We start from the raw sequence: 55603 nt of genomic DNA, 5'->3' as shown, positions 1-55603 counted from the left end.
CTGAAACGGTGATGTTCGAGGTCAAGCCGGGGCCCTACCGGCCCGTCGAGGACAAAGACTTTGCCGCCTGGGCTCCGGAGGAAGGCGATCCGGAAGCCGAACGGGTCGTCGCCTGGTACGAAACCGCCAGGCCCGGCGACCGCCCGGCACTTCGAAAGCCGGCCAAGGCGCAATAAGGACGCCGGACACGGCCTGTCTCGCATAAAATTTACAATTCGTCCCGTTTCGGGCGACGCATGCCCGAAAACGCTTTTCAGGTTCTTTTGACAAGGAGAATATCGTGAAGCCAGCTTCGATTCATCCCGCCGCCATCCTCGCTTTAGTTCTGGCCGTCGCCGCGCCGGCGCACGGTTCCGAATCGTCCGCATCGCCGGATTCGGGGAACCCGCATCATTCCGAGGTTCACTCCGCCGATGAAAAAACGGCTGCGAGCCAACCCGGCAAACCCGAAGACGTGACACGAACGATCGAAGTCAAAACTCTCGACAGCATGAAATACGATCCCTCGTCGTTCGCCATCGCCCGCGGAGAGACCTTGCGCCTGATCGTTACCAATACCGGCCGGCTAAGGCACGAAGCGACCATCGGCACCCCGGAAGAGCAGCAGACCCATGCCGAGGAGATGGCCAGCGGCGCGGTTCATGACAGCCCCAATTCCGTAACGGTGGATCCGGGCGAAACCAAGGAACTGATTTGGCGGTTCGATCAGCCCGGACGATTCGAGATCGGCTGCCATATTCCGGGCCATTACCAGGCGGGCATGGTCGCGGAAATCACCGTTCACTGAAATCGGCGAGCGCGACGGCCCCGGCGCGGGCGAGGCTGTCGCGCCGGCTTCCGAAGCCGGCCGGCCGTCAAAACCCGCGCGCCCAAGCCGGCCCCCGATCCGATTCCGCCCGCCATCCGCGCCGGGAAGCGGAGTCCCAAGAACCCGCAGGTGCTTGTGATATCCTATCGCCCCGTTTTCGTTTCGTTAAATCCATGCAGCTCCCTGATTTCGGCCCGGCCCGCATCCTGGTCGCCGGCGATTTGATGCTCGATCGCTATTGGCACGGCGGAACCTCCCGCATTTCGCCCGAAGCCCCGGTCCCGGTGGTACGGGTCGACAGCGTTGAGGAACGGCTGGGCGGCGCGGGCAACGTGGCCCTCAATATCGCGACTCTCGGGGCACGAGCCGGCCTCATCGGCTATTGCGGGCAAGACGAGGCCGGACAAAGTCTGATCGCTCTTCTGCACGCCGCGGGCATCGATTGCGCCGTGGAACGAATTTCGGGGCTGCCGACCATAACCAAGCTCAGGGTGCTGAGCCGACATCAACAGCTCATCCGGCTGGATTTCGAAGACCGCTTCCACGGCGTCGCATCCCATCTTCTCGAAAATTTCGCCGGGAAATTATCCGAAGCCGACGTCGTGGTGCTCTCCGACTACGGCAAGGGGACGCTCCATCCGGTTCAGGAGCTGATCCGGCTCGCGAGACAAGCGGGCAAGCCGGTGCTGGTGGATCCCAAGGGCGCCGATTTCGACCGCTATCGCGGCGCCACGATCATCACGCCCAATCGCGGCGAATTCGAGGCCGTGGTCGGGCTCTGCCGGGACGACCATGAACTCGTGGATAAAGGGCTCGCCCTGCAAGAACGGCTCGGACTGGTCGGACTCCTGATCACCCGCGGCGAACACGGCATGACCTTGCTGCAACGCGGCGAATCGCCCCGGCATTTGCCAGCCCATGCCAAAGAGGTCTACGATGTCACCGGAGCCGGCGATACCGTCATATCGACTCTGGCCGCCGCTCTGGCGGCCGGCGCATCGCTGGAGGACGCTACCGGCCTTGCAAATCTCGCCGCTGGAATCGTCGTGGGCAAACTAGGGACGGCAAGCGTGACGCTCGAAGAATTGGATTATGCCCTGCACGGTCAGCGCGCCCATCGTCGCGGCGCGATCGGACTCGGCGAACTTCTGCCCCTGCTCGGCGCGGTGCGTCGAAACGGGGAAAAGATCGTCGTCACCAACGGTTGCTTCGACATCCTGCATCCCGGCCACGTTCAATATCTCCGGCAGGCCCGTGCCCTGGGCGACCGGCTTATCGTGCTGGTCAACAGCGATGCCTCGGTGAAACGGCTCAAGGGCGACAGCCGCCCGGTCAATCCGCTGGAACATCGCATGGCGATGCTGGCGGCGCTCGAATGCGTCGATTGGGTCGTGCCGTTCGAAGACGATACGCCGCGCGACGTCATCGGACGCCTGCTGCCCGATATTCTCGTGAAAGGCGGCGACTACAAGGACATCCGCGACATCGCCGGCCACGAGCATGTTCTGGCCAACGGAGGAGAAGTCAGGATTCTGGATTTTCTGGGCGATTATTCGACCACCCGCATCATTCAAGCCATACGCAATAGCTGAACATGTCCGAACGCGCCCGTTTGATGGATAAAACCGTGGACGCTCTCCGCGTTCCCCCGTATTCCGTCCACGCCGAGCAGTCCGTTTTGGGCGGCCTGATGCTCGACAACCAAACCTGGGATGTGGTGGCCGACCGGGTAGGCGAAGAGGATTTCTACCGCAAGGACCACAAGCTCATATTCCGGGCCATCAAGCAGCTCGCGGAAAAACAGAGCCCGTTCGACGTCGTCACTTTGTCGGAAGTTCTGGAAAAAACCGGTTCTCTGGAAGAAGCGGGAGGACTCGCCTATCTCGCGATGATGGCCAAGGAGACGCCCAGCGCGGCCAATATCGCCTCTTATGCCGATATCGTCCGCGAAAAGTCGGTGTTGCGGCAGTTGATCCACGCCGGGACGGAAATCGCCGATTCCGCCTTCCAGCCGGAAAGCCGCGATTTGGCCCAATTGCTCGAAACCGCCGAGCAAAAGGTTTTTCAGATCGCCGATCAGCGGCGGCGCGGCGGCGCCGGCTTCAAACCCATCAAGTCCCTGCTGTCGACCGCCATCGACCGAATCGAGATGCTGTTCCACAAGGAGGGGCACATCACCGGGGCCAGCACCGGCTTCAGCGATTTCGACGACATGACCTCGGGCATGCAAGCCTCCGATCTCATCATCATCGCCGGCCGGCCATCCATGGGAAAAACCACATTTGCCATGAACATCGCCGAAAACGTGGCCATCAAGGAGCAGATTCCGGTGGCCGTGTTCAGCATGGAAATGCCGGGCGAGCAACTGGCCATGCGCATGATGTCGTCGCTGGGCCGCATCGACCAGCACCGGGTGCGCACCGGCAAGCTGGAGGACGACGAATGGCCGCGCATGACCTCCGCCATCAACATTCTGGCGGAAACCAAGCTGTTCATCGACGACACCCCGGCCCTGACGCCCACCGAAGTGCGCGCCCGCTGTCGCCGCCTGGCCCGCGAACACGGGCAACTGGGGCTGGTGGTGCTGGATTATCTCCAGCTCATGCAGTGTTCCGGCGGCGAAAACCGGGTGGCGGAAATCTCGGAAATTTCCCGCTCGCTCAAGGCGCTGGCCAAGGAACTGAACGTTCCGGTGATCGCCCTTTCGCAGCTCAACCGCAACCTGGAACAGCGCCCCAACAAGCGCCCGGTACCGTCGGATCTGCGCGAATCCGGCTCCATCGAGCAGGATGCTGACCTGATCGTGTTCATCTACCGCGACGAGGTCTATAACCCCGATTCCGCTGACAAGGGAACCGCCGAGATCATCATCGCCAAGCAGCGTAACGGTCCCATCGGCACCGTACGCCTGACCTTCCTCGGTCAATATACGCGCTTCGAAAACTTCATCTCGGATCCTTACGCGGACGAGGCTTTCTGATTATGGTTCGTTCTGCCTATGCCGAGATCGATCTGAGCGCGGTCGTGCATAATTTGGCGCGTATCCGGGCTTTCGCGCCACGAGCGAAGGTCATGGCGGTCATCAAGGCCAACGCCTACGGCCACGGATTGATCCGGATGGCCAAGGCGCTGGCCGAGGCGGACGCTTTCGCCGTGGCTCGCGTCGATGAAGGCATCGCCCTGCGGGACGCGGGCATAAAACAGCGCATCGCCGTGCTGCAAGGGTTCGCCGACCGAGAAGAACTGGAACGCCATATCCGCTATGGACTGGAACCCGTGATCCACTCCCCGTTTCAGGTGGCGCTTTTAGAACGCATTGCCCCCGCCGAGCGCTTGTCGATCTGGGTGAAACTGGATACGGGCATGCACAGGCTCGGCTTGCCGGCGGACGAGTTTTTGTCCTGCTATTCGCGGCTGCGACAATGTCCCGCCGTGCTTCAGCCGGTTCCGGTGATGACCCATCTGGCCAACGCCGACGACTTGCACGATACGATCACCGCAAAACAACTGGACCTGTTCAAAAGCGTGCTCCACGACATCCGAACCGAGTGCAGCATCGCCAATTCGGCCGGGCTTCTGGCTTGGGACGCTGCGCGCGCGGACTGGATCCGTCCGGGCCTCGTGCTTTATGGCGCGTCGCCGTTTCCCGATCGCACGGGTCCGGACGAAGGGCTCACGCCGGTCATGACCTTCCGGAGCTGGCTCATCGCCATAAAAAACCTCGAAGCCGGCGATGCCGTGGGTTATGGAGGAGACTGGATTTGCCCGTATCCGACCCGCATCGGAATCGCCTCGGTCGGCTATGGCGACGGTTATCCGCGCCATGCCCGGTCCGGTACTCCGGTGCTGATTCGGGGCCGCCGGGCGCGCCTGGTCGGGCGCGTGTCCATGGACATGATCACGCTCGATCTCACCGATTGTCCCGACGCCCGGATCGGGGACGAAATCATCTTATGGGGCAAGGGTTTACCTGTCGAGGAAATCGCTCGCCATGCCTCGACGATTCCATATGCGCTGCTGTGCGGAGTTACCCCGCGAGTCAAAATGATTGAGCGATGGGAATAGCACGTATTTTTTGACGGGAATGCCGGGCCGATAATGGATCGCCTTCGATATCGAAGTGCTGACGCAAGGAACCGCCGTGCCCGAACGCATCGCCAAACCCCAGGTCGGTTCCCCCGATCCTGAGCTTAAAACCTCGCCGATTCTCGAGGAATTCGCAGACGACTATTCCGTGTTGAAGCAGCAAGTGCCCGGCGAACCGGTCTGCTACTTCAACGACAAAAGGTATTCTCACGGCAGCTATGTGTGTAGCGGCGATGCGCTGCTGCGCTGCGACTACGGCATTTGGATCAGGACCGGATCGTGCGATCCGGATAATCCTTGACGTCGCCGCAATCGCGATCCGGTTTCCAGCGAAGAAAGGATAAGATCATGCCGCCGCACCTCACAGACGAACAGATCGAAGCATTTCGCAAAAGACTTCAGGAGCGTCTTTCGGAAGTGCGCCAGGGAATTCGCGAAGAAGTCATCCGCGCGGACCGTCAGCACTTCACCGATGTCGCCGGCGAAGTCCACGATCAGGAAGAAGCGTCGGTTGCCAGCCTGGCTATCGATATGGAACTCCAGACCATAGATCGGCACGTTCAAGAAATCCGCGAGATAGAATCCGCGCTGATCCGCATCGGCAGCCGGGAATTCGGAATTTGCGTCGATTGCGAACAACCCATCGCTTTGGCGAGACTCGAAGCGAACCCCACGGCTGCGCGCTGCATCGCCTGCCAGAGCGCTTACGAAAAAGAAAAGGCGCTGATGGCCCAATCGCCGCCCGCCCATCCGTCGCTGTAAGACTCCCGTGCTTTCAACGCTGTTCCGCGGCTAAGCCCGTGCCGTCGGAAACGCCAAAACGTCGTCGATGGATCCGGCCCGCATCATGATCATCAGCAGGCGATCCAAGCCCAAGGCTATGCCGGCGCAGTCCGGCAGACCGCTTCCGAGCGCCGCCAATAAACGCTCGTCTTTAGCCGGCAACGGCAGGCCGCTTTCTGCGCGGACGGCCAAATCCCGATCGAAGCGTTCTTCCTGCTCGACCGCGTCGGCCAGTTCGTAAAACCCGTTGCCCAGTTCCAATCCTTCGAGAAATATCTCCACCCGTTCCACCACGAGAGGATCATCGGGCTTTTTTCGCGCGAGGGAAGGAAGAAAAGCGGGGAAATCGCAAACGAAAGCGACCCGCCCTCGCCCAAGGCGGGGCTGGATTCGATGGCTGAAGAGCAGATCGAGCCACAAGGAACGATCTTCGCCGCAAAGCGCTTCGGCCTCCGGCAACTCCTGGCTCTTCGAGCATTCCGCAAGCTCCTCGAACGAAGCAAGCAGCGGGTCGACGCCTATATGCTCGCGAAACAGATCTCGGTAACCAAATCGCTCGGATGGCCCTAGCCTTAGATCGTTACGGCAGATTTCCGCAAGCAACGCATCGATTTCGTCGATCAATCGAGCCAGGGTGAATCCTACCCTGTACCATTCCAGAAGCGTGAACTCGGGATTGTGATAGCGGCCGGACTCTTCATTCCGGAAGGCTTTGCAAATCTGATAGATCGAGCCGCTGCCCGCCGCCAGCAGGCGCTTCATCGCGAACTCGGGGGAAGTTTGCAGGTAAAGCAGATCGCCGCCGGATTCGCCCGGTCGACGCAAGGAGGTCGTAAAAGGATGGAGATTCGGGTCGGTCACTCCGGCGCGGCAGAGTAACGGCGTTTCGACCTCCATGACGTCTCTTGCCGCAAAAAAACGCCGGATTGCGGCGAACAGTTCCGCCCGTTTTTTTAGCGCGGCCAACGGACAGCCGGGGCGCCATTCGATCATGGCCGGGGAAAATGCTTTGGCTTCAAACCGGGGGATGCGGCGGACGCCCGGAGGCCCGCCGCCGATCGTGAAAATCCGTTATTTGACCCGCGATACATACTCGCCGGTACGGGTGTCGACCTTGATCACCTCCCCGGTTTGCACGAACAGGGGCACCCTGACCACTGCCCCGGTGTCCAGAGTCGCCGGCTTTCCGCCGCCGCCGGACGTATCGCCGCGTATGCCGGGATCGGTTTCAACGATCGTCAGCTCTACGAAATTGGGCGGCGTGACGGAAATAGGCGTGCCGTTGTACAGGGTGACGATGCACACATCCTGCTCTTTGAGCCACTTCTTGGCATCGCCGACCGTGTTGGTATCGGCAGCATACTGCTCGAAGCTTTCCGGAACCATGAAGTGCCACTGCTCACCGTCATTGTACAGATATTGCATTTCCGTATCGACGACGTCCGCCCCTTCCAATGTTTCTCCGGATTTGAAGGTGCGCTCGATGACGCGGCCCGTCTTGAGGTTGCGCAACTTTACGCGGTTGAATGCCTGCCCCTTGCCCGGCTTCACGAATTCGTTTTCGATGATCGAACAGGGATCGCCGTCGAGCATCACTTTTAAACCGCCTCTGAATTCATTCGTGCTGAATGTCGCCATTCTCTCCTCGTTCGCTTCAGTTAACTCAAAAAATGCGGGGCATTATAATGTACCGCTTTGCCCTAAGAAACCTGCTCCTTATGAAAACGCCCTGGCTGACCGAGCTGGCCGATTCTTTTACCAAACCCGCCGACCTTCTCGCTTTCTTGGAGTTGGATGAAATCCATCGTCCGGAATTCCGGCAGGCAACGGAGTCGTTTTCGTTTCGCGTCACGCGCAGCTACGCCCGGCGGATGAAGAAGCGGAACCCGCGCGATCCGCTTTTGCTTCAGGTGCTGCCCGATGCGCGGGAACTCATCGAGCATCCGAATTTCACGAGCGATCCGGTGGGCGACTTGAAAGCCGTTGCCGCCCCCGGAGTACTCCATAAATATCGCGGACGGGTCTTGCTGATCGCCACCGGCGCCTGCGCCATCCACTGCCGCTACTGTTTCAGGCGAAATTTTCCGTACGATGCGAATTTGATCGGCAAACGACAGGAACAGGACGCGCTCGATGCCGTTCGAGGCGATCCAAGCATCGGCGAAGTCATTCTCAGCGGCGGCGATCCCTTGGCGCTGAGCGACGAACGCCTGGCCGAGTTAATCCGGAAAATCGCTGAAATCCGGCACGTCGGACGACTTAGGATTCACACCCGACTCCCGATCGTTCTGCCGGGTCGCATCACATCGCAACTGATCGCCAGCTTGACGGAGACCCGCCTGAAAAGCGTGGTCGTGATTCATTCGAATCATGCGAACGAATTTGACGACGAAGTAAAAGACGGATTGGACGCGCTCCGGAAAGCCGGAATTCCGCTGCTCAACCAAACCGTATTGCTGAAAGACGTGAATGACGACGCCGAAGTCCTTGTCGGGCTGAGCGAAACGCTCTTCGAAAACGGCGTGCTGCCGTATTATTTGCACGTCTTGGACAAAGCCAGGGGAACCGGCCATTTCGACGTGCCGATGGAAGAGGCGCTAACGATTTACCAATCTCTACGGGAATCGTTGCCGGGCTATTTGCTGCCTAGACTGGTCCGGGAGGAAGCCGGAAAACCGTATAAGACCCCGATCGGATAAGATGTTCGAAAATTCCGGAACGGCGGAGCCGGAGCCCCGCCGGATATGCGGTCCTAGTCGATGGCTTTCATGCTGAGGCGTACCCTGCCCTGGCGATCGATCTCGAGAACCTTGACCTTGACGATATCGCCTTCGGCCAGCTTGTCGCTGACCTTTTCCACATGTTCGAACGAAATCTGCGAAATATGGACCAGTCCGTCCTTGCCCGGGAGGATCGTTACGAATGCGCCGAAGTCCATCAATCTAGCCACGCGGCCTTCGTAAACCTTTCCCACCTCGACTTCGGCGGTGATGGCCTCGATGCGCCGACGCGCCTCCATCCCGGCCTCTTTGTCGACCGACGCCACCTTAACCACGCCGTCATCGCTGATGTCGATACTGGCGCCCGTCTCTTCGGTGATGGCGCGGATCGTCGCGCCGCCCTTGCCGATCACGTCGCGAATTTTGCTCGGATCGATGGTGAAGCTCATGATGCGCGGCGCGAAATCCGACATTTCTTTGCGAGGAGCCGGCAAAGCTTCGGCCATTTTCGCCAGGATGTGCAGGCGTCCCTCTTTGGCTTGATCGAGCGCCTGGCGCATGATTTCGGGCGTAATGCCGTCGATCTTGATGTCCATTTGCAAAGCGGTTACGCCATCGCTGGACCCGGCGACCTTGAAATCCATATCGCCCAAATGGTCTTCATCGCCCATGATGTCCGAGAGCACCGCGAAACGATCGCCTTCCTTGATCAATCCCATGGCGATTCCCGCAACCGGCGCTCTGGTGGGAACGCCCGCATCCATCAGTGCCAGACTGGCGCCGCAGACCGAGGCCATGGAGCTGGATCCGTTGGATTCGGTGATTTCCGAGACGACTCGGATCACGTACGGAAAATCGTCGAGGTTGGGCATGATCGCCTGCACGCCGCGTTTTGCCAGCCTGCCGTGCCCGATCTCACGCCGTTTCGGCGCGCCGATGGGCCCGATCTCTCCCACCGAAAAAGGCGGGAAGTTGTAGTGCAACATGAAGGATTCTTTGTATTCCCCTTCTATCGCATCGATCAATTGAGCATCGCGCCCGGTGCCGAGGGTGGCGACCACCAGAGCCTGGGTTTCGCCTCGGGTGAACAGGGCGGAGCCGTGAGTGCGCGGCAGCACGCCCGTGCGTATCGTGATCGGCCGTACGGTTTTCAGGTCCCGTCCGTCGATGCGCTTGGATTCGTCCAAGATCCGCCAGCGGACCACATCCGATTCCAGTTTCTCCAACATGCCGCGAATCGCGCCTTCGGCATGGCCTTCCGCCGTTAGAGCCTCCACCGCGGCCTTGCGAATCTCTCTGAGCTTTTGCTGGCGCGTCTGCTTATCCGCCGTTTGATACGCCTCGGCAATTTGCGCTGCCGAAAAATCCTTTACGGCTTGATATAGCGCCGCGTTGGCAGCGGGCGGTGCCCAGTTCCAAGGTGTGACGCCGACCGTTTCGACCAGTTCATGAATCGCCTTGATGGCGGTCTGCATGTGTTCGTGGCCGAACAGCACGGCTCCGAGCATGATCTCTTCCGAGAGCATATCGGCTTCGGATTCGACCATCAGAACCGCCTTCTCCGTGCCGGCAACCACCAAGTCCAGCTTCGATGCCTTGAGAGCCGGGCTGGAAGGATTGAGCACGAACTGCCCATCGATGTAGCCGACGCGCGCCGCGCCGATCGGCCCCCGGAAAGGCATGCCGGAAAGCGCGAGGGCTGCCGAGGCCCCCAGCATGGAGGGAATATCCGGATCGACTTCGGGGTTCAGGGAGAGAACCGTGGCAACGACCTGAACCTCATTGGTGAACCCTTCGGGAAAAAGCGGGCGAATAGGCCGGTCGATCAAACGCGCGGTCAGAGTTTCTTTCTCGCTCGGCCGCCCTTCGCGCTTGAAAAAGCCGCCGGGAATGCGACCTGCCGCGTAGGCTTTTTCCTGATAGTTGACGGTCAGCGGAAAGAAATCGGTCTCGGGAGAGGCCTCTTTTTCGCCAACGACGGTGACCAGAACCACGGTTCCGGCCATGTCCACCATAACGGCGGCATCCGTCTGGCGCGCAATTTCGCCGGTCTCGAAGGTAACGAGACATTCGCCGTACTTAAACTGTTTCCGAATCGGATTCACGATAATACCTTTACCGGGTGAACAATTACTTACGTAGGCCCAATCGTTCAATCAAAGTCCGATAACGGTCGGAGTCCTTGTTCTTCAGATAGTCCAATAACTTGCGACGCTGATTGACCAGGCGCAACAAGCCGCGCCGGGAATGATGATCTTTCTTGTGCGTGGCGAAGTGGGGGGTAAGATGGTTGATCCGGGCGGTGAGCAACGCCACCTGGACTTCCGGCGAACCGGTATCATTCGCCGCGCGCTGGTATTCTTGCACTACAGCGCTCTTCTCTGCTGCTTCAAAGGCCATTTTTCATCTCCTGAATCATTTGGTTATTCAATAAACTCATAATTGTAACTGTAGCTCCGGATAGGTTTCAATCGAAAAGCCACCGAGCCCGAACAATGGACAGTCCGGGCGACTCAACAGAGCAAACCTCGAGCACTGCTCGGCGCCGTCTTGACCAGACGCCGCGGCGTCACCCGCCCGTCGTCGAGAATCTCGCCCACGCCCATGAAAACCGACTGCTGCGCGTACAGCCTGACCCATCCCTGGACCGGAGCTTTGGGAACCAGGACGGCTTGACCCTTTCGAACGTAAAATCCGAGCTCGTCGCTCAGATGAACGGCCGGCAGGGTCGATACGATACGATCCATCGGCAAAACCAGCTTCGGCAACTCGTCTTCATCGAGCGTTCCCATGAAGTCCAGGGTATGGGATTCGGCAACCGATAAATCCCCCACGCCCGTCCGCCTCAACGTCTCGACATGACCGCCGCAACCCAGCGCTTCACCGATATCCTCGGCCAAGGTTCGAATATACGTGCCTTTAGAGCACTCGACGTCCAATTCCAGACTCGAGGCATCGAAATTCAGGAGCTTCAACGCATGAATGACCACGCGACGGGGCTCCCGCGCCACCTCGATGCCTTGGCGGGCCAAATCGTAGAGACGCCGCCCCTGATGCTTGAGCGCGGAGTACATGGGCGGGATCTGAAGGATTTCGCCGCGAAAACCAGCCAGGACCGGCTCGAGCACCTCCTCGCTCAACGGACGAACCGGCTTCGTGTCGATCGTTTCTCCCTCGGAATCGCCGGTGCGCGTCGTCACGCCCAGCCGGACCGTCACCCGGTAGCGCTTGTCCGTATTCAGGAGAAATCCGGACAATTTCGTGGCTTCGCCCAGACAAATCGGGAGCAAACCGCTGGCGAGGGGATCGAGGCTGCCGGTATGTCCGGCCTTCCGCGCTTTCAGTATTCGCTTGGTCTTTTGCAGCGCCGCGTTCGACGTCATGCCGGAGGCTTTGTCCAGCAGAACGATGCCGTTGACGGAGCGCAAATCGGTACGGCGGCTCATAACCTATTCTTCTTCTCTTTTCGGCTCTTCGCGCAGTCGGTCCAGGAGGGCATCCATGCGCATGCCGCGCTCGATAGAATCATCGTAAATGAAGTGAATCTCGGGCATGTTGCGGATACGGAGGCGTTTTCCCAGTTCGCGGCGCAGCATGGGAGTCATTGCCGATAAAATCGCAACGCATTTCTCGGCCGGTTCCGCGGCTCCCAAAAAGGTCACGAAAACCTTGGCCACCGCAAGATCGCGGCTCACTATCGCATCGCTCACCGTCGTCATTCCAAGGCGCGGCTCTTTCACCTGCGTCCGGATAAGATCGGCCAACTCCCGCTGTATCTGCGAAGCGACCCGGTCGCTTCGCTTGAACTCTCTCGGCATATCGCTTTAGACCGTCTTTTCGTCAAATCGTCTAGCGCTGCACCTGCACCTTTTCGAATACTTCGATTTGGTCGCCTATTTTGATGTCGTTATAGTTCTTCACGCCCACGCCGCATTCCATGCCCGCCTTGACGTCGCCGACGTCTTCCTTGAAGCGGCGCAGGGAATCCAACTGGCCTTCGAAAACAACCACGTTGTCCCTCAGCACGCGGATGGGCAGATTCCGTTTGACGTGGCCGTCCACCACCATGCAGCCGGCGATGGCGCCGAACTTCGGATGGCGGAACACGTCGCGAACCTCGGCAACGCCGACGATCTGCTCCTTGAATTCCGGCTCCAGCATGCCATTGATGGACTTCTTGATCTCGTCGATGACATCGTAAATCACGCCGTAATAGTGCAAATCGATGCCGCGCTCCTCGATTATCTTGCGGGCGCCCGCGTCGGCACGGACGTTGAACCCGATGATGATGGCATTGGATGCCAGAGCCAGGTTGGCGTCGGATTCGTTAATTCCGCCGACGCCGCCGGCAACCACCTTCACCTTGACCTTGTCGGTCGAAAGCTCCGTCACCGACGTTCTTAGCGCTTCGAGGCTGCCTTGCACATCGGCCTTGATGATCAGGTTCAGATCGACGCTTTCGCCGCTCTCCATGCGCGAGAACACATCCTCGAGCTTGGTCGCCTGCTGCGCGGCCAGCTTGCTGACGCGCAGCTTTTCTTCGCGGTGCAGGGCGATTTCACGCGCCTTGCGCTCGTCCGCCACGACGATGAACTCGTCGCCGGCGTTCGGCGCGCCCGACAAACCCAGCACCTCGACGGGCATGGACGGTCCCGCCTCTTTCACCGGCTTACCGTTTTCGTTGAACATCGCCCTCACGCGGCCGAATTCCATGCCGCACAGGATGAAATCGCCCTTTTTGAGCTGCCCCTGCTGGACAAGAATGTCCGCCACGGGCCCCCGCCCCTTTTCGAGCTTGGATTCCAACACTACGCCGCTGGCGGGAATGCCGAAAGGCGCCTTGAGTTCGAGCACCTCCGCCTGCACCAGAATGGCATCGAGCAGCGCATCGATGCCCTGTCCGGTCTTGGCGGAAACATTCACGAACTGGGTGTCGCCGCCCCATTCTTCGGGAACCACATTGAGCCCCGTGAGTTCCTGTTTTACCCGGTCCGGATCGGCTTCCGGCTTATCGACCTTGTTCACCGCCACGACCAGGGGGACATTAGCGGCGCGGGAATGATCCACCGCTTCGCGAGTCTGCGGCATCACGCCGTCGTCGGCAGCGACCACCAACACCACGATATCCGTGACCTTGGCGCCGCGTGCGCGCATCGCCGTGAATGCGGCGTGGCCGGGCGTGTCCAAGAAAGTCACGGCACCGTGCGCCGTCTTGACCTGATAAGCGCCGATGTGCTGGGTAATGCCGCCCGCTTCGCTGGCGGCGACCCGACTCTTGCGGATATAGTCGAGCAACGAGGTTTTGCCGTGGTCGACGTGCCCCATGATGGTGACCACCGGCGCTCTCGGCAAGTGCTCGGCCTCCGAAGCCACCGACATGGTAGCCATGATCTCGGCTTCCAGCGCGTTCTCGACCTGGGGTATCGCTTTATGTCCTAGATCTTCGACCACCAAGATGGCCGTATCCTGATCGAGCACCTGGTTGATGGTGGCCATGACGCCCATACCCATCAATGTTTTGATGACTTCGGTCGCCTTGACGGACATCCGTTGGGCCAAATCCGATACCGTGATGGATGCGGGAATGGCCACTTCGCGTATCACCGGAGCGGTCGGCTTCTCGAATCCATGTCTGACTTCCGGAAATGCAATGGGCCCCTTGGTAACTTTAAGCTTTTTCTTCTTGTCCCTTCTCGAATCGTCAAGACCGAAGGGCTCGCGCGCACCTTCACCGCGGCCCTTGGGTCGCTCGGCTCCCACCTTCTTTTTGGCGCGCTTGGCTTCGGAATCGATATGCCGCGGAACTTCCGCTTCCTCCCGCTCGATCGGGGCGGCGGGTTTTTTGATAGGCTTCGCCTCGGCCGCAGGCGCTTTGCGCTCTTCCGCGCCGGCCGCCTCCGCCGCCCGCCGCTGCTCCTCGGCAATACGCATGGCCTCCTCGCGCTGCCGCTCTTCTTCCGCGCGTCTGGCTTCTTCGAGCAAGCGCTGCTGCTCGGCCGCCCTCTCCGCTTCCTCGCGCTTCTTTCTCTCTTCTTCTTCCAAGGCCTTGCGCCGGGCTTCTTCCTGCTGAGCGCGCAAAGCTTCCTGAGCCTCGATTTCTCTCTGCTGCTCCTCGAGCGCCTGGCGGGCCTTTTCGACCTCGGAGCGCCGTTCGCTCAATTCGGGAAGCTCGCTGCGTTTAACGTAGGTTCGCTTCTTTCGGACTTCCACGCTGATGGTCTTGACGCCCTTGCCGGGAATCTTGCCCTGCTTCAGTTCGCTGACCGTGCGCCGCTGCAGCGTCACCCGCTTCGGCTCGGCGCTTTCGCCCAGACTCTTGCCGTGGCTTTGTCTCAAATAACTCAGAAACTGAAGCTTTTCGGTGTCGCTGAGAACATCGTCCGCGTCGTTTTTTTCCAAACCCGCATCGCCCAACTGCGTAAGCAGTCGGTCCAGCGGAATGCCGACCACTTCGGCGAGTTGCCGTACCGTCACATCGCTCATTCTTTCAGCCCCTGCCCTGTCGAAATCCCATTAACCTTCAGCAAACCACGGCGAGCGGGCTGTCATAATCAAACGGGCAGCCCTTGCTTCGTCCATGCCTTCTATCTCCAGCAATTCGTCGACCGATTGCTCGGCCAAGTCCTCGATTGTACGCACGCCTTGCGCGGCAAGGCGATAAGCCAATTCACGATCCATCCCTTCCATTTCCAGCAACTCCTTGGAGGGCTCCGACGATTCGAATTCCTCCTCGCTGGCGATCGCCTTGATCAGCAGCGCGTCTCTTGCGCGGTTCCGCAATTCCTCGACGATCTCTTCGTCGAATTCCTCGACTTCCAACAACTCTTTGGCAGGAACGTATGCCAATTCCTCGACCGTCGAAAACCCTTCTCTGACCAGGATTTCGGCAACGCTCTCGTCCACGTCCAGCTGCTCCATGAAAGATTGCATGAGCTTGGCCGTTTCCAATTCGTTCTTGGCTTCCGCCTGGGAGGCGCCCATCACATTGAGCGTCCATCCGGTCAGTTCCGACGCGAGCCGCACGTTTTGCCCGCCGCGGCCGATGGCCTGGGACAGATTCTCGTCGGCGACGGCGACATCCATCGAATGTTTGTCCTCGTCGACCACTATGGAGACGATTTCCGCCGGCGACATCGCGTTGATCACGAACTGGGCCTCATTCTCGTTCCACAAGATAATGTCGACGCGCTCGCCGGCCAATTCGTTGGAAACGGCCTGAACGCGGGAACCGCGCATGCCTACGCAAGCCCCCACCGGATCGAGCCGCGGATCGTTGCTCTTCACGGCGACTTTGGCGCGAACCCCGGGATCTCGGGCCGCGCCTTTGATTTCAATGATCCCCTCGCTGACTTCCGGAACCTCCAGCCTGAACAGCGCGACCAAAAGCTCGGCCGCCGTGCGGCTGACGAACAACTGAGGCCCGCGAGCCTCGGGACGCACCGCCTTCAGATAGCCCCGCAAACGATCTCCGGACCGCACCGCCTCGCGCGGTATCATCTCGTCTCTGGGAATAAACGCCTCGACATTGCCGCCCAGATCGAGATAGACATTGCCGCGCTCCACACGCTTGACGACCCCGGTCAACAACTCGCCCACCCGGTTCTTGTAGGCATCGACGACCTTGCGGCGCTCCGCGTCCCGCACCCGTTGCACGATGACCTGCTTGGCGGTCTGCGCGGCGATGCGCCCGAACTCGATGGATTCGATCGGCTTTTCGACGTATTCCCCGACCTGGACGTCCGGCCGGCTTTTCCGCGCCTCATCCAAAGAAATCTCGACATCCGGATTTTCGACGCCGCTCTCGAAGTCTTCGTTGAAGTCGACCACCAGCCAGCGCCGAAAGGTCTCGTAGTCGCCCGTTTTCCGATCGATCGCCACGCGCACGTCGATTTCGTTGTCGTGACGCTTGATTGTCGCGGTGCGAAGCGCGTCCTCTATGGCGCCGAAAATGACCTCTTTGTCGATGTCTTTCTCATTGGATACGACATCCACCACCAACAAGATTTCTTTGTTCGCCATCGCGTCGTCCTTCGTATTTAACTGCCAAACTCGGGCGCCAATCGCGCCTTTTCGATTGATTCAAACGGAATTCGCAAAATTTCGCTGCCTTCTTGAATTAACACGCAATTATCTTCCACGCCCGCCAAATAAGCCTTGAACTTGCGGCGCCCGTCGATGGGACGAACGAGCTGCAAGCGGGCCAGACTGCCTTTGAAGCGCTCGAAGTGCTCCAGCCTGGACAGAGGCCGGTCAAGGCCGGGGGAAGAAATCTCCAACTGGTAGCGGCCGGGAACCGGATCTTCCACATCGAGCACGCCGCTCACTTGGTAGCTGACCCTCGTACAATCGTCGAGGGTGATGCCGGCCTCGTTGTCGATGTAAACACGCAGCACCCGCCGATGGGCGTCGAATTCTATGCCCACCAGCTCATATCCCAGGCCGCCGACGACCGGCTCGATCAAACCTGTCAAACGATCCTGCGGCTTCATTGCAACCTCGTAAATTTCACTCACAAAAAATGGGCACAACGGCCCATTTTTGTTTGTTATTCCTTTAAAAACTAAAAAAGCCCCTGTGGGGCATGCCTTACCGGAGCGGGGCGACTCGATTCGCGCACTACTAATAACCCGCTATTTATAAACGCATAATACCACACAAATAACTGAATTTGGAACTCCCGCTCTCATGCGTCGGTACCGATGGCTCAGCCCTTTTCCCTATACCCAAACAGTAACCGCAAGCGTACCATAGAAAGACACGATTCATGCAGGAGAGTTCCGATGCCTTTAACTCCGATGGATTTAGTCGCCGCGGCGAAGCAGCACATCAGAGAAGTCGATCTCGAAGAAGCCAAGACCCTGCTGGGCAAGACACTGATTCTGGATGTCCGAGAACCGGCGGAATACACATCCGGCGCTTTGCCGGGCGCGGTAAACATTCCGCGAGGCGTGCTGGAATTCAAGATCGACGCTCATCCCGCGTTTCAAAATCGGCGCGATGCCGAAATCCTGGTTTACTGCCAAACCGGCGGCCGCTCGGCGTTGGCGACCGAGGCCCTGCAAAAGCTGGGGTACGAAAAGGCCGTCAGCCTCGCCGGCGGCTTCAATCTGTGGCAGGAGTCCGGGCTAGCGGTGGAAACGCCACCCTCTTCCTAAGCTTTATGGCGCGCACTCGTGTCGATGAGAACCGCTCGGCAGCCGAACAGCGGATGCGCTTGGACAAATGGCTGTGGGCCGCCCGGTTTTTCAAGACCCGCCAGCTCGCGATAGACGCCATCGCCGGCGGTAAAGTCCATCTGAACGGACAACGGGTCAAGCCCGGAAAAGAGATCGGCGTAGGCGCGAAGCTCAGGATCTCCAAGGATCAGTACCTATGGGACATCACCGTCCGCGCCCTGTCGTCCCAGCGCCGCCCGGCCGCCGAAGCCGCCCTGCTTTATGAAGAGTCTCCGGAGAGCATCGCACGACGGCAAGCCGAAGCCGCACGGCGACGCGAAGAACAATCCCTTGGATTCCAGTCCGAAACCAGACCGAACAAAAAGGACCGCCGTCTGATCCACCGCTTCAAGCGCGGCGCGGAATAAGGGCGCGGCCGTCCCTTGAATCGTCCGTCTACCGCAATGACCACGCCGACAAAAACAGCGCCTCGCCCGGAAGCCGTGTACACCGTGTCCCGGCTCAACCGCGAGACCCGCTTTCTGCTCAACGACTGCTTCGGCAGCATCTGGATCGAGGGCGAGATTTCCAACCTCTCGGCCCCCTCGTCCGGACACGTTTATTTCAGCCTGAAAGACGCCGAGGCGCAGATACGCTGCGCCATGTTCCGCGGGCAGAACCGATCCCTGGATTTCAAGCCGGAGAACGGCGATCACGTGCTGATCAAGGCTCAAGTGAGCCTTTACGAGCCGCGCGGCGATTATCAGTTGATCGTCGAATACATGGAAGAAACCGGCGACGGTGCGTTATTGCGCGCTTTCGAAGCGTTAAAGCAGCGTTTAGCGGCCGAGGGCCTGTTCGATGTCCGGCACAAAAAACCGATCCCCAAGCTGCCGCGATGCATCGGCATCGTCACTTCGCCTACGGGGGCGGCCGTCCACGATATTCTGACCGTACTCAAGCGGCGAAGCCCCTCGATTCCCGCCATCATTTTCCCGGTCAAGGTTCAGGGCGCCGAGGCCAAATTCGAGATCGTGAAAGCCCTCGCCGCGGCGGACCGGCTCAAGCTGTGCGACGTCTTGATCCTGGCTCGCGGAGGCGGCTCTCTGGAAGATTTATGGACGTTCAACGAAGAAAGGGTGGCGCGCGCGATTTTCGAGTGCAAAACGCCCGTCGTAACCGGCGTCGGGCACGAGATCGACACCACCATCGCCGATTTTGTCGCGGATCTGCGCGCACCGACGCCGTCGGCCGCCGCGGAAGCGACGACCCCCGACGGAGCCGAATTGCTGGCCCGCTTCGCCCAAATCGACCAGCAGCTTTCCCGGCGCATGAAAGCGCTGCTGGAACGGGATAAAAACGCCCTTCTCCATCTTCGCAAGCGTCTGCGGCAGGAGCATCCCAGCAAACGTCTGCAAACCCAGAACCAGCGGCTGGATCAGCTGGAACTTCGGCTCAAAAGAGCGGCGGCGAATTCGCTCATCGACGCGGATGCGCGACTGCGGACGCAATCCGCCGCGCTATCCAGACATCGGCCTCAGCCGCGGCTTTCGCTGCTGGAGATGAGACGAGCGCAGATTTATCAAAGGCTTTGCCTGGCCATGGAGCGGACTCTCGAAAAACACGCCCGGCGAGCCTCGGGGCTGGCCGAGCACCTTCAGGCCGTGAGTCCTTTGGCGACGCTGGCGCGCGGTTATGCCGTCGCCTACAAACAGGATACCGGAGAAATTCTGCGCTCTTATCGCGATATCCGGCCGGATGAAAGAATGGAAACCCGAGTGGCGGACGGCATCCTGATCAGCCGAATCGAAGAGGCGCGGAAATGCTGAAAGCGGCGGAACGGCATCGGCGCCGCTTGCCGAGAGTCGATATCCGAACCGGTATCGATTAAACTAACCAGTTCACATTTTTTCGAAACCCCGGACCCGATCCGGAACGACATCAACCCTTACCGGAAATTATCATGAACAAAGAGAGCCAAGCACTGATCGAAAAGTACTACGCCGCTTTCAACGCCGGAGACATGGATACCTTTCTGAGCCTGCTGACCGATGACGTCGTTCACGACATCAACCAGGGAGAGCGGGAAATCGGTAAAGAGGCGTTTCGCGCGTTCATGAACCGGATGAACCGGAACTACAAGGAACAGCTCGTGGATAGGGTCATCATGACCAGCGACGACGGCAAACGGGCCGCTGCGGAATTCGTGGTTCTCGGCGAGTATCTGGTGACCGACGAGGGTTTGCCGCCCGCCAAGGGCCAGAAATATCGTCTTCCGGCCGGCGCTTTCTTCGACATCCGCGACGGCAAAGTGGCGCGCATCACCAATTACTACAACTTGCAGGACTGGATTGCCCAAGTCGAAAAGGGCTAAGGCCATGACCGACTCGATCACCATCAAGCGCTTTACCGGGCAAGACCCGGAATTGCAGCCGTTCCTGCCCGATCTGGCGCGGCTGCGAATCGAAGTGTTCCGCGATTTTCCGTATCTCTACGACGGAAGCTACGAGTACGAGGAAAAATACCTTAAGACCTATACCCGGTCGCCGGAAAGCGTGATCGTATTGGTGCTGGACGGCGACAAAGTGGTGGGCGCGACGACCGGAATCCCGATGGAACATGAGACCGAAGAGTTTCAAAAACCCTTCGAGGAACACGGTTACGATCCCAAGAAGATCTTTTATTGCGGCGAATCGGTATTGCTGAAGGATTACCGCGGTCGAGGCATTTATCCCAAGTTCTTCGAAGAGCGGGAAGGCCATGCCCGGTCTCTCGGCCGATTCAACTGGAGCTGCTTTTGCTGCGTGCAGCGTCCGGAAAACCACCCGCGCCGTCCTGCGGATTACGCGCCGCTCGACCGGATCTGGAGCAAATTCGGCTATACCAGGCATCCGGAACTGTCGACGACCTACACCTGGAAAGATCTGGATGAAGAGACCGAGTCGCCCAAACCTATGGTGTTCTGGCTCAAGCCCTTGAAGGAAAACATCTGATGCCATCCCGACCGTTTCGCCTAGCCGCCGCGCAATACGACATCGGCTTTCTGAAAAGCTGGGACGATTATTCCGCCAAAATCGCCCGCTGGGTCGCCGATGCCGCGAGAAACGGCGCCAGGATGCTGCTGTTCCCCGAGTACTTCAGCATGGAACTCGCCTCCCTTTTCCCTGAAGAGGTCTACAAGTCACTGTCCGGACAACTGAGCGAAATGCAGACGCTGCTGCCCGATTTCGTGATGCTGTTTTCCGACATGGCCGAACAGCACGGCGTTCATATCGTGGCGGGCTCCTTTCCCGTCCGGCTGTCGGGCGGCAACTACCGGAACCGTTCGTTTCTATTCCGCCCGGACGGAACGACCGATCATCAGGACAAGCTCCAGATGACCCGGTTCGAAAACGAGCACTGGCTGATCACCGGCGGCGAAGAGATCAAGACGCTCGATACCGAATTCGGTCGGATCGGCATCAATATCTGCTACGACAGCGAGTTCCCGATGATCGCCCGCAAGCAGGTCGAAGCCGGAGCCGATTTGATTCTGGTACCGAGCTGCACCGACACGCTGGCCGGCTATCACCGTGTCCGTATCGGCTGCCAGGCTCGCGCTTTGGAGAACCAATGCTATGTCGTGCAATCGCCCACGGTGGGTCAGGCGCCGTGGTCGGAAGCAGTGGATGTCAACATCGGTGCCTCCGGCATCTACACGCCGGTGGATTACGGTTATCCGGACAACGGGGTACTCGCCATCGGCGAGCTCAATCAAGCGCAATGGGTTTACGCCGAAATCGATCTAGGGTCGATCGCCCATATCCGGCAAACCGGACAGGTGTTCAATTACCGCGACTGGCCGGGCCAGTTTCGCCACGTCTAGCGCCATACAGGCGCAGAAGCCTTGCATCGGGCGACTGCGCCTGCCTTGTCTCGAACGAGACGCCGTAATGTCGGGCGCCCCAGCCTGCCGGCAAGTCGGTCGAACTAATCCCGGGAATTCTGGTCTTTGATGAACACATTCCGGTGATCGTGCGGCGACGCCACGCTCGCCGCACCGGGAAGCTCCACATTCATTCTTTGTCCGCAATGGAGAACGACTATGGCAAAAAAGCACACATCGAAGCACGCCGAGGGTATCGAAAAGGCCGAGAAAGCTCCGGCTGCCGAAAGCGCGATGAAAGCCGGCGAGGGTCCGGAACATGTCGCGAAACGGGAAACCGAACCGTCGGAAGGGCTCGGGGAAGCCTTCAAGGAAGGTGCAGAGCACGCACGCTCGACCTTCGCCGAAATCATTCCGGAGCTCGGCGGCATGATCCATAAAAGCGTTTATTCGGGCTTCTACTACCTGACTTATGGCGCGGTGTTCGGTTCCTTGCTGATCGGCAGCCTGATTCCGGCCGACAGTGCAATGACCGAAGGCGTGCGCGACGGCGCCGAAGCGGCTAAAAAAGCCTTCGAAGGAAGACACGAGGGTACGCACGAAGCCGCGCACGCCGACACGTCCGTCGATGAGGGCCTGACCACGGCCTGACCGGATCCGGGCGTATAAGGAACGTCGGTGGACCATCGGCGTTGCGGCGCTGGCCTCGTTCGCGGGTCACCGGCGCGCGGGTATGTCCCAGATCCGTTCCGCATATTCCTGGATGGCGCGATCGCTCGAAAACCAGCCGGACCGTGCGACGTTCAGAATCGCCTTTCGGGTCCACGCATCGGGGTCGCGATACAGGCGATCGACCTCTTCCTGGCAGGCGATATACGAGCCATAGTCCGCCAGCAGAGCGAACCTGTCGCCCTCTCGAAGCAAGGAATCGATCAACGGCCTGAACCGGTCCGGCTCGTCCGCCGAAAAATATCCCGTCGAAATCATATCGAGGGCGAGCTTCAGCTCGTTATCGGCGTAGTAGTAGCTCCAAGGGTCATAGCCGGCGCGGCGCAGTTCGTCGAGCTGCTCGGCGGTGTGGCCGAAGATGAAGATATTGTCCTCGCCCACCTTCTCGCGAATCTCGATATTCGCGCCATCCAGGGTGCCGATGGTGATGGCGCCATTGATCGCCATCTTCATGTTGCCGGTACCCGAAGCCTCCATTCCGGCCGTGGAAATCTGCTCCGACAGTTCCGCCGCCGGAATGATCTCCATGGCGCGGGAAACATTGTAATCGGGTACGAAAACCACTTTCAGAAGGCCGTCGACCGCCGGGTCGCGATCGATCGCTCCCGCCACGTCGTTGATGAGCTTGATGATCAGCTTGGCCGCGTGATAGCCCGGCGCGGCCTTGCCGCCGAAAATGACCGTGCGCGGCACGGCGTCCGCCGAATGCCCGGAGCGCAGCCGGTTATATCGGGTAATGACATGCAGCACGTTGAGCAGTTGGCGCTTGTATTCGTGCATGCGCTTGATTTGCACGTCGAACAGGCTGGCCGGATCGATCCGGACGCTCAGGCGTTTGTCGACGAGCGCCGCCAAGCGCTCTTTGTTAGCCAGCTTGACCGCCCGAAACCGCGCGCGGAACTCGGCATCATCCGCCAAAGGCGCAAGTTCCCGGAGCCGTTCCAGATCGGTTACCCAGCCGGCGCCGACGGATTCCGTGATCAGCGCGGCAAGGTCGCGATCGGCCTGATTCAGCCATCGTCGCGGCGTGATGCCGTTGGTGATGTTGACGAAACGGTCAGGGAAAATCCGGGCGAAATCCCGGAATATCGTGGTTTTCATCAACCGGGTGTGCAACTTGGCCACGCCGTTGACTTTATGGCTGCCGATGATGGCGAGATGCGACATCCGGAGACGTCTCCCTCGGTCTTCGTCTATCACCGAGACGCGCTGTATCAGTTCGATATCGCCCGGAAATCTCTCGCCGATCTGTTCAAGGAAGCGATGATTGATCTCGTAGATGATTTGCAGATGGCGCGGCAGCAGTTCTTCGAACAAACGCACCGACCAGACTTCCAGGGCTTCGGGCAGCAGCGTGTGATTGGTATAGGAGAAGGTCCGGACGGTGATATCCCAGGCCTCGTTCCAGGGAACGCGGTGCACATCCACCAGAAGGCGCATCAATTCCGGAATCGCTATCGAAGGGTGCGTATCGTTGAGCTGGATGGCCACCTCTTGGGGCAATTCCGAAAAATTGCGGTGATCGGTGGAAAAGTCGTTCAGGATGTCCTGAAGCGAGGCGCTGACGAAGAAATATTCCTGCTTGAGCCGCAATTCCCGCCCCATTTGCGTGGTATCGTCCGGATACAGCACCTTGGACAGGTTTTCCGATTGGGTCTTCTCTTCGACCGCCTTGATGTAATTGCCCTCGTTGAAATATTTCAGCTCGAAATCCCGCGACGCCTTCGCCGCCCACAACCGCAAGTTATTCACGGTCTCGCCGCCGTAGCCCGGAATCGGAATGTCGTAGGCCATGGCCATCACGTCCTCGGTATCGACCCACTGATAGCGAAGCTGGCCATCGGTATCCCGATATTCCGCGACCCGCCCGCGAAACTGCACGCGATAAAGAACATCGGGGCGGGGAAACTCCCACGGATTTCCGTAACGCAGCCAATTTTCCGGGTGCTCGATTTGGTAACCGTCCTCGATGCTTTGCGAAAACATCCCGTAGTCGTAGCGTATCCCGTAGCCGAACCCGGGCAACTGGAGCGTCGCGAGCGAATCCAGATAGCACGCCGCGAGACGCCCCAAGCCGCCGTTGCCCAAGGCGGCTTCCTCCTCGGCCTCGAAGAGCGCCTCCAGGCTCAACCCGACATCGTCCAAAACCTGCCTGAATTCGTCGTAGCATCCGATATTGAGTAAGCTATTCCCCAAAGCCCGGCCGATCAGGAACTCCATCGACAGGTAATAAACGCGCTTCGCGTCCTGCAAATAATAGCGCCGCATGGATTCCATCCAGCGCAAGGTGAGCAGGTCCCGGACGACGTAGGCCAAAGCGAAAAACCAGTCCCGCTCCTGAGTCTCGACCGGGTCCTTGCCGATGGAATAAATCAGCCGATTGACCAGGGCGCGCTTTAGCGAAGAAATGTCTCCGGGATCCAAAGTCTCATATAAATCTGACGGTGCGGCCATCGACCTGAGCCTCCTCGTGAGCTGAAATGCTATCTTGTCCGATCCACTTGAACCGATAATTCTAGGAACGGCGATCGACCGCCTGGATGGAGTAGAAACGCCTCATGAATTCCGGCTACCTTCCTTATCTACCGATTTCACCGCTTGAGCGAAGCCGCTACGTGTCCGATTGCGCGGCGGGCGAGCCGCCTGCCTAAGACACACCCGCGCAGTCCGTCCGTCGACGACCGTTCGATCTGCCTTGAACTATACGATTATCCAGCACTCCGGTAACGCCTCATGAATATCCGCCAAGCGATTTTTGCCGCCCCTTGCCTGCTTGCCCTGTTTTGTTCCGCTTACGCCGCTCAACCCGAACAATCCCTGGCGCCGGGCTACAAGCCGCTGGCCTTCGCATTGCCGGCCCCCGGCACCTACGTCCTACCCGCTCTGGGCGAGGCATCCGACGGCCGAGTATTGGACAATACAGGACGCGAACTGAATTTGCACGACCTATACGGCGATAAGCTGGTTCTCCTGAGCTTTGTCTATTCGACCTGCAGCGACGTCAACGGCTGCCCGCTCGCCGCCGCCGTGTTTCACAAGATCCAGCGCCGCCTCGAACAAGAACCGCAGATCGCCTCGCATTTGCGGCTGATTACCTTGAGCTTCAACCCCGATCACGACACCCCGGAGGTCATGGCCCGCTACGGAAAAGCCTTTGCCAAAAGCCCGGAATGGCGCTTTCTGACCACCCGCTCCGAGCGGGAAATTCAACCCATCCTGGAGGCGTACGGTCAATCCGTCCGAAAGGACTATGACGCCGACGGGAAATTCCTCGGCACATTCTCCCATGTCCTGCGAGTGTTCCTGATCGATCGGGAAAAGCAAATACGCAATATTTACACCGTCTCGTTTCTCCATCCCGACACGTTGGTCAACGACGTAAAAACGCTGCTGGCCGAAACATCCCCGGCCGCCGCCGAAAGCGTCCCTGCCGGCCGCGCCGCTTTTCTAGGCGGCGGCGACGACAAAACCGGCTACGAAACGGCCGATTTCGTCACCCGCTCCATCGCTCTCGCCGAACGCTCCGGCCGTCGGGCCGATCTGGTCGGATACGCCAAACGCCCGCCGCTGGGCCTGCCTCCGGTTCCGACGCCATCGGACAATCCGATAACGGCGGACAAGATCGAACTGGGACGAAAGCTTTTCTTCGATCGCCGGCTATCCCTCAACAACACCTTCTCCTGCGCCATGTGCCACATTCCGGAGCAAGGCTTCGCGAGTAACGAGCAAGCGACCGCCGTCGGCATCGAAGGCCGCACCGTACGGCGCAACTCGCCCGCGATTTACAACGTGGCCTATCTGCAGCGCCTGTTTCATGACGGACGCGAAAACCGGCTCGAACAGCAAGCCTGGGGGCCCTTGTTGGCCGGCAACGAAATGGGAGCGCCCTCGATCGGCTATGTCATCGAAAAAATCCGGGGCCTGCCCGACTATGCCGGCCTATTCGAAAAAGCCTTCAGGCGCGGCCCCTCGATGGAAACCATCGGCATGGCCTTAGCCAGCTACGAGAGAACCTTGAACTCGGCCGATTCGCCTTTCGATCGCTGGTATTTCGCGAAGCAAAAAGACGCTCTGCCTGCCGAAGCGCGCCTCGGCTTCGAGCTGTTCGCCGGCAAGGCTGGTTGCTCTCGATGCCATACCGTCGGCAAAGATCACGCTCTGTTCACCGATCAACAAATGCACAATACGGGCATCGGCTTCCAGGGAGCGATGGCCGGCGATGCGCCGAAACAGAAAATCCAAGCCGCGCCTGGAATCACTCTGGAAATCGACGCCGCCGCCCTGGCCGCCGTCAGCGAAACCAAACCGAACGATCTCGGCCTTTATGAAATCACCCAGGATCCCAAGGACCGCTGGAAATACAAAACGCCCTCGCTGCGCAACGTCGCCCTGACCGCGCCGTACATGCACGACGGATCGCTTTCCAGCCTCGAAGAGGTCATCGAATTCTACAATCGGGGAGGCATTGCCAACGAAAATCTGGATCCGCTGCTGAAGCCCTTGAACCTCGATGAAACCGAAATCAAGGCTCTCGTCGCGTTCCTGCATTCTCTGACGGGCAGCAACGTGCAAGCCATCGTCTCGGATGCCTTCGCCGCGCCGGTGGGCGACCCCGCCGATACGCAAGCCAAAGGCGATGCCATCAAATAAATGCGTAAACGATCGCGGCATAGCGCAAAGCCTTGCCTATCGCTATGGCGAGGAACGACCGCCAAAACGATAGACGCAGCCAGCCGGCCGCAAAACAGAATCCGTCGCCAACGATGGGCAGCCACGAAAGCAACAGTATCGGAAGCCCCCATCTTCGCACCGACGATATCGCTTTTTGCTGACGCGGCCTTGCCAAGCGTTCGGCCGGATATTTGATCGCGGCCAAAAACCCCAGCGCCCAAGTCGTGACCGCGCCCAGGGTATTGCCGGACGTCGCCGTCAACAGCAAAACCTCCGGCGAAAGTTCCGCCTGGCTCACGAGATAGGCCAGCACCGCCTCGGAGCCGCCGGGCGCCAGCGTGGCGGATATGAATGCGCTGCCAAAAAGCCCCCAAAGAGCCCATGTGCCCGTCAAAAATTCCATTGCTCCCATTTTCTTTAGAAGAACTCGATTTAAAGGACGATCCGCTTTTTGCGCGGTCGAAAATTCAAAAAGCCGAAAACGCTGACAATCGCAATATTGACAGAAGTTTGGCAAAAAAGTATGATCTTCATTCTAATTTTCGGCTACGCAGTTCAGCTAGCCAGAGCATCATGCTCCTCTGATTCTTAAATTAAATCCAAGAGTTGAGCAAAGCCTGGAAATGGACCGAGTCGTTTTTCTGTCATAAGGTGATGTAGCTCAGTTGGTTAGAGCGGAGGATTCATAACCCTCAGGTCGGCGGTTCAACCCCGCCCATCACCACCAAGGATAAACCGATTAGGGTGTCGCGGACCTTAATCGGTTTTTTCTTTATGAGCACACCGCCTTGGTGTCGCCCAGACCTTCACGGCTTTCATCGCGCCCTCCTATTTGAATCGATCGGCCTCGGCGAGCGCCCGCCGGGACGGACCGGCATCCGTCAACGCGCCGTACCCGCTCGCGGGGTTCTTGTTCGCGCTATTCCGTCATTTCGCTTGTTCGAACAACGCCCGATATTCACCGTATCCTTCTTTTTCAAAATCTTCCTTGGAAATGAATCGCAACGCCGCCGAATTGATGCAGAAGCGCTTTCCCGTGGGCGGCGGGCCGTCGTCGAACACGTGTCCCAGGTGGGAATCGGCATACTTGCTGCGCACTTCGTCTCGCACCATGAACCAGGACCGGTCTTGCCGATAGCTGATGTTATCCGGCTCCAATGGTCGGGTGAAACTCGGCCATCCGGTGCCGGAATCGAATTTGTCGAGTGAACTGAAGAGCGGTTCACCCGAGACGACATCGACATAAATGCCCTCCCGATGATTGTCCCAATATGCATTATTGAATGCTCTCTCGGTGGCATTTTCCTGAGTCACTTTGAATTGTTCGCCGGTCAGCTTTTCACGGAGGCCTTCCTTGCTTTCTTTCTTGAATTGTGAGGACTCCCAAGACATGGCCAGATCTCCATAAAACAGGGTGATCAATAATAACAAGGCTTTCATGATGTTCCTGCGTCGATTTTCCGGATAACGCTGCGCTTTTCTCCGATTTATCTTACAAATCAGCGATTTTTGAATATTTATGACATCGGGGATCGGTCGAAAAATCCGTTCCCGGAGAAAGCCACGTGGCGTTTAAACCGTCTCGTCATGCCATCTCGCCGGTCGAATTCGGATGCGGAACACGATCCTCCAATCGGATCGTCGCGAGCCTGGCAATTCCGCCGGATATGCACTGCGTTTCTCGTTTCCGATTTTTCACGTCCGCAGTTTGCGATAATCCCTGTCGTCGAAGCGCCGTCGCGATTCCGCAAGGGATCGTCGAACGCGCCCGACAGAAAGCCGCCGAAGCCTAATCGATGCGGCGGCGCGATCAACCACAATCCATCCGACCGAGGTTTCGGCCGTGGCCGACGAGCAATCAAATTTAATCGATCTTCAAGCACTCCGAGCAAAGCGGCTCGCGGAACAGAGCAAAGGCAAATCCCGTCTTCACGAAAGATTCGGGCGGGAATTTCTCCGCGATCTTTTTTGGTACGAGCACGAGCGGGAACCCTCGTCCGCTGCCGAGTTAAACCGATTCCTGGAATCCAAGGGGCTGCCTTCCATGACCGATTCCGCGCTTTTTCGCGGCTGGCTGATGCGTCGCCTGCGCGAGGAGGCGTGAGCCGGAAACCGCCTGCTCCATCCGTGAAAAGCTCAGGATATCGGCCGAATCCGCCTCTTCGCATGGGGCATCCGCTTCATTTGCCGCCGATTGTGTGCAATGATCCGTTTGCCGAACCCAACACGCCGCGATTCACATGTCACCGGGAAACCGCGGCCTTGGATCTCGACTTCGGGTCGGAGCGGCGGCTTCGCCGCGCGTCCCGGCTGCTCAAACATGGACCGTAAAAAGGAGTTTACCCATGACATTTCATCTCCCGACAGCAGTTAAACCGGCATTGGGCATCATCGCGTGCTGCCTGCTTTCGGTTTCCGCGCCGATGGCGCGGGCCGAGACGCCCTACAAGGTCGAAGGCAACAAAGTGGATAAAACCACCTTCGAAGGCTGGAAAATCTACAAACGCCAACGCTGCGAAACCTGCCACGGCCCTACCGCCGAGGGCGGCCCCGCGTTTCCGAATCTGCTCAACAGCCTGAAGAGTCTCTCGAAAGAACAGTTCCAGCAGGTGGTCATGGAAGGCCGAAAGAGCATGCCCGCCTACAAGGGCAATAAAGCCGTCGTGGATCACATCGACGGCCTTTATGCCTATCTGAAGGGACGCTCGGACGGCGTAATCCCGGCGGGCGAGTTGGCCGAGATGAAATGACTCGCTTCGACGAACCGGACTACGGTTGCCCCTATCCGATAGGGGCGGCATAGACCGGAATGATCGCCGCATGCCGGAACGCCGAGCGCCCCGGTTTGCGGCGGTTCCTCCCCGAATCGGGAAAAATCGGCGCTATCGCCGTAGCCGCGCCATACCGCGAGCGCTGGACGCTCGAAACGACACCTCAACGTCTCGAAAAGCATTTCGAGAGAAAAGCGGCGAACAAAATCGGATCAAGGAAACCCAGTTGGGCTTGTCCGGCACCCGCGCCCGGTATCTCTGCCGGAGAGAATTACTTCTGATGATAGGGAAATGCCTCGATGGTTTGGGTGATTCCTATCAATCATCTACCGCTCTCTGCTGGCAGCCAGGCCGAGATTCATGTCTCATTATGGCGGCAGGAGCGGCGGTACAAGGGCGGTATATTACCGCCAGGAGACACCCATGCCAGGCATCACACTCAAGAACATCCCCGACGCATCATATCAGCGGTTAGTGGATATCGCTCGACATCATCATCGCAGTCTTACGAAGGAAATTCTTTTCGCTCTCGAACAGCATGTTCAGCAACAGCCGTCCCACGACAAAACCGAACTGTTGCAGCGCATTCGGGCGGTGCGTGACCGTTCCCCCCCGAATATCAGTGAAGCCGATGTGGATAGCTGGAAGGAGGCTGGCCGGCCATGATTTTGGTCGATACCAACCTGCTTGCCTACTTGCTGCTGCCCACCCCTCATGCGGCCAAAGCCGAGGCAGTTCTGATCAGGGATCCGAATTGGTTCGCGCCGCTACTTATCCATTCCGAGTTCTGCAACGTTCTTCTCGGTGCACCGCAATGATGTCGCCCGGAGTGATGCCGATAGTTTTCTGGCGCTCGCGCAAGAAGTCGTTACGGTACCCGAAACAGCCATCGACGGCCCCGCAGTGCTCGATCTCGCCATCAAAAGCGGCTGCGCGCATACGATTGCGAGTTTGTGTGGCTCGCCCTATCTGAGAGTTCCGCTGGTAACGGCAGACAAAAAGTGCTGCATGCGTTTCCGGGACAGGCGGTAACAATCGAACAGTTCCTGGGCGCAACGACCCCGTGAAATATTGAAATGGGGGCGCCGGCGAATACGACCTCAATAGGAGCGTTCGGGGAATCTTCTCGAAACCGGCGGTGGCGACACCGGGACATCGACACCAGTGTGATGGAAAATCAGGATGTTAAACGTATTTGAGTTTCGCGATACGTTGATCGAAGGGCATCGCACCTTTTCTCGCAGCTTTGTTCGAATCGAAGCCTCCGATATCCGAGACGAGGTAGAACGGCAGAATGCGATAGGCCGTTATTGGCCGGAACCGCTCATCCAGATCAACCCGAACTATCAGCGCAAAGGGACTGTCCAGCAACTCGCCGCAGAAGGGCTTCTCCACAAGGCCTGCGCAGAGATATTTCAAATCGGGAAGGCTGAAGGACAAGCCCTGCCGTTACAGCTTTACGCCCACCAGATGCAAGCCATTGCCAAGGGCCAAAATCGGCAAAGCTATGCCGTCACAACCGGCACCGGTTCGGGCCAGTCGCTTTCGTTTTTCATCCCGGTGATCGATCGGATACTCAAGGCCAAGGAGCAGGACAAGACGCCGCGCACCCGTGCCATCGTCATCTATCCGATGAACGCGCTGGCAAATAGTCAGCTCGAAGAACTCGATAAGTTTTTGCATGATTACCCGGATGGACACCGGCCGTTCTCGGTAGCCCGTTACACTGGATAGGAGACACAGACCGAACGCACCGCCATTGCCGATAACCCGCCGGACATTCTTCTGACCAATTTCATGATGCTGGAGCTCATCCTGACGCGCTTCGACGAGGATGACCGACGCGTGGTCGAGCATTGTCATGGCCCCCAACCGCCAGGATGCCGCCCTGCAAGCCGGGCACTTCAACGACTTCGTTTTCCTGCTGACCTTGCGCGCCGGACTGATCGGCGCTTTACAGGCCAGCAACGGCGAGTTGAATGAGGAGCAACTGGCGGATGCGGTCTTCAAGGCGCTGGGCTTGACCAACTCGATGAAGCGACCCTCGTCGAGTACCTGCGCACGCCGAAGCTCATCGGTCTGGCGCGGCAGGAAGCACAACGGACGCTGCGCTTCATCGTCGGCTATCGGCTGCTGCGCGATCTCCGTCGCGGTTGGCGATTCAACACCCCGAATCTCGATCAACTCGGCCTGCTCGCCATTCGCTACCGTAGCCTGGACGAGTACAACGGCTTTCTGCTGACCGCCAATCTCGATGCCCTATTTGACCGTTTCCTGATCAGCTTCGATGAGCAAGGGCAATTGGTATCGTCTCCTTGTCTCGCTGAAACCGATTCAAGACGGCTTGGGATCGCGCCCGATTCTTGCTTTCTGCCAAAAGCTGATTGCCGAGCGTTCGCTTCTGCGACGCTCCAACCCGTCTTCCAAAGGGCGAAAGAGCTTTTGCGGCTTCGCTTTTTTGATTATCGGCGAAAAGCGGGTCCCGGCCTTCGAACTGCGGGCTTTCGACAGAAGGCCCAATAGTGCAAAACCTGCGTTACACTGTGTTCGTTCGAGCGATGCGGCCAAAAGCGAATAAGCCGCCCGCGCTCAAAAACAAACCGTCCATAGAGGAGACAATAATGCTTAAAAAGACCATTGCCGCCAGCGTAGTCGCCGGGTTGCTGACAGGCTGCGCGAGCGGTCCTTACGGGGGTTCGCCGCAATTCGGCAAGACCGGCACCGGGGCTCTGATAGGCGCGGCCGGCGGGGCCGGGCTCGGAGCGATCATCGCCAAGGACAAAGGCAAAGGTGCGCTGATCGGCGCCGGCGTGGGGGGATTGCTGGGCGCCGGCGTGGGCGCCTACATGGACCGTCAGGAAACGCAGCTTCGCGACCAGTTGGCCGGTACCGGCATCGAAGTGCAGCGGAGCGGCAACGATCTGGTTCTGAACATGCCGAACAATGTTACTTTCGGCTATAACTCCGACCAAATCTCGCCGCAAGCGGCGAGCGCGCTGACGCAAGTCGCCGGAACGCTGAATCAGTTTCCGGAAACCTTGCTCACGGTGGTCGGACACACCGATTCGGACGGCAACGACGCCTATAACATGGATCTCTCCCGCCGGCGCGCTAGCAGCGTGTCCGGATTTCTGATGGCGCAAGGCGTCAATGGCGGCCGCCTGCAAACGGTCGGCATGGGCGAAAGCCAGCCCATCGCAAGCAATAGCACGGAAGACGGCAAGGCGCGCAACCGTCGGGTGGAACTCCTGATCCGCCCCAACCAGGCGGCCGCGCAGCAACCGGGAGCGCCGCAAAACCAGGGCTATTACCCTCCGCAGGGCGGAGCTTATCCGCAAAACGGGTATCCTCAGCCGAATCCCTATCCTCAGCAACAACCCGGCAGCTACCCGCAACCGAACACGTATCCCTATCCGCAGCAACCGGCCAGCTATCCCGAGCAGAACGGTTACCCGCAATACCCCAACGGTTATCCGCAACAGCCCTACCCGGCTCCGACTTATCCGCGTTGATTCATCGGCCTCGGCCCGTTCCGCTTTCGGGGCGGGCCGAAGCTCTCGCCATTCACCCTAAAAACCCTGGTTGAATCTCCGAAACGGCCGCCAGGCCACGCCGGCCCCTCGCCCAAAGGGCGAGGGGCCAGACGCCCTGGTCCCGACCTTCAAAACATCCTCTCCCTTTGGGAAAGGCCGGGGAGAGGGTTTAGGTTCATGGGCCCATCGCACGCTTATCGTTTGACCGGCTTCGAAAAGAAAAGATTGCCGCCGGCCCCGCCGGGGTCTTCCGCTCAGAGGTCGGGCTGATAAAGCAGGATCAGCGCGCCGGCGAGATTCAGAGAGTTCAGCTCCAGGGTTTTTTCGATGGCGGCGAGAACATCACGGGGATGGGTCAGATCGAAGGCGCCGCTGACGATGCGCTTGCCGATGCGCAGATCGACGATCATGATTTTGCCGGGAAGATAACGGTTCAATTCGTCGACCACGGCGGAAAGGGGTTGAAGGTTGAACACCAGGAGACCTTCGCGCCAGGCCGACGCCTGCCGGGCATCCACGTGCAGGACCGGGCCGATGCCTTCCGCATCGCCGCTCGCCTGCAATCCGGCGGTCAGATCGACCGCCCGGTCCTCGGCGCCGACGGCGTAGACGCGTACCCTCCCCTCGGACACGGTGACGGTCATCCGATCGTCTTGCGCATATACATTGAAGGCGGTGCCCGTGACTTTGGCCACGCCGTGAGCGGTCGCGACGAGAAAGGGGCGGGCGGGATCATGGGCCACCTGGAAATAAGCCTCTCCCTCCAGGAGCTGGACCGTGCGCCGCTCCGGAGAGAATTCGACCGACAGGGCCGAGTGGGTATTGAGAAAGACTCGGGAACCGTCCTCCAGCGTGACTTCCCGCTGCTCGCCCCATTGGGTGCGATAATCGCTGGTCCAAAAGTGAAGTTCTCCCGACAACCAAACGGACAGGCCGGTCGCCGCCGCCAGGGAAAGCCCCACGGCGGCCCGGCGGAACCATCGACTTCCCGGCGGCCCGGTCTCGCGGACCGGAGGGCCGGCGCCGGTCTCCCCGCGAGCCTGCGCTTCCTGCCGATCGAACACCTGCTTGGCCGGTTCGTCCAATAATGCCCAAAACGCCTCGACGTCCGCATAAGCCTTGGCGTGCAAGGGACTACGCTTGAGCCAGTCATCGAATCGACTGCGATCCTCGGGCGTAGCCTGGCCGGAGTTGAGTTTGGAGAACCACTCGATCGCCTCGTCGGAAATCGTCGTCTCCACGGAGTTTGGATGCATAACCGGTCGTTATAGTGACGTCTGCGCGACGGACTGGCGTGAGGTTCGCCAGCCTTTTTTTGATTACAGCCGGTCGATCGGTCATTGTCAAACGGTGAAAATTTCTCCGGAAGCGACCCTCCGACAGGACGCCGAAGGGCGTTTTGCTTTCATCGCGACGCTATGACGCGGACGCGCGCATGCGGTCGCGCAAAATCTTCAACGCCTTGCCGATCTGCGTTTCCACCGTGCGCGGGGAAAGACCCAGTTGCTCGGCGATCTCGGCGTGACTGAGGTGCTGAACCTTGTGCAGCAGGAAGATCCGGCGGCATTGCGGGGGCAGCTCGGCGATCAAACGTCCCAGCAGATCCATCTCCTGGCAGGCTTCCGTGATCTTGTCCGGCAAGGGCTTGGGGCAGACCAAATCGTCTTCCAGCGGCTCGTGATAAGCCTGCGCCGACGCCACGACATGCCGCGCGTAGTCGATCGCCAGATTGCTGGCGATACGGAACAGATAGGCGGGAAGATTGGCGATCTCCTCGACGGAATTTTGCTGAATGACGCGCAAATAGGTCTCCTGGACCAGGTCCTCGGCGGTATCACTGCAACCGATGCGGCGCTTCAGCAATTGCAGCAACGGTTTTCGGGTATCCAAAAAAGTCGACTGAATGAGGCTGGCGGACGATTTCATTATTGTTGTTCCTTAACGGCGTTGGAGCCCGAGGCCGTCCGAGCGGCATCGAGGCCTCGGAGAGAGACGTGCCGAGAAATGCAAAGTCTGTGCCGCCTCCCATAACGGTCTGATTCAAGCCCCTGACACGACTCCCTGACGCAGCATGCGGCGTATGGCTCACCTGACTGCGGCATATCACGCAGTTTCGACGCATGCAGTTTCGACGCATCCGGCGCTCGATTTTCCGGACGCCACGGCCGCTGCCGAATTTTTTTGAATCGGCAATACGGGATTAGACCTGCTTTTACGTCTTACCGATAAAGAAGCAACAAAAAGGAATCGTCATGAGGATGAAGCAAGGCCGCTCGGCGCTGTGCCGCCCAAGCGGTTCGAACGGCGCCCGGGCTCCGGATTCGGGAGGGATCGATCGGTCGGAGTTTCCTTCGGCACGCTATTTTCAGATCCATTTCGAATACATCGAGGAACTGCTCGACGAGATAAGGCAGCGACTCGATGCGTTGCGGCAGCAAGTGGCGGATTGTCAGCCCGATTCCGGCCCCGCCCCGGCTGACACGCCCGGATACCGGGTCTGCATGCCGCCGGGCGCCCCGGTCCTCGCGCTACAAGGCGGCGAGAAACGTCAGAAGCCGGCTCGCAAAGCGTCGCGGGCTCTCGATTCCGTGCCCAGTCTGGCGGCGGGAAAATGAAAATGTATTTCGTATCCGAACATCTGCCGCACGGAGGACTCGGAGGCGTGCCGGCCACGCTGGTCGAGCTCCCCTTTACCTGGAAGCGGACGCTCGCGGTGGCCGCCGTGACCGCTCTGGTCGCCGTGCTGCACGGCTTGCTCTTCCTCTGGTACGTCAACCGGCCGGAACCGCTGCCCTTCACCGAAGCGAGGCCCCTGCCGACGATCGACATGGTCCTGTCCGCCCCGCCCTCCCCCGCGGCGGCAGTTCAGCCGAACGTTCCCCCGCCGCCGTCGCCGCCCAAGGAAACGAAGAAGCCCGATCCCAAACCGGTGAAAAAAACCCAGCCGAAGCCGATGCGCAAGGAGCCCGCAGTCAAGCGGGCCGAACCGCAAAAGCAGGAGCAGGCGCAGACGGACACCGCGCCGCCGGCGCCGGCGGCGCCTTCCGCGCCCTCCCAAGACCGTGCCGCTGCCGCGCGCAGCGACAGCTACACGCCGGCCAGCTCGAACGCCGACTACCTGCACAATCCGAAACCAGTTTATCCCGGCGTCGCGCGCCGCCGGCACTGGGAAGGGCTGGTCGTACTGCGGGTCTACGTCGCCGCCGACGGACATTGCGGCGAGGTCCAGGTACAGCGGTCCAGCGGTCACGATGTACTGGACGAAGCGGCTCTCGATGCGGTGAAGAAATGGCGCTTCGTGCCCGCCAAACGGGGCGACGTGGCGCAGGCCAGTTGGGCCACCGTGCCCATCGAGTTCAGATTGGAGTGATCCGGATGAGCGGGCATCTCACAGAATGGATGAGGCGCGCCTCGGGCGCAACCTTGCTGCTGACCGTCAGTTTTTGCACGTATTTCGTCCCGCCGGGCGCCAAGGCTTCCCGCGCCGGCTGGCGAATCGCAGCGCGCATCGAAATCATCGCACGGTCGCGCGACTCGCCCCGCCGACGGCTCCTCATAATAAAGCTCTGAACACGTGGATTCCGGTCATGCCCTTCGACAGGCCCAGAGCAAGCGCCGGAGAGCGTTCGACAAGCCTGTCCTGAGCGAAGCCCAAGGGCTCGCCACGAACGGAATCGATACGTTACCGTTCGTCCTGAGTCTGTCGAAGGACTTGACCAGAGTTTCCATAACGACAACTAACGATTGAAACAACCAGTTGCAACGCGAGAGGACATCATGCTGAACTTATCGGAAACCGCCATCGTCGACGGCACATTGTGCGCGCTCGGCTGTTTTTCCCTGCTGACATGGAGCGTGATTCTGCTGAAAGCGGGAGAACTCGGCCTGAATAAACTGCGCAACCGCAGCTTTCTGAAAACCCTCCGGAACGGCTCCGAACCTGACGCCGGCCGGGAACCCGCGACCGGCGGCGCGGCCCAGCTCGCCCGCGTCCGGCAGGCCGGCCTGGAAACGCTGACCCAGGCGCAGCGGGCGTTCCGGACGGACAAACGAGAAGCCTGGCACGACCTGCTCGAACGCGCCATGCGTCTACAGATCCAAAAGGAAAAAGCGCGGATGGAAGCCGGCCTCGGCTGGCTGGCCAGCATCGGCAGCACGGCGCCGTTCATCGGACTGTTCGGCACGGTATGGGGCATCATGCACGCCCTCAAGGACATCGGCGCCAAGGGTTCGGCCAGTCTGGAAGTGGTCGCCGGCCCGATCGGCGAAGCCCTGATCGCCACGGCCCTGGGGATCGCCGTCGCCATTCCGGCAGTCATCGCCTACAACTTTTTCCTGCGGCAAAACCGGCGCATCGTCACCACGCTGGACCATTTCGCCAGCGATTTCCTGCACGCAACGATTCAACATCATCTCACTCAACCCGCGGTGATCGAACATGGCCATGCACACACCTCATGAAGAAGACGACGGCGGCGAAGTGAGCGACATCAACGTCACGCCTCTGGTGGACGTGATGCTGGTGCTCCTGGTGGTATTCATCGTCACCGCGCCCCTCCTGACCCAGGTGGTCCGGGTCAAATTGCCCAAGACCGAACAAACCGAACCGGCGCCGGACCAGCACATCGCCGTACTGAGCGTGAATGCCGACGGCCAGCCGCTGCTGGACGACCGTCCGGTCCCGCTGGAATCCCTGGAGACGGAGCTGAAAACCTTGCAGGAGAAAGATCCGGAAATCAGCGTCCAGCTACAGGCCGACCGGGCGGCGGTGTTCGATGCCGTGGCCAAGGTCATGGCCAGTGCCCAGCGCTCGGGGATAGGCAAGTTGTCGTTCGTGACCGTGCAGCAATGAAGGCCTGCATTCCGAAGCGGTCCAGAGCGTGTCATGCGCTTTCCGCTCCCGAGCCGGGCGCAGCACTCCGGGGCGGCAGCCGTTAAGGCGCTCCGCCCCGCACAGCCGGCGTACCCCGGACATCAAATCGGCCGAAAACGGGATTCGCGTCGAGCGGAAAAGCGGTGAATCGCGATTCCGAGGAAAGCGATATCCGCTCCTCGAAGCTGGCCGCCATGCCGGAAGCACTGGAACAATGCTTCCGCTCTTCGATATGATTCGGACCTGCGCGACTTCGCGAAAGCCCTTCCTTTTCCCGATACGAGACCCACGTGGCAACTTCAGACGACAAAAACCTTATCGATCTCGGCCTGCGGCGAGTCGATGCGCTACTTTCGGAGCAGATCCAGCTTGAGAGCCCCGGCTTCGAGGAAAAACTCAAAGAAGCCGGCCGCCGCCTACCGGAAGACATCGCCGAGTCTTTGACGACGCTCGAAAATCTCAGGCAGCGACTGTTGAAAAACCATTCCGGCTCCCCCGAGCCCGTGGCCGATTTCATTTTTCAATGCGGCCGGGCCTACGAACGGCTCGATGCCTTCCGGCAGAACCGGATCGCCTCGGAAGCGCTCGCCGTCAGCCCCGACGGCATAGCTCCGGAACCCCTGGAACAGCAGCAAATCGACGCGATCGAACGGCTGATTCAGGCGCGCGACCGCATCTTCCGAAAAGTGGCGGACTTTACCCTGAAGAGCCTGCTCGTCCTTTTCGGACTGTTCGTCGCCGCGTTCCTGATCGGCTTGGTTTGACCTTCGCGGCATCCGGCTTTACCGCCACCGCCGCTTTCCCGGAACATGCAGCCGAACGGCCGGCATTGCCCGGCGTGCGTAGCGGGCCTCATCCGGCCCGCGTATGGACGGATATCCGCCGAAATTCGGATACCCGTAGACCAGAGGGCCCGGCGCGGGATAGCCCCACCACGGAAAATAGACCGGCAGAGGATTGTATTGCCGGCAATACTGAGCGGCCTGAGCTTCCATCACAGCCGCGCGCGCCGATTGCCATGCCGCCAACGCCTCCAACTCGCGCGCCCGGACCAGCCGCTCTTCGCGCGCTTCCGCCGCTTTCCGGAACTCTTCGGCGGCCTGCTGCGCTTTCCACGTCTCCAGCCGCGCGATCGCCTTCGGATCGGGTTTGCCGACCTTGAGCCGTATCCGGCGGCAACTGCCCGAAACCGGCTCATCGGCATACGAAAATCCTTCGGCGGTTCGGCACTTGTAAACTTCCGTCGCATGGGCCGGCCGAGTCCAAAGAACCGCGGCGCTCATGACAGAGCACAGCCAAAGCGCCCCGGCTCGGCGGAGCATGCTCGCCGCCCGCGAACCGCCGCAAACACGCCTGATCGACATACGCGCACTCTCCCTACATTTCGGGGCAACCCCGGGCCGTTAGACCGGAGCGGCGCCCGTTCCGTTCTTTCGGTCCCCGCGCCTTGTTTTATAGAGAGGGCTAGAGCGCTTTCAATGCGGGCGTAGGGGTGACTTGAGTCGCCCCTACTACACATACCCACACGCATTCCGCACGGAATGCCGTTGACGCGGGATGAAAATCTCGAGAGCAAATGCATCGAAAATCCAGGAATATTCTCTCCCTGATTCCCTCATCCCGACCTTCTCCCCGAGAGACATCCGACGGATACGGTGTTGGCTTTGAAAACGGATGGGGATCATAATTCAAACATCGCTTCCCGATACCGCGACGAATCATGCCGACCCATCGCTCTTCCGAAATCCAAGCCGGGCTCCATCGGTTTATGTTCAGGTCGCTCGACGAGCTGATGGCCGAGCGGCTCGCAACGAATCCCGAAACCGTCCTATTGAACCTGTTCAGGCGAACGGCCAGCCATGTTCCCGCTTACCGGTCCTTTCTCGATGCGCACGGCATCGCGCCGGAGACGATCGGATCCTTCGAAGCGTTCCGGCGGCTTCCGCTGATCGATAAGGCCAATTACATGCGGGCCTACCCGCTGCCGGAGCGCTGCCGCAACGGCAACCTGTCGGAGTGCGACCGAGTGGCCGTTTCCTCCGGCTCGACCGGAACTCCCACGTTCTGGCCCAGGTCGATCGTCGACGAGCTGGATATCGCGTTGCGTTTCGAGCAGATATTTCACGACGGCTTCAGGGCGCACGAACGCAGCACGCTCGCCGTGGTTTGCTTCGCCCTCGGGAACTGGGTCGGCGGACTGTACACCACGTCCTGCGCCTGGCATCTCGCGGCCAAAGGCTATCCCCTGATGGTGGCGACGCCCGGCAACAAGAAAGAGGAAATCTTCCGGGTCATCCGGGAACTGGCGCCGCGCTTCGAGCAGACCGTGCTCCTCGGCTATCCGCCGTTCATCAAGGATGTCATCGATGCCGGTCTTGCCGAAGGAATCGAATGGCCGCGCTACCGGGTGAAAATGGTTTTCGCCGGCGAAGTGTTTAGCGAGGAATGGCGCAGCCTGGTGGGCGAACGGGCCGGCTCGAAAGCGCCGTGCCACGATTCGGCCTCGCTCTACGGCACGGCGGACGCCGGGGTGTTGGGCAACGAAACGCCGCTGAGCATCGCCATCCGCCGGTTTCTGGCCGATCGTCCCAAGGCAGCGCGGGAGCTGTTCGGCGAATCGCGCCTGCCGACGCTGGTCCAGTACGATCCGATCAGCCGGTTTTTCGAGGTTCACGAGGAAACCTTGGTGGTTTCGGGCGATAACGGCGTCCCGCTGATCCGCTATCACATCGCCGACAAAGGCGGAATTGTCGGCTACCGCGAGATGCGCGACTTCCTGCGCGATTGGGGCGCCGCGCTGAGCGATCACGGTCTGGACGACGGCTTTCCGTGCCGGCCCCTGCCCTTCGCGTACGTATTCGGGCGCGCGGACTTCACCGTATCGTTCTACGGCGCCAACATCTATCCGGAAAACGTGACGGTCGGCCTGGAGCAGCCGGACATCATGGCCTGGGCGACGGGAAAATTCGTGCTGGAAACGAAAGAGTCGGCGGACGGGGACAAATACCTGAGCGTAACCGCTGAATTGCTGCCCGGCGCCGCGGCGGACGACCGGAAATGCCGGATGCTTGCGGAATCGGTCAAAGCGCAGTTATTGCGGCTCAACAGCGAATTCGCCAACTACACGCCTCCGGAAAAACAACTTCCCAAAGTTACATTGCGGCCGTTCGAAGATCCGGATTACTTCCCGCCGGGCGTCAAGCACCGGTATACGCGGCGATGACGCATCCCATCACGTTTGCCCGGCCTTGAATCCGCCCGCTTTTTCCACACCGTTCGACATCGGAGCGCTCCATATGCCAACAAGAGGCAAGACCAAAAGCGACGTCAATTTTCGCGAGGGGCCGGGCACCCGGTTCAAAGTCATCGCGGTTCTAAAGCCGGATACGGAAATAGTCGTGGAAAAACGGCAAGGAGACTGGCTAAAAACCAGCGTTTCCGGCAAAACCGGTTTCGTGCACGGCAAGTTTGTCTGGCTGCCCTCGAACGAAGTCGCGAGCGGCTTTCTGATCCACCACCCGGATGCGAGTTCCTGGAAATCGGCCCCGAAACAACAGCGCAACGCGCCGCCGGGCGCGGGTTCTCCCGCCAGGCTGACAGCCCGGATCTGGAACAGCTTCGGCGGCTTGCTCGAACCGCTCTCCGGCAAGCTCGGCATCGATCCCGGCGTCGCGGTGGCGGTCGTCGCCACCGAATCGAGCGGCAGCGGATTTCAAAACGGACGCATGATCATCCGGTTCGAAAATCACCATTTCTGGCGTTATTGGGGAAAAGCGCACCCCGAACCATTCGCCCGGCACTTCTCTTTCGACGCCAGCAAACCCTGGACCCGTCACCAGTTTCGTCCCGCCGCCGACAAGCCCTGGCAGTCTTTCCACGGACGCCAGGAAACCGAATGGCTGGTCTTCGATCTCGCCCAAAGCCTCGACGACCAGGCGGCGAAGCTATCCATCAGCATGGGATTGCCGCAGATCATGGGAAGCAACCACGCGCTCATCGGGTACGATTCCGTGGAGGATATGTTCGCGGCCTTCGGCACTGACGAACGCACCCAGTTGATCGGCCTGTTCGACTTCATCCAGGGTCCGAACACTTCCTCGGACAAGGTTACGGCTCTGCAAAGAAAAGATTTCACGGCTTTCGCCGCACTTTACAACGGAAAGGGACAAGCGGCGGCGTACGGCGAAATTTTGCGGCGCTATTACGATGCCTATTCGACTCTGAACTTGGCCGTGTGAAGCCCGGAAAACGCCCCGAGGGATCGGATGACTCCATGACCATCGCACTGCCCCGTCATCATCGACGCCCGGTTTTCTCCCGCATCGGCGCGGCGGTATTGGCCCTAGCCGCCGGTTTCGCCGTGAGCGTCTGCGCCACGGAAGCATCGGTCGGCGCCCGCCGATCCGCCGCGGAAGGCGCAAACGCCGACCGCAGCGCCAGTTTGTGCACTCCGGAAGAAACCGTGGTGTTCAGTTGCAGGACCGCTGGGAAGAAAGGCAAGCTGCTGTCGCTGTGCGGCTCCAGGGTGCTCGACGAAAAGGCGGGCTACATTCAATACCGTTTCGGATCTCCGGGAAAAATCGAATTGGAATTTCCCGAGGGAAAAGAGAACACCCAATCGGCCTTCCGCTACAGCCGTTACACGCGGCCGCTGGTCACTTACCTCGAACTTCGATTTTTTCTGGACGGATACCGGTATTCGATACGGGAAGACTACAATGCGGAAGAAATCCCGCCGGTAAAGGAAGCCTTCGTGGAAGTGAGCCGGTCGCCTCGACCCGGCGGCACGGAGCGACCGGCAACCGTGCGCTGCCGGCAACCCGTTACGGGAAGCCTGATGACTCTCGAAGGCGTGGTTCCCCGAAGCGAGGACGAGGCGCCCGAAGAACCTTGAGGCCGGCGGCGCCGAATCGGCATTTCCGGCGATCGGCCGATCATTCGTCTTTCGTGTGGCTGACTGCCGGCCAGGTGACGACATGGGCCGGATTCATCCGCTGCAGCAGTGTTTGGATGACGGCGTCCACCCGGTTCGGCTCGTCGTAAAACTCGACCACCAGAGGCAAATCGAGGGACAGATCGACCAAAGAGGCCGTGTGGATTTTTCCGTCCTTGCCGAATCCCGTCATGCCCCGCAGCACGGTGACGCCGGCGACCTGTTCTTCGTCGCGCAGGAACTTCATGAGCTTGGACAGAAGATGTTCGCCCTCGCGGAGATAAATCCGCGCTACGGTGACTTGCCGATGTGCCATAGCCAGTTTCCCATGAGTGTACCTAACCAGACGGCCGCAACGCCGAGCAGGGCGTTCACGGCGAAGATGCCTAATAGACCCTGAAACTCCAGCCGAATTTCGGACAATTGGAACGCGAGCCACAAACTGCTCGCCAGGGTCATCACGCCGAGAAAACCGATCAAGATGACCGCCCGGTACGAAACGGACAGATCGAAGCGATGGAAGGCGAATTCGGCCGCCGCGGCCAGAACGAAGACGACCGCCAGGGTGAGCGCCAGACCGCCGTATGGAAAGCCGTGCCCCAGCCACGGATAAAGATCGGCCGCAAAGATCTGCCGCCCCGACACCAGTCCGATCCAGACCGCCGCGAGACACAAAACCGTGCTTAGCAGAATATTCAATCCGGCTTTGGCCAGATCGCCTTCTTCGAGCAGGTACAGCGTTTCCAGCGCAAAGGTCGAGAAAGTCGTGTAGGCGCCCAGGAACCCCACCAGAATCGCTGCCCGATATTCGACGGCCAGCGAAAATCGTTGCAGCATCAGCTCGGTCAGGAATCCCATCAGGAACGAGCCGGACACGTTCACGAACAATGTGCCGTGCGGAAAGGCCCGGCCCAGCCAGGCATAGATGCCGGTGGCGACCAGGTAACGCGCTACGGCTCCGATCGAGCCGCCCAAAGCGATGGCGAAGAGTTGTCTCATCATACTTGGTTCAAATCCCGAATCATCGGCACCATCCCGGTGACGGCCGGAACCGCGGCGCCATCGCCACGACCGGGAGGACGATGGCAGCTCGGTTAGCGGAGCGGCCGCTAGAACGTTTTCAGTACGGACGCAGGGGCCATGTAGGGGCGACTTCAGCCGCCCCCACTATTTCAAGCGAAATGGACGAAAGAGAGCGGAAGCGTCGCCGTTCCGGAACGAAAATGACGCGATTAGCGGGCTCGAACGACGTCCCCTCGCCGTCTTGCGCATCGGCCGCAGCCGAGAGGTGCGGAAACGCAAGAAACCGCGCCGTTCGTCATCGGCGCGGCTCGCATCTTAGCGCGCCTACGGCTCTACCGAGCCGCGCGGGGCATCATGGGTCCATCGACATCGACCCCGAACGGCGCCCCGGATCGCTTCAGTCTTTCGTATTTCTCCGCCGCTCCTCATAGCGGGAAATCAGTTTTTCCATTCGGGCGCCGTCGCTCAGGCAGCTTTCCAGCTCGCTGGCGATCAAATGGTCATAATGGCGGCACAGCACGCTATCGGTCGGGCGCGGAAAGGTCACCGTCTCGATCATATATCCGATATGGCTCACATAATGCCGCCTGAGCACCGAGTCTTCCGGGACATTATGGCGAGGCGTTCCGGCGGCCGATGATTTCGGCGGATTCGCCGGCTCCTCGTCCGCAACGGCGACATTCCGCCGAATGCCCGAGCCGCGCGGAATATTCCCGGGCGGCGCTTCGGCCGCCGGTGCTTTCGGTAAATCCGCAACGACGGAACGTCTTCTTCGAAAAAACACATAGCCGATAACCAGAGCCAAAAAAACGGCGACCGCCATAATAGCGGTCGACCCGGATTGAAATGCATAGCTCGCTAAATGTTGCAGAAAACCCGTGGGTTCAGATTGATTCATAATGACCTCCTCCCGTTATGAGTTTTTATCTCATTTATGATTTATACCGTTACCCCGCGATGCCACGGACTTGAGCCGCTCGCGCCGAGGTATCGAACGCTCCGAGCCGGCCAAAGACGCGCGGGCCGAACGCCGGGCCGGTAATTAACCCGGTCGCCCCCCAAAAATAGCGAAACGAGAGGCTCGGATAGTCTGAACGGCTATTTTCACAGCCGCAAGTAGCGCTTCGAAAAACCGCGCACTTCGACCCGCTCGGTGCGAACGCTTCCCATCGGATCGCTCGGTTCCGTTCGTGCCGAGCCGGTCGAAGTCTGAACGGGGTCGGTTTTTCGAGGCGCCCAGATAGCGCGTTATGAATAGGAAAGAATAGAAATGGTCGTTATGACTTAGTCGAATGCTGCGGTTTCGAAAATGCCTGAAACGCCTGCATTTCTCCGAGCGTCGCACTAAGGCGCATCATATAAAAGCGCGTGCGCTTCCAGCTCAATGAAAACACGGCGCTCACCAGATATGTCAGCAGCTTTCGCCAGATATATCTCGGTATCTTCGGTTCGATATCGTTGCCGGCCAGGGTTGCGCTATACGAACGCTGATAGCTTTTTCTCAAAAGGTAGAAAAGATTGAACCGCTTCAGATCGACATAATGATATTGCACGACACTCGGAACATATTGCATTCGTTCTCCGGCCTGCAATGCGCGAATAACGAATTCCACATCCTCTCCACCGCCCAAATCGTGCCCCCGAGGCCCCAGTTCTGCGGAAAATCCGCCGACGCGGGCGAATACGCCGCGGTTGACGATCAGATTGCCGCCGCCCGGCAATTTGCCCTCCAAAGTAATCCGATGCGGCGTATCGCCCTGATCCTGGCAGGGAATCGGCAACGGATACACGGCGTAGGGCCCGGTATCGTGCACCCACTCCGGCTCCGATCCGTTCCAATCGGGCAAAATTCGGCCGCAAAACATCGTGGCTTCGGGATAAGCCTCGGCCGCCGCGCAGATACCGGTCAAAAACGAAGCGTCGACGCGGTGGTCGTCGTCGATCAACGCGACCAGATCGCTTTTCAAGCGCGGAATGGCGCTATTGAGCGCATGGGATTTTCCGGGAACGGGCTCGGCGAACCAGGCGACGGGAAGCGTTCGAGCGCCGGCCTGTCGTTCGCCGATACTTTTCAGGAGATCATGAGTGCGATCGGTGCATGCGTTGGCAGCCACCAGAATATCGATCGACCAGCCGGGCGGACGTAGGGCCGCGTTCAAGGAATCCAGCACCCTTTCGAGCAGTTCGGCCCGATTGTGCGTGCAGATCAGGATCGTGAGACGGCTCACCCTTTTCCTCGCATCCGGGTCCGGCAGCGGTTGAGGAAGCTCTGACCGAATCTCCGATCCGGAGAAGCGGCCTGGCCGGCGCTCCCGGCCAGGCCGTTTGCGATTGGAGCGCCAGGACACCCCTTCCCAAAGGGAGAGGGCTTTTTCAGAGCTTCCTTAAATTGATTCATCAGGACACCTCGAAAAACCGACCCCGTTCAGGCTTCGACCGGCTCGGCACGAACGGAACCGAGCGATCCGATGGGAAGCGTTCGCACCGAGCGGGTCGAAGTGCGCGGTTTTTCGAGGTGCCCATCGGAGGGCCGCTTCGAACAGTCGATTTGATATCCGCCACTACGGGCGATAAAAGGTAACTTCAATTCAACCCCTCTGTCTTCCGGAAAACCAACCTTGGATGTACCCCAGAAAATAAGCCGCATTCATTTCCAGTCTCAACGAATAGTCGGAACCGCGCGTTGCCCGCATGCGGGCAACGCGCCAAAACGCTCTCAAGATCTGGGGATAAAGATATTTCGGCGGGATTCTGGGACCATCGCCCCGCTTGATCAAGCCCTCCGTGCGTCCTTGGCGGTAATGCAGATCCAGAAAATATTTGCGCGACAATTTCCAGGCTTGGATGCGATGGTGAATGACGGCGCCGGGAATCCATCGAACCTTGTATCCCGCCATCACCATGCGTTTATATAAATCCGTGTCCTCGCCTCCGAAATTGTGCGCGCCGCGTCTTCCCAATCCGGCATCGAATCCGCCGACGGCTTTGATCGAATCCACTCGAAAGCCGCTATTCCCGGTGAAGATAGGCGTACTCGGATCCTGCAGCCATTTTTCTTCATAGCCATGATCCAAATGCCCGAGAAAGCCCAGAAGCTCATCCTGCAACCAGGCGGGCCGAGTCGCCTGCTCGAACAGCACTTCGATACGGCCGCCAAAGGCATCCGGACGGCTCATCGAAATTGCATTTTCGCAGCGTATCAGCCAATCGATTTCCGGAGTCTCGTCGTCGTCGAGAAAAACCAGGTACTCTCCCCTCGCTTCGGCGATTGCCCGGTTTCTGGCGTTGGCGACCCCCAAATTCGGTTCGTCGATCACGCGGAGAGAGGCGCCGGCAACGGACCACGGCTCGGACGACAATAGCGCCGGGGTTTCGTCGGTACTGCCGTTATCGACGACCAAAAATTCAATCGAACGACGCGGAGCCTTGACTTCGCGCAGGTCGAGCAAAGTTCGCCTCAGCCGATCGGCATGATTATGGGTGCAGACGGCAAGCGTGATCAGCGGATACTCACTCACGATTTACCCCAAGCCGAGTTGCGTGCCGAAGCGGGATACATAGTATTTTATGGAACTGCCCAGGTTTCCGTCGTTCGACCCCAAAGCGACCTTGCGCGCCAGCATGGTCGGAGTATCGGTGCCGAATACGTCCAGGCGGCGAATGCGGAACGGATCGACCTGCCCCGGGCGATTGAAGCCCGGCTGGACCGAAAACGCCGCGCCATAGCCGGCCTTCCGTGCAGCCGCGAGAACGCGTTCGTCGTGCCGTCCATAGGGATAAGCCAGGAAAGGCACCGATTCGCCGAAGAGGCTTTCGAGATCGGCTTTCGAGCCCGCCAACTCCGCTTCAAGCGCTTCGTCGTCGAGCCGGGTCAAATCCGCATGGCTGCGGGAATGGGAATGAAAACCGAATCCGTGATCCCGCATTTCCGCGATATGGCGGCAGTCCATCAGCGGATAAGCGGCGCCCGAGGGATTCTCGCGGCGGCACCACTCGTCCTGGCCGCCGATCAGGCCGCTCACCAAAAACACGGCCGCCGGCCAGCCGAGCCGCCGGAGAACCGGGTAAGCGTGCTCGTAAACCCCCAAAAATCCATCGTCGAAAGTCAACAAAAAACTCCCTTCGGGCAAATCCGGCCCTCCCTTGATCCAGGCGACAAAGTCCTCGATAGGCACCGGGCGCATGCCTTTGGCCGCGAGTTTCTTCATATGCGCCTCGAAAGTATCGGGACTGACGCAGTATTTCCGCTCCCAGGCGTTGGCGCTCTTGCCCACCCGGTGATACATCAGGACGACGGCCCGCTCCATCTCACTCTCCTCTCTGCGCCAGGGCGCTTCGCCGCGCATCCACTACGCCCAGTAAAGCGCGAAAAATCGGCCCCGGAAGGAGCGCCGGAAGGACGTATTTCAGATCCGACGGACTCCAGGCTCCACGCAGCAAAGCCTCGCGGAACAAGCCCTGCGCCGAGGCCAGATCGCGCTTCCAATACGCGCGGTAGGCGGCCCTCAAGAGTTCGCCCTCGATCAAATTCTTGAGAGCCGGCGCGCCGAGATGCGAAACCAGATCGGGATGTTTGCGGACGAAATCGCGTCTTACGGCGTAGGCGTCCAGGGTCTGACGACGCCTTCCGGACGAAATCTGGCCTCTGCCGTGCCAACGGTAGAACGCCAAGACTTCCGGCACGCGGACGATGCGGCGCGTGTGGGCGATCAGCTTGAGCCAGAAGTCGTAATCCATGGCTGAAAAACGCCGCTCGGAAAATCCTTCGACAGCCTCGACGACATCGCGCCGAACGAGCGCCGCATGAATCGGCCAGGGGCAACTTTTCAGGAACAAGGCGATCGTGTCCTCGTCTTCGTATTTCGGCGGCACGTACGGCTCCTTTCCGGGCGCGTTTTCGCCGACATTCTGCCATCCGCCGTAAGCGCAATCCGCCGCATTCGACATCAACGCCGCGTGGAGCTTTTGCAAACAATCCGGAGCCCAGTAATCGTCGGCATCCAGAAAGGCGACGAAGGCGCCGCGGGCTTCTTTCAAGCCAAGATTGCGGGCGGGAAAAGGACCGGCGTGATTCTGGTGCAACAGTCGGATCCGCTGCGGAAATTCGGATGCCAGTTCCTCCGCGATACCGACCGAACCGTCGGCGGAGCCGTCATCCACCACGATGATTTCCACAAATGGATAGGTCTGGCCGAGCACGCAGCGCACCGACTCTTCGATGAACGGCGCCGCGTTGTAGCATGGCATGATGATCGAAATCAGTTCTTGCCTCATTTGCCCGATCTGCCCCCGTATTGGATTCGTTCTTTTCAAGATCCGGCCGGCGCGGCCTATGGGAATCGCGCGAAACCGTTCTTTTAGCCGGCGTCCGCGGCCGATACCAAATCCGTATCCCGCCATAAATCAAGGAACGAGCAGTCGGCCACCATCGCGGAAATGCGCCGGTAAAGATCTTCGCTCAGTTCCTTTCTCCAGCGCGTCATGGATTCCTCGGCATTTTTCCTGATCGACCACTCCCCTTGCTCGGAAGCCGCCACCCCCGTGGTGTCTCTCAAATGACGCAAGGTCTGTTCCGAAACCGGCCAGCCCAGGAAATCGAAGATTTTCCCGACCTGCGCTTCCGGCTCCCGACAAAGGTCCTCGTAAACGACACGGAGCACTGGCAGCGCCGACGCATTCAACATCAATTCGTTACTGATCCACCACAACAATACCATATGCTCCGGCCACCCCGTCCCGAGATATTTCGCCGCGAGTTCGTGATATTGTCCCAACGCCGGATTTTTCAGAACATATTCGACCCGCTCGCGATACCGTTTTTCCGCCGCCGCCTCGTGACGCGCATGCTGCCGCAATTCCGAAGCCAGTTGAGAAAAAGGATTGCGAATCAGATGTACGATCTTCAGATTATCGCCCAGCGATTGTTTTAGATCATTCAGCTTTTCGCAAAACCAAAGCAAGCGCACGATCTTGAAAAGATAAGTATCCGGCGCCGATTTTTTAAATCCGTAATCCTTGTTTATCCTCAACGATCTCAAAGCGTCTTTCGCCTGGGGCCCGTATTTGGCCCGGGCTTCCAGCAAAACCCTTTCGGCCCGCCTCGCCCAAACCGGCCTTTCTGGAAGCCAAAAACCATAGGGATTCTTTATCCTCAAAAGGCCGGGCGTCGTAAAATCAAGCTCCGGATAATGGCAAATCTCGTAAAAATATTCGGCTTTTTCGTAGGAATCCAGGATAGACCCCAGCCAGGTCGTTCCCGAGCGTCCGGAGCCGGCAAGAATCACATATTTTTTATCTGGCATGATCGATTCGCCTATGGGTCGATATTGTTCCGGCAATTAAATTGGAATCATCCTAAAAACCGCGGGGCATCTCGAAAAACCTGCCCCGTTCAGGCTTCGACCGGTTCGGCACGAACGGAACCGATCGATCCGATGGGAAGCGTTCGCACCGAGCGGGTCGAAGCGCGCGGTTTTTCGAGGCGTCCTTGTCAGGTTGTTTCCAACGGCCGGATTTAGAATCATGCGGGTGCGCCTTCCGATTCTCCAATGGCGGCCGGTGCAGGATGGGCCGAACCTGCGAAGCCCATCGATCGCGAACGATGCTTGTCCTGAGCCGGGCCGAAGGGCGCTTCCCGATGGTCGGGACGCTCTATGGGCTTCGAGACCGCCGCGACGCGCCGCCTCACGCGCTGTTTGTTTTCCATGCGACTGGGTCAGCCGAGAGTTCGCGTTTTCCCGAGACCGTTTCATAAATCTTTTCCGCCTGTTCGACGACCCTGAGCCACGTGAATTGGCGCGCAAAGCCCTGGCACCGATCGCATTCGAAACGAATCTCGCCTGCCAAAAACCGTTGAAGCGCCGATTCGATGAGATCCGCATCGATATCGTCGACGAAGAACCCGCTCACCCCTTCCTGTACCGCCTCGACGGCGCCCGCATTTCGCGCCGCCAGCACGGGCGTTCCGCAGGCGGCCGATTCCAGGTACGCGATACCGAATCCTTCATGGCTGCCCGGAAGGATCGACGACGTCAGCACGAACAGATCGCCCTCGACCAGGCGAGCCCGAACCTCGGAATCTCCGATAGCGCCCGTAAACACCACGCGATCCGCTAATCCGAGGTCTTTCGCCAGTTGCTCCAGTGCCGGCCGTAAATGACCGTCGCCGATCACGGTATAGACGAACCGGTATCGGTCCTTTAACTTCGCCAACGCCCGCAAAACAAGGTCCACGTTCTTTCTGGGCTCGGCGAGCCTGCATACGGTAACCAGTCGCGTGAGTCCATCATCGTTCGGCCGGGGCGGACGGAGAATCTCCAGATAATCATTCCCCACGCCGACCAGAGGCGCGGAAACCCGGCCTCGCAAAGCCGGAAAACGCTCCAGAAAGACCGACTGGGTATAGAGGCTATTGGCGAAGACGTGCTTCAGCTTGGGAATCGACCGATTGACCAGGCGCCCGGTCAGCCATCGCCCCAAGGCGATATCGAAACGGTTGACTTGATCGGAGACGATTTGCGACCGCCCCCACAATCGGGCGGCCCGAACCAAATCCGGTCGGGCCGTCAGCATGTAAGGACGCAGAAAATCATTGCCGTGCACCGATGCCACGACGGGCAAGGTTTCCATCGCCAGCCAGGTATAAGCCGCATTCATGACGTGCCAGACATCGAATCGAAACCGGTCGACCAGTTTCCGGTCGATTCGCCGTCTAAGCCTGAGAATCGGCAGCACCTCTACACCGGCAACCTCGACCGGCGGCTGATTGAAGCGGGTAAAAACCGTAACCCGATGACACTTTTCCGCCAGGGCCCGACTGAAACCATAGGCATAAGTCTGCATGCCGCCGATAGAAGGCGGATACTCGGGCGCAACGATTCCGATGTGTAAAGACATGTCTTTAATCTCTCGCCGCCACGCCTCGGACCCATCCTTTGGCGGGAACTTGAAGGAACGATTCCGGAACCGGATGTCCGTTCGAATCCTGCCATGCCGGTTTGACTGCAAGATCGAACTCCGGCGGAAAGGTCAAAGTGCAGTCGAGAGGAGCCGCCGAGGGATTCGCGATCAGGAATTCGATCCTTTGGGGCGTACTTAAATTCGCCACCAAAAGCCGTCCGTCAAGCGCGCCGGGACAAGGCATCTGACGATTCGGCGCCACGACTTCCGCATTGGCGCCCAGAACCGAAGGCGGCACTCCCGAATTCAAACGCTCCAACGCCAACAACGCCTCCGCCAGCCAGGCGCGATAAGTCATCTCCTCCGACTGAGTGCAGGCGTGGTAAAGCGCCTCCGCCCAAAATCCCAAAGCATACCGCTTGTTGTTTAACTCTTCCCATCGTCCCCGAATGCCGCTCGTTTGAACGAAATTCATCCCCTGTCCGATGATTGCCGTCAGGCCATCCTGAGGAAAGCGCCTTTGGAATCGGAGCAAATCCATCAGGTTGATCGCCTGATAATCGTGCGCCCAGGTCTTGAGCGTAAGCTCCCGATCGATATAGCCGCCGGGCATCACGAGCCGCGGGAATTTGGACTTGATCCACGGCAACAAAGGAATCAAGTATTTCCAGCCCAGCCGCTTCAAGACCTTTAAATGGACGGGAAGCGACTGTGCTTCCGAGGCCGGGAGAAATGTCAGGCGAATGGCCCGGAACACGGGCCGATACAGCCACTCGGCCGGCTTTCGGCGGAGGACGGCAACCACGGCGTCTTTCGCCTTTTCCACCGCTGGTTGAAATCGGGTATCGCCTGTCAAATCCCGATAGCGGTCCAGGGCGACGATCGTGTCCAACTGCGTATTGAGCACCAGCATATTCGATTCGCTTTTCCCGAGCGCCCTGCTGGAAATCCATTTGAACGGCCCCTGCCGCAACTTTTCGACGCTATGCTCCAGTTCGTCGTGCAAAAACCAGACGCCCACGTCCGGCGAATCGGATTGCTTTGCGATGAACTCGGCGGCTTTCGTCAAAGATTCTTGAATGGCCTTATCCGCCGTTTCGGAAAGTGCGTCCAGTAACAGATGCATACCGCTGCAATGCAAGCGGTAGTGGGATTCCATCCCGTCGGTCCACTCTCCGTGCCGCCATCCGCCATCGGAGCCTTGCCGCGCGATGACGGACAGAACGAGTTGAGTCTTCAGCAGGCGATAAATCCTCTTCCCGGTCGCTTTTTCCAGGCCGCACAAAGTCACATAGAGCGCATGCGCGTCGTTCTCCGAACAAATCCGCCAGCGGTGCGGCCAACCATAGCGATTCTCGTAAACCCAGCCGTGGATCAGGTGCAGATAAACATCGGCCGGATACCGGTATTGACCATGACTTCCCCACAGAAAACGCGGCCGAGATTCGGAAGGCGGAATTTCGGCCAACTCGGCGAGCATCGAATCTGCGCGCGCCAAACGCCATACCAAAAAATCCAATGTCCAGCCTTGGGGCGTCTCGACGCCTACGGCCAGACCTTCCGGAGCGAGTTCCAGAGTCGACAGCGGCGCATCCATTTCGGCCAGAATGTGTCCGTCGCCGTCCAAACGGCGCAGCTTCGGCAATTCGGGCCACCAATAGAGAGGTTGTCCCGCGGATTGGAATATCCAACCTCCCGCCGCGGCCTTAACGAGTCGATATCCCGGCGGAGATCTCACTACGATGCGGTCGCCGCGGCCGGTCCGTCGAAAAAACAAACACGAGGATCCTTCATCGTCCCATCGATCGAGTATCGTCTCGCCGTCCTCGGCAACCTCTCGCCGGCGGCAGGCTCCGTCAATGGCGCAAAGCGCATGGCGCGGCAAATCGAATAATCTTTCCAGATCGAATTCAGTCATTGGCCGGTCTTCCTGCTTCAACGGATCGGCGCATCGTCTTCCATTCGGCTTGCAAGTCCCATACATCTTGAGGGCAGATGCCGAATCGCCCACGCCAATAGTCACGTATGCCCTTGTACCAGGCGCGATTCAAAGGACTGCGCAAAACGCTTTTCAAAGTCCATGCGGCCGACCTCGGTCCCCGGCGAAAGGCGTGCAGCACCGGTTCCAAGAAGCGAGAGACAAAGGCGCGATAAACAGACCAGTGAAGCGCGAGCCGCGCCGCCGGCGGAAGCGCCTTGCCCGCCCATAGCAAGCGGTTTCGGAACGTAAAGTAGAGTTTCAACGGCGACTCCTCGCCGCCGAACGAAACCGAAATCTTGTGCCACAACCGGGCCTTCGGAACATACACGAGCCGCCAACCGGCCTGCCTTGCCCGCCCGCAGAAATCGATCTCTTCGTAATTCAAGAAAAAACGTTCGTCCAGCAATCCGATTTCCCGAAACACCGAAGCGCGGATCAGCATGGCGCAGCCCACGATGAACTCGGTCTCGCCGACCGCGTCGTATTGGCCGCAATCCGGCTCGCCATCGCCGATCTGCTCGAAACGCCGTTTCGCTGCGTTCCATCGGCCGCCCCCATACCAAATTCGATCAGGCTGATCGTAATAGTAAATCTTCGGCGCCAATACCCCCGCCTGCGGCTGTCGCATTGCCTCTTCCGTCAGCGCCTTCAGAAAATCGGGGGCGACCTCCGTATCGTTATTCAAGATCAGCATAAATTCCGCATCGTCCCGCAAAGCGGCCCGTATGCCGACGTTGTTGCCCCCGGCGAAACCCAGGTTGGTCCCGTTCTCGATCAGATGAACCCAAGGATGCGCTTCGCGGATCGCGGCTACCGAATCGTCGCTCGAACCGTTATCGACGACGATGACCCGGTGCGCCGGATAATCCATCTGCCGGAGCGAATCGAGACAGGCCAGCGTATCCGCCTTGCCGTTCCAGTTGAGGACGACGATCGCGGTTTTAGGTGTCGCGTTCATGAGGTTTTCAACCGCCACAGCAAGGTATTGTCCAGCCAGTGTTTGATGCGATGCGGCCAGAGATAGGGCGATTGCGTCAACTCCGGATAGCGGCGTTTCATCTCTTCCCACTGCTGCGGAATCTCGGGGTCCTCTCGGCCGAGTTCGCGGACATATTGTTCCAGCCACCAGCTTTGCGCGGCCAATTTCTTTTTCAGGTTCAGCCGGAGCTGCCGAGCGCGTCGGCGCAGAGGCCGGTAAGCGGGCGAGCGGCTCCATCGATTGAGAATCAGCAATCCGTCCAGATATTCGCTACGAAAGCGCTTGCGGTTGCTCGCACTGGCGGAAGAGCCGTGAAAGCGGAAACTGGCCAAAGTGTGCGGCAGGTAGGCGATGCCGGTGTGAATGCCCACGCGGATCCAGTATTCGAAATCGCAGAACTGGACCAAATCCGCATCGAACGTTCCGAAACGTTCGAACACGGATCGATGAAGCATGCAGGCGGTGGGCTCTCCGAGGAAATTCTGGCGGGTTTTCAGAAGCATCGTATCGACGACCTCCGGACTCCCAACGTACTCTGCGCCGGGAAACAAGGATTCGACGCTGGGCAGACTTTCATAATGGCGAATGATCGCCTCGTCGATATCGCCCTCGAAAACGATACGTCGACGGCAGAACAGAATCGGAATTCGCGGATCCATGCGTCGAGCGAAAGCCGTCAGGCACTCCGGAGCAAGCGCGTCGTCCTGGAACAGAAACTTGATCCACTCGCCGCGAGCCAACTCGACGCATCGGTTCCAGTTGCCCACCAGCCCGAGGTTCCGCTCGTTTTGATA

The 55603-nt window shown here is 59.4% G+C and carries 59 protein-coding genes and 1 tRNA gene (2 of these 60 running past the window's edge); 33 read left to right on the top strand and 27 right to left on the bottom strand.

Annotated features, from left to right (window positions below; all coding sequences use genetic code 11):
• The 7 genes from ACWJKU_RS06110 to ACWJKU_RS06080 form a co-directional block, all read left to right on the top strand.
• Positions 1-176, top strand: the 3' portion of a protein-coding gene (locus ACWJKU_RS06110) for a WbuC family cupin fold metalloprotein (protein WP_454146784.1). 340 nt of this gene lie to the left of the window's left edge; 176 of the gene's 516 nt are visible here — the last part of the coding sequence; the start codon falls outside the window, past its left edge; its stop codon occupies positions 174-176.
• A gap of 104 nt (positions 177-280) precedes the next feature.
• Positions 281-787 carry a cupredoxin domain-containing protein gene (locus tag ACWJKU_RS06105; RefSeq protein WP_454146782.1) on the top strand — a complete coding sequence of 169 codons (507 nt, stop codon included), beginning with the start codon at positions 281-283 and terminating at the stop codon, positions 785-787.
• Positions 788-981: 194 nt separating this feature from the next.
• Positions 982-2400, top strand: coding sequence for a bifunctional D-glycero-beta-D-manno-heptose-7-phosphate kinase/D-glycero-beta-D-manno-heptose 1-phosphate adenylyltransferase HldE (hldE, locus tag ACWJKU_RS06100; protein ID WP_454146780.1), 1419 nt, complete (start codon positions 982-984; stop codon positions 2398-2400).
• 2 nt (positions 2401-2402) lie between these two features.
• Complete coding sequence (gene dnaB / locus ACWJKU_RS06095; RefSeq protein ID WP_454146778.1) at positions 2403-3788, top strand: replicative DNA helicase; 1386 nt, start codon at positions 2403-2405, stop codon at positions 3786-3788.
• Positions 3789-3790: 2 nt separating this feature from the next.
• Positions 3791-4873: an alanine racemase gene (gene alr, locus ACWJKU_RS06090; protein WP_454146776.1), complete on the top strand. Its 1083-nt coding sequence runs from the start codon at positions 3791-3793 to the stop codon at positions 4871-4873.
• Between the two features lie 55 nt (positions 4874-4928).
• The gene (locus ACWJKU_RS06085; RefSeq protein WP_454146774.1) at positions 4929-5195 is read left to right on the top strand and encodes a DUF1496 domain-containing protein; all 267 of its coding nucleotides are present in this window, start codon (positions 4929-4931) and stop codon (positions 5193-5195) included.
• 47 nt (positions 5196-5242) lie between these two features.
• A complete protein-coding gene (locus ACWJKU_RS06080) occupies positions 5243-5656 on the top strand; it encodes a TraR/DksA family transcriptional regulator (RefSeq protein ID WP_454146772.1) in 414 nt (137 codons plus the stop codon).
• A 30-nt stretch (positions 5657-5686) separates the two neighbouring features.
• On the opposite strand, the gene epmA is transcribed toward ACWJKU_RS06080, so the two are convergent.
• Positions 5687-6670 carry an EF-P lysine aminoacylase EpmA gene (epmA, locus tag ACWJKU_RS06075; protein ID WP_454146770.1) on the bottom strand — a complete coding sequence of 328 codons (984 nt, stop codon included), beginning with the start codon at positions 6668-6670 and terminating at the stop codon, positions 5687-5689.
• 78 nt (positions 6671-6748) lie between these two features.
• Complete coding sequence (gene efp, locus ACWJKU_RS06070; protein ID WP_454146768.1) at positions 6749-7315, bottom strand: elongation factor P; 567 nt, start codon at positions 7313-7315, stop codon at positions 6749-6751.
• 80 nt (positions 7316-7395) lie between these two features.
• On the opposite strand from efp, the gene epmB reads away from it, so the two are divergent.
• Entirely contained in the window at positions 7396-8376 is a 981-nt protein-coding gene (gene epmB / locus ACWJKU_RS06065) for an EF-P beta-lysylation protein EpmB (protein WP_454146766.1), read from the top strand.
• A gap of 53 nt (positions 8377-8429) precedes the next feature.
• Here the strand turns inward: epmB and pnp are convergent, their stop codons facing one another.
• The 7 genes from pnp to rimP form a co-directional block, all read right to left on the bottom strand.
• Positions 8430-10502: a polyribonucleotide nucleotidyltransferase gene (gene pnp / locus ACWJKU_RS06060; RefSeq protein ID WP_454146764.1), complete on the bottom strand. Its 2073-nt coding sequence runs from the start codon at positions 10500-10502 to the stop codon at positions 8430-8432.
• 25 nt (positions 10503-10527) lie between these two features.
• Positions 10528-10797 (bottom strand): 30S ribosomal protein S15, encoded by a 270-nt coding sequence (rpsO, locus tag ACWJKU_RS06055; RefSeq protein WP_454146762.1) that lies wholly within the window; start codon positions 10795-10797, stop codon positions 10528-10530.
• Positions 10798-10910: 113 nt separating this feature from the next.
• Positions 10911-11843 (bottom strand): tRNA pseudouridine(55) synthase TruB, encoded by a 933-nt coding sequence (gene truB, locus ACWJKU_RS06050; RefSeq protein WP_454146760.1) that lies wholly within the window; start codon positions 11841-11843, stop codon positions 10911-10913.
• Between the two features lie 3 nt (positions 11844-11846).
• Positions 11847-12215: a 30S ribosome-binding factor RbfA gene (gene rbfA / locus ACWJKU_RS06045; protein WP_454146758.1), complete on the bottom strand. Its 369-nt coding sequence runs from the start codon at positions 12213-12215 to the stop codon at positions 11847-11849.
• Between the two features lie 31 nt (positions 12216-12246).
• Complete coding sequence (infB, locus tag ACWJKU_RS06040; protein WP_454146756.1) at positions 12247-14880, bottom strand: translation initiation factor IF-2; 2634 nt, start codon at positions 14878-14880, stop codon at positions 12247-12249.
• Between the two features lie 30 nt (positions 14881-14910).
• Positions 14911-16416, bottom strand: a complete 1506-nt coding sequence (nusA, locus tag ACWJKU_RS06035) for a transcription termination factor NusA (RefSeq protein WP_454146754.1) — start codon at positions 16414-16416, stop codon at positions 14911-14913.
• A 17-nt stretch (positions 16417-16433) separates the two neighbouring features.
• The gene (rimP, locus tag ACWJKU_RS06030; protein ID WP_454146752.1) at positions 16434-16886 is read right to left on the bottom strand and encodes a ribosome maturation factor RimP; all 453 of its coding nucleotides are present in this window, start codon (positions 16884-16886) and stop codon (positions 16434-16436) included.
• Between the two features lie 291 nt (positions 16887-17177).
• Here rimP and ACWJKU_RS06025 point away from each other — a divergent pair, with 291 nt between their 5' ends.
• The 7 genes from ACWJKU_RS06025 to ACWJKU_RS05995 all read left to right on the top strand — a co-directional run bounded on the left by ACWJKU_RS06025 (position 17178) and on the right by ACWJKU_RS05995 (position 22068).
• A complete protein-coding gene (locus ACWJKU_RS06025; RefSeq protein ID WP_454146750.1) occupies positions 17178-17552 on the top strand; it encodes a rhodanese-like domain-containing protein in 375 nt (124 codons plus the stop codon).
• A 5-nt stretch (positions 17553-17557) separates the two neighbouring features.
• Complete coding sequence (locus ACWJKU_RS06020) at positions 17558-17980, top strand: RNA-binding S4 domain-containing protein (RefSeq protein WP_454146748.1); 423 nt, start codon at positions 17558-17560, stop codon at positions 17978-17980.
• A gap of 36 nt (positions 17981-18016) precedes the next feature.
• Positions 18017-19381, top strand: coding sequence for an exodeoxyribonuclease VII large subunit (gene xseA / locus ACWJKU_RS06015; protein WP_454146746.1), 1365 nt, complete (start codon positions 18017-18019; stop codon positions 19379-19381).
• A gap of 134 nt (positions 19382-19515) precedes the next feature.
• Positions 19516-19926: a ketosteroid isomerase-related protein gene (locus tag ACWJKU_RS06010; RefSeq protein WP_454146744.1), complete on the top strand. Its 411-nt coding sequence runs from the start codon at positions 19516-19518 to the stop codon at positions 19924-19926.
• Positions 19927-19930: 4 nt separating this feature from the next.
• A complete protein-coding gene (locus ACWJKU_RS06005; RefSeq protein ID WP_454146742.1) occupies positions 19931-20545 on the top strand; it encodes a GNAT family N-acetyltransferase in 615 nt (204 codons plus the stop codon).
• Positions 20545-21417, top strand: a complete 873-nt coding sequence (locus ACWJKU_RS06000; RefSeq protein ID WP_454146740.1) for a carbon-nitrogen hydrolase family protein — start codon at positions 20545-20547, stop codon at positions 21415-21417. The genes ACWJKU_RS06005 and ACWJKU_RS06000 overlap by 1 nt, the downstream gene beginning before the upstream one ends.
• Positions 21418-21636: 219 nt before the next feature.
• A complete protein-coding gene (locus ACWJKU_RS05995; protein ID WP_454146738.1) occupies positions 21637-22068 on the top strand; it encodes a hypothetical protein in 432 nt (143 codons plus the stop codon).
• Positions 22069-22134: 66 nt separating this feature from the next.
• Here the strand turns inward: ACWJKU_RS05995 and ACWJKU_RS05990 are convergent, their stop codons facing one another.
• Complete coding sequence (locus tag ACWJKU_RS05990; protein WP_454146736.1) at positions 22135-24600, bottom strand: glycogen/starch/alpha-glucan phosphorylase; 2466 nt, start codon at positions 24598-24600, stop codon at positions 22135-22137.
• A 279-nt stretch (positions 24601-24879) separates the two neighbouring features.
• Between ACWJKU_RS05990 and ACWJKU_RS05985 the strand changes: the two genes are divergently transcribed.
• The gene (locus tag ACWJKU_RS05985; protein ID WP_454146734.1) at positions 24880-26796 is read left to right on the top strand and encodes a cytochrome c peroxidase; all 1917 of its coding nucleotides are present in this window, start codon (positions 24880-24882) and stop codon (positions 26794-26796) included.
• Here ACWJKU_RS05985 and ACWJKU_RS05980 read toward each other — a convergent pair.
• Complete coding sequence (locus ACWJKU_RS05980) at positions 26789-27220, bottom strand: YqaA family protein (protein ID WP_454146732.1); 432 nt, start codon at positions 27218-27220, stop codon at positions 26789-26791. The two genes, ACWJKU_RS05985 and ACWJKU_RS05980, sit on opposite strands and share 8 nt — an antisense overlap.
• A 247-nt stretch (positions 27221-27467) precedes the next feature.
• Between ACWJKU_RS05980 and ACWJKU_RS05975 the strand changes: the two genes are divergently transcribed.
• Positions 27468-27544, top strand: a tRNA-Met gene (locus ACWJKU_RS05975).
• A 200-nt stretch (positions 27545-27744) separates the two neighbouring features.
• Here ACWJKU_RS05975 and msrB read toward each other — a convergent pair.
• Positions 27745-28257: a peptide-methionine (R)-S-oxide reductase MsrB gene (gene msrB / locus ACWJKU_RS05970; protein WP_454146730.1), complete on the bottom strand. Its 513-nt coding sequence runs from the start codon at positions 28255-28257 to the stop codon at positions 27745-27747.
• A 403-nt stretch (positions 28258-28660) separates the two neighbouring features.
• On the opposite strand from msrB, the gene ACWJKU_RS05965 reads away from it, so the two are divergent.
• From ACWJKU_RS05965 to ACWJKU_RS05930, 8 genes are all read left to right on the top strand, one after another.
• On the top strand, positions 28661-28921 hold the full coding sequence (locus tag ACWJKU_RS05965) for a hypothetical protein (RefSeq protein WP_454146728.1): 261 nt from the start codon (positions 28661-28663) through the stop codon (positions 28919-28921).
• 319 nt (positions 28922-29240) lie between these two features.
• On the top strand, positions 29241-29567 hold the full coding sequence (locus ACWJKU_RS05960) for a c-type cytochrome (RefSeq protein ID WP_454148054.1): 327 nt from the start codon (positions 29241-29243) through the stop codon (positions 29565-29567).
• A gap of 444 nt (positions 29568-30011) precedes the next feature.
• Positions 30012-30254, top strand: coding sequence for a hypothetical protein (locus ACWJKU_RS05955; protein WP_454146726.1), 243 nt, complete (start codon positions 30012-30014; stop codon positions 30252-30254).
• The gene (locus ACWJKU_RS05950) at positions 30251-30406 is read left to right on the top strand and encodes a hypothetical protein (RefSeq protein ID WP_454146724.1); all 156 of its coding nucleotides are present in this window, start codon (positions 30251-30253) and stop codon (positions 30404-30406) included. The genes ACWJKU_RS05955 and ACWJKU_RS05950 overlap by 4 nt, the downstream gene beginning before the upstream one ends.
• A gap of 394 nt (positions 30407-30800) precedes the next feature.
• A complete protein-coding gene (locus tag ACWJKU_RS05945; protein ID WP_454146722.1) occupies positions 30801-31322 on the top strand; it encodes a DEAD/DEAH box helicase in 522 nt (173 codons plus the stop codon).
• Positions 31323-31449: 127 nt separating this feature from the next.
• Positions 31450-31830, top strand: a complete 381-nt coding sequence (locus ACWJKU_RS05940) for a hypothetical protein (RefSeq protein ID WP_454146720.1) — start codon at positions 31450-31452, stop codon at positions 31828-31830.
• 45 nt (positions 31831-31875) lie between these two features.
• On the top strand, positions 31876-32166 hold the full coding sequence (locus ACWJKU_RS05935) for a hypothetical protein (protein WP_454146718.1): 291 nt from the start codon (positions 31876-31878) through the stop codon (positions 32164-32166).
• A gap of 43 nt (positions 32167-32209) precedes the next feature.
• Positions 32210-33100, top strand: coding sequence for an OmpA family protein (locus ACWJKU_RS05930; RefSeq protein WP_454146716.1), 891 nt, complete (start codon positions 32210-32212; stop codon positions 33098-33100).
• Positions 33101-33375: 275 nt separating this feature from the next.
• Here the strand turns inward: ACWJKU_RS05930 and ACWJKU_RS05925 are convergent, their stop codons facing one another.
• Positions 33376-34377, bottom strand: a complete 1002-nt coding sequence (locus ACWJKU_RS05925) for a FecR family protein (RefSeq protein ID WP_454146714.1) — start codon at positions 34375-34377, stop codon at positions 33376-33378.
• Positions 34378-34537: 160 nt separating this feature from the next.
• Positions 34538-35047: an RNA polymerase sigma factor gene (locus ACWJKU_RS05920; protein WP_454146712.1), complete on the bottom strand. Its 510-nt coding sequence runs from the start codon at positions 35045-35047 to the stop codon at positions 34538-34540.
• A 326-nt stretch (positions 35048-35373) separates the two neighbouring features.
• Between ACWJKU_RS05920 and ACWJKU_RS05915 the strand changes: the two genes are divergently transcribed.
• The 5 genes from ACWJKU_RS05915 (at position 35374) to ACWJKU_RS05895 (ending at position 38758) form a co-directional block, all read left to right on the top strand.
• Entirely contained in the window at positions 35374-35736 is a 363-nt protein-coding gene (locus tag ACWJKU_RS05915; protein WP_454146710.1) for a hypothetical protein, read from the top strand.
• A 2-nt stretch (positions 35737-35738) separates the two neighbouring features.
• Positions 35739-36491, top strand: coding sequence for an energy transducer TonB (locus ACWJKU_RS05910; protein ID WP_454146708.1), 753 nt, complete (start codon positions 35739-35741; stop codon positions 36489-36491).
• Between the two features lie 407 nt (positions 36492-36898).
• A complete protein-coding gene (locus ACWJKU_RS05905; protein WP_454146706.1) occupies positions 36899-37582 on the top strand; it encodes a MotA/TolQ/ExbB proton channel family protein in 684 nt (227 codons plus the stop codon).
• Positions 37566-37973: an ExbD/TolR family protein gene (locus ACWJKU_RS05900; RefSeq protein WP_454146704.1), complete on the top strand. Its 408-nt coding sequence runs from the start codon at positions 37566-37568 to the stop codon at positions 37971-37973. Before ACWJKU_RS05905 ends, ACWJKU_RS05900 begins: the two co-directional genes overlap by 17 nt.
• Positions 37974-38284: 311 nt before the next feature.
• Positions 38285-38758, top strand: coding sequence for a hypothetical protein (locus tag ACWJKU_RS05895; protein ID WP_454146702.1), 474 nt, complete (start codon positions 38285-38287; stop codon positions 38756-38758).
• Between the two features lie 18 nt (positions 38759-38776).
• On the opposite strand, the gene ACWJKU_RS05890 is transcribed toward ACWJKU_RS05895, so the two are convergent.
• Entirely contained in the window at positions 38777-39358 is a 582-nt protein-coding gene (locus ACWJKU_RS05890) for a hypothetical protein (RefSeq protein WP_454146700.1), read from the bottom strand.
• Positions 39359-39714: 356 nt separating this feature from the next.
• On the opposite strand from ACWJKU_RS05890, the gene ACWJKU_RS05885 reads away from it, so the two are divergent.
• From ACWJKU_RS05885 to ACWJKU_RS05875, 3 genes are all read left to right on the top strand, one after another.
• Positions 39715-41217, top strand: coding sequence for a phenylacetate--CoA ligase family protein (locus tag ACWJKU_RS05885; protein ID WP_454146698.1), 1503 nt, complete (start codon positions 39715-39717; stop codon positions 41215-41217).
• Between the two features lie 73 nt (positions 41218-41290).
• Positions 41291-42232, top strand: coding sequence for an N-acetylmuramidase domain-containing protein (locus ACWJKU_RS05880; RefSeq protein WP_454146696.1), 942 nt, complete (start codon positions 41291-41293; stop codon positions 42230-42232).
• Between the two features lie 35 nt (positions 42233-42267).
• Positions 42268-42888, top strand: coding sequence for a hypothetical protein (locus tag ACWJKU_RS05875; protein WP_454146694.1), 621 nt, complete (start codon positions 42268-42270; stop codon positions 42886-42888).
• A 40-nt stretch (positions 42889-42928) separates the two neighbouring features.
• Here ACWJKU_RS05875 and ACWJKU_RS05870 read toward each other — a convergent pair whose 3' ends face one another.
• The 12 genes from ACWJKU_RS05870 to ACWJKU_RS05815 all read right to left on the bottom strand — a co-directional run.
• Positions 42929-43243 (bottom strand): DUF190 domain-containing protein, encoded by a 315-nt coding sequence (locus ACWJKU_RS05870; protein WP_454146692.1) that lies wholly within the window; start codon positions 43241-43243, stop codon positions 42929-42931.
• A complete protein-coding gene (gene crcB / locus ACWJKU_RS05865; protein ID WP_454146690.1) occupies positions 43219-43929 on the bottom strand; it encodes a fluoride efflux transporter CrcB in 711 nt (236 codons plus the stop codon). Before crcB ends, ACWJKU_RS05870 begins: the two co-directional genes overlap by 25 nt.
• Before the next feature lie 418 nt (positions 43930-44347).
• The gene (locus tag ACWJKU_RS05860) at positions 44348-44848 is read right to left on the bottom strand and encodes a hypothetical protein (RefSeq protein WP_454146688.1); all 501 of its coding nucleotides are present in this window, start codon (positions 44846-44848) and stop codon (positions 44348-44350) included.
• A 379-nt stretch (positions 44849-45227) separates the two neighbouring features.
• Positions 45228-46178, bottom strand: coding sequence for a glycosyltransferase (locus tag ACWJKU_RS05855; RefSeq protein WP_454146686.1), 951 nt, complete (start codon positions 46176-46178; stop codon positions 45228-45230).
• A 360-nt stretch (positions 46179-46538) separates the two neighbouring features.
• Positions 46539-47468, bottom strand: coding sequence for a glycosyltransferase family 2 protein (locus ACWJKU_RS05850; RefSeq protein ID WP_454146684.1), 930 nt, complete (start codon positions 47466-47468; stop codon positions 46539-46541).
• 3 nt (positions 47469-47471) lie between these two features.
• Positions 47472-48257 (bottom strand): polysaccharide deacetylase family protein, encoded by a 786-nt coding sequence (locus ACWJKU_RS05845; protein ID WP_454146682.1) that lies wholly within the window; start codon positions 48255-48257, stop codon positions 47472-47474.
• A gap of 1 nt (position 48258) precedes the next feature.
• Positions 48259-49224, bottom strand: coding sequence for a glycosyltransferase (locus ACWJKU_RS05840; protein ID WP_454146680.1), 966 nt, complete (start codon positions 49222-49224; stop codon positions 48259-48261).
• Between the two features lie 83 nt (positions 49225-49307).
• A complete protein-coding gene (locus ACWJKU_RS05835; protein WP_454146678.1) occupies positions 49308-50252 on the bottom strand; it encodes a sulfotransferase domain-containing protein in 945 nt (314 codons plus the stop codon).
• Positions 50253-50634: 382 nt separating this feature from the next.
• Complete coding sequence (locus ACWJKU_RS05830; RefSeq protein WP_454146676.1) at positions 50635-51846, bottom strand: glycosyltransferase family 4 protein; 1212 nt, start codon at positions 51844-51846, stop codon at positions 50635-50637.
• Positions 51847-51850: 4 nt separating this feature from the next.
• The gene (locus ACWJKU_RS05825) at positions 51851-53767 is read right to left on the bottom strand and encodes a hypothetical protein (protein WP_454146674.1); all 1917 of its coding nucleotides are present in this window, start codon (positions 53765-53767) and stop codon (positions 51851-51853) included.
• A complete protein-coding gene (locus ACWJKU_RS05820) occupies positions 53760-54788 on the bottom strand; it encodes a glycosyltransferase family 2 protein (protein WP_454146672.1) in 1029 nt (342 codons plus the stop codon). The genes ACWJKU_RS05825 and ACWJKU_RS05820 overlap by 8 nt, the downstream gene beginning before the upstream one ends.
• On the bottom strand, positions 54785-55603 hold the 3' portion of the coding sequence (locus tag ACWJKU_RS05815; protein WP_454146670.1) for a glycosyltransferase family 2 protein. It continues 189 nt past the right edge of the window; only the last 819 of its 1008 coding nucleotides appear in the window; its start codon lies beyond the right edge, outside the window; the stop codon is at positions 54785-54787. The genes ACWJKU_RS05820 and ACWJKU_RS05815 overlap by 4 nt, the downstream gene beginning before the upstream one ends.

The sequence above is a fragment of the Methylocaldum sp. MU1018 genome, from assembly GCF_053646775.1.
The sequence above is the reverse complement of the archived record's forward strand: the minus strand, read 5'-3'. Positions and strand labels throughout refer to the sequence as shown.

What these genes read in the sequence shown, in the direction of transcription:
- hldE (WP_454146780.1), top strand. Translation starts at nt 982, where the DNA reads ATGCAGCTCCCTGATTTCGGCCCGGCCCGCATCCTGGTCGCCGGCGAT.
- dnaB (WP_454146778.1), top strand. Translation starts at nt 2,403, where the DNA reads ATGTCCGAACGCGCCCGTTTGATGGATAAAACCGTGGACGCTCTCCGC.
- alr (WP_454146776.1), top strand. Translation starts at nt 3,791, where the DNA reads ATGGTTCGTTCTGCCTATGCCGAGATCGATCTGAGCGCGGTCGTGCAT.
- ACWJKU_RS06080 (WP_454146772.1), top strand. Translation starts at nt 5,243, where the DNA reads ATGCCGCCGCACCTCACAGACGAACAGATCGAAGCATTTCGCAAAAGA.
- epmA (WP_454146770.1), bottom strand. Translation starts at nt 6,670, where the DNA reads ATGATCGAATGGCGCCCCGGCTGTCCGTTGGCCGCGCTAAAAAAACGG.
- efp (WP_454146768.1), bottom strand. Translation starts at nt 7,315, where the DNA reads ATGGCGACATTCAGCACGAATGAATTCAGAGGCGGTTTAAAAGTGATG.
- epmB (WP_454146766.1), top strand. Translation starts at nt 7,396, where the DNA reads ATGAAAACGCCCTGGCTGACCGAGCTGGCCGATTCTTTTACCAAACCC.
- rpsO (WP_454146762.1), bottom strand. Translation starts at nt 10,797, where the DNA reads ATGGCCTTTGAAGCAGCAGAGAAGAGCGCTGTAGTGCAAGAATACCAG.
- truB (WP_454146760.1), bottom strand. Translation starts at nt 11,843, where the DNA reads ATGAGCCGCCGTACCGATTTGCGCTCCGTCAACGGCATCGTTCTGCTG.
- rbfA (WP_454146758.1), bottom strand. Translation starts at nt 12,215, where the DNA reads ATGCCGAGAGAGTTCAAGCGAAGCGACCGGGTCGCTTCGCAGATACAG.
- infB (WP_454146756.1), bottom strand. Translation starts at nt 14,880, where the DNA reads ATGAGCGATGTGACGGTACGGCAACTCGCCGAAGTGGTCGGCATTCCG.
- nusA (WP_454146754.1), bottom strand. Translation starts at nt 16,416, where the DNA reads ATGGCGAACAAAGAAATCTTGTTGGTGGTGGATGTCGTATCCAATGAG.
- rimP (WP_454146752.1), bottom strand. Translation starts at nt 16,886, where the DNA reads ATGAAGCCGCAGGATCGTTTGACAGGTTTGATCGAGCCGGTCGTCGGC.
- ACWJKU_RS06025 (WP_454146750.1), top strand. Translation starts at nt 17,178, where the DNA reads ATGCCTTTAACTCCGATGGATTTAGTCGCCGCGGCGAAGCAGCACATC.
- ACWJKU_RS06020 (WP_454146748.1), top strand. Translation starts at nt 17,558, where the DNA reads ATGGCGCGCACTCGTGTCGATGAGAACCGCTCGGCAGCCGAACAGCGG.
- xseA (WP_454146746.1), top strand. Translation starts at nt 18,017, where the DNA reads ATGACCACGCCGACAAAAACAGCGCCTCGCCCGGAAGCCGTGTACACC.
- ACWJKU_RS06010 (WP_454146744.1), top strand. Translation starts at nt 19,516, where the DNA reads ATGAACAAAGAGAGCCAAGCACTGATCGAAAAGTACTACGCCGCTTTC.
- ACWJKU_RS06005 (WP_454146742.1), top strand. Translation starts at nt 19,931, where the DNA reads ATGACCGACTCGATCACCATCAAGCGCTTTACCGGGCAAGACCCGGAA.
- ACWJKU_RS06000 (WP_454146740.1), top strand. Translation starts at nt 20,545, where the DNA reads ATGCCATCCCGACCGTTTCGCCTAGCCGCCGCGCAATACGACATCGGC.
- ACWJKU_RS05995 (WP_454146738.1), top strand. Translation starts at nt 21,637, where the DNA reads ATGGCAAAAAAGCACACATCGAAGCACGCCGAGGGTATCGAAAAGGCC.
- ACWJKU_RS05990 (WP_454146736.1), bottom strand. Translation starts at nt 24,600, where the DNA reads ATGGCCGCACCGTCAGATTTATATGAGACTTTGGATCCCGGAGACATT.
- ACWJKU_RS05985 (WP_454146734.1), top strand. Translation starts at nt 24,880, where the DNA reads ATGAATATCCGCCAAGCGATTTTTGCCGCCCCTTGCCTGCTTGCCCTG.
- ACWJKU_RS05980 (WP_454146732.1), bottom strand. Translation starts at nt 27,220, where the DNA reads ATGGAATTTTTGACGGGCACATGGGCTCTTTGGGGGCTTTTTGGCAGC.
- msrB (WP_454146730.1), bottom strand. Translation starts at nt 28,257, where the DNA reads ATGAAAGCCTTGTTATTATTGATCACCCTGTTTTATGGAGATCTGGCC.
- ACWJKU_RS05960 (WP_454148054.1), top strand. Translation starts at nt 29,241, where the DNA reads ATGGCGCGGGCCGAGACGCCCTACAAGGTCGAAGGCAACAAAGTGGAT.
- ACWJKU_RS05955 (WP_454146726.1), top strand. Translation starts at nt 30,012, where the DNA reads ATGCCAGGCATCACACTCAAGAACATCCCCGACGCATCATATCAGCGG.
- ACWJKU_RS05950 (WP_454146724.1), top strand. Translation starts at nt 30,251, where the DNA reads ATGATTTTGGTCGATACCAACCTGCTTGCCTACTTGCTGCTGCCCACC.
- ACWJKU_RS05940 (WP_454146720.1), top strand. Translation starts at nt 31,450, where the DNA reads ATGGCCCCCAACCGCCAGGATGCCGCCCTGCAAGCCGGGCACTTCAAC.
- ACWJKU_RS05935 (WP_454146718.1), top strand. Translation starts at nt 31,876, where the DNA reads ATGAGCAAGGGCAATTGGTATCGTCTCCTTGTCTCGCTGAAACCGATT.
- ACWJKU_RS05930 (WP_454146716.1), top strand. Translation starts at nt 32,210, where the DNA reads ATGCTTAAAAAGACCATTGCCGCCAGCGTAGTCGCCGGGTTGCTGACA.
- ACWJKU_RS05925 (WP_454146714.1), bottom strand. Translation starts at nt 34,377, where the DNA reads ATGCATCCAAACTCCGTGGAGACGACGATTTCCGACGAGGCGATCGAG.
- ACWJKU_RS05920 (WP_454146712.1), bottom strand. Translation starts at nt 35,047, where the DNA reads ATGAAATCGTCCGCCAGCCTCATTCAGTCGACTTTTTTGGATACCCGA.
- ACWJKU_RS05915 (WP_454146710.1), top strand. Translation starts at nt 35,374, where the DNA reads ATGAGGATGAAGCAAGGCCGCTCGGCGCTGTGCCGCCCAAGCGGTTCG.
- ACWJKU_RS05910 (WP_454146708.1), top strand. Translation starts at nt 35,739, where the DNA reads ATGTATTTCGTATCCGAACATCTGCCGCACGGAGGACTCGGAGGCGTG.
- ACWJKU_RS05905 (WP_454146706.1), top strand. Translation starts at nt 36,899, where the DNA reads ATGCTGAACTTATCGGAAACCGCCATCGTCGACGGCACATTGTGCGCG.
- ACWJKU_RS05900 (WP_454146704.1), top strand. Translation starts at nt 37,566, where the DNA reads ATGCACACACCTCATGAAGAAGACGACGGCGGCGAAGTGAGCGACATC.
- ACWJKU_RS05890 (WP_454146700.1), bottom strand. Translation starts at nt 39,358, where the DNA reads ATGTCGATCAGGCGTGTTTGCGGCGGTTCGCGGGCGGCGAGCATGCTC.
- ACWJKU_RS05885 (WP_454146698.1), top strand. Translation starts at nt 39,715, where the DNA reads ATGCCGACCCATCGCTCTTCCGAAATCCAAGCCGGGCTCCATCGGTTT.
- ACWJKU_RS05880 (WP_454146696.1), top strand. Translation starts at nt 41,291, where the DNA reads ATGCCAACAAGAGGCAAGACCAAAAGCGACGTCAATTTTCGCGAGGGG.
- ACWJKU_RS05875 (WP_454146694.1), top strand. Translation starts at nt 42,268, where the DNA reads ATGACCATCGCACTGCCCCGTCATCATCGACGCCCGGTTTTCTCCCGC.
- ACWJKU_RS05870 (WP_454146692.1), bottom strand. Translation starts at nt 43,243, where the DNA reads ATGGCACATCGGCAAGTCACCGTAGCGCGGATTTATCTCCGCGAGGGC.
- crcB (WP_454146690.1), bottom strand. Translation starts at nt 43,929, where the DNA reads ATGATGAGACAACTCTTCGCCATCGCTTTGGGCGGCTCGATCGGAGCC.
- ACWJKU_RS05860 (WP_454146688.1), bottom strand. Translation starts at nt 44,848, where the DNA reads ATGAATCAATCTGAACCCACGGGTTTTCTGCAACATTTAGCGAGCTAT.
- ACWJKU_RS05845 (WP_454146682.1), bottom strand. Translation starts at nt 48,257, where the DNA reads ATGGAGCGGGCCGTCGTCCTGATGTATCACCGGGTGGGCAAGAGCGCC.
- ACWJKU_RS05840 (WP_454146680.1), bottom strand. Translation starts at nt 49,224, where the DNA reads ATGAGGCAAGAACTGATTTCGATCATCATGCCATGCTACAACGCGGCG.
- ACWJKU_RS05835 (WP_454146678.1), bottom strand. Translation starts at nt 50,252, where the DNA reads ATGCCAGATAAAAAATATGTGATTCTTGCCGGCTCCGGACGCTCGGGA.
- ACWJKU_RS05830 (WP_454146676.1), bottom strand. Translation starts at nt 51,846, where the DNA reads ATGTCTTTACACATCGGAATCGTTGCGCCCGAGTATCCGCCTTCTATC.
- ACWJKU_RS05825 (WP_454146674.1), bottom strand. Translation starts at nt 53,767, where the DNA reads ATGACTGAATTCGATCTGGAAAGATTATTCGATTTGCCGCGCCATGCG.
- ACWJKU_RS05820 (WP_454146672.1), bottom strand. Translation starts at nt 54,788, where the DNA reads ATGAACGCGACACCTAAAACCGCGATCGTCGTCCTCAACTGGAACGGC.